Here is a 54,158-nt window from a genome sequence, read left to right as displayed (position 1 = left end):
TCGCCCAGTGCGAGTCGAGCACGATCACGGTGTCGTAGTCGACGGTCTCGAAGACCTCCTCCCGCAGGCGCCGCAGCCCGGGGACGATGCTGATCTCCTTGCCCTCGTTGAGCTCCTTGCGGACCTCAAGGGGCAGCATGATCGTGGGGGCGTGGGCGAGGATGCCCGCGCCGACGACTTCACCCATTCCAGCCTCCCGGCGCGGTGACGGTGTTCTTGACGTCGCAGTAGAAGTCGAAGCTCCAGTCGCCGCCCTCGCGGCCGACGCCCGACTGGCGCGCGCCGCCGAACGGGGCCTGCAGGTCGCGGACGAAGAAGCAGTTGACCCAGACGGTGCCGGCGACGAGACGCTCGGTGACCCGGTCGGCCCGCTCGCGCGACCCCGTCGCCAGGGTGGCGGCCAGACCGAACCTGGTGGAGTTGGCCATCTCGACGGCCTCCTCCTCGGTACGGAACGTCTGGAGCGTGAGGACCGGTCCGAAGACCTCCTCGTTGACGATCTCGCTGTCCGCGGCCGCGCCGGTGAACAGGGTGGGCCGGTAGTAGAGGCCGCCGAGGTCGGTGTTGGGGCCGCCGCCGATGACGGGCGTGGCTCCGGCGGCGATGGCCCGCTGGACGAACCCGTCGATCCGCTCGACGTGCTCGCGGTGGATGTTGGGGCCGATGTCGGTGGCGAGGTCGCGCGGGTCGCCCTGGCGGAGCGTGGCCGCCTTGGCGACGAACCGCTCGGTGAACTCGGCGGCGACGCTCTCCTCGACCAGCAGCCGGGTCCCGGCCAGGCAGACCTGCCCGGCGTTGTCGTACTGCTCGACCGCGAGGTTCACGGCCAGGTCCAGGTCGGCGTCGGCGAACACGATCAGCGGGGACTTGCCGCCGAGTTCGAGGGACAGCGGGGTCAGGTTGGCCGCCGCCGCCCGGGCGATGTGCCGGGCGGTGGGCACCGATCCGGTGAAGCTGATCCGGCGGACGTCGGGGTGGGCGACCAGGGGGGCGCCGACCTCCTCGCCGTAGCCCTGGACGACGTTGAACACGCCGTCGGGCAGCCCGGCCTCGGCGGTGATCTCGGCCAGCAGCGACGCGGTGAGGGGCGACCACTCGGCCGGCTTCAGGACGACCGTGTCCCCGGCGGCGAGCGCGGGGGCGATCTTCCAGGTGGCCAGCATGAGCGGCGCGTTCCACGGCGTGATCAGGGCGCACACCCCGGCCGGGTCCCACGAGACGTGGTTGCGGTGCCCGCGGGTCTCGAAGTCGTCGTGCCCGAGGCCGAGCAGCCAGTCGGCGAAGAAGCGGAAGTTGTGCGCCACGCGGGGCATCACACCACGCAGGTGCGAACGAAGCAGAGCGCCGTTGTCGGTCGTCTCCACGATCGCGAGCTGGTCCAGCCGCTTCTCGACTCCGTCGGCGATCGCGTGCAGAAGACGCGCCCGCTCCTCACGGCTCGTACGCGCCCACGCGGGGAACGCTTTGGTCGCGGCCCGGACCGCCTCGTCGGCCTCCTTCGCGCCGCCGCGTGCGACCCGCGCGATCACCTGTCCGTCGATCGGCGAGACATCGTCGAACGTCGCAGGTGAGGAGACTCGTTCGCCCCCGATCCAGTGATCCTCCTGGACCGTGACATCCCCGACAGTGGCCATCCGCCCCTCCAAGTCGTTTGGTTCCAAACAATTTAGGTCGCGCTCTCGCGGCGAGTCAATATGACGGTATCGTTTGGAGTCAAACAAGCTGCAAGGAGACTGGGATGCCCGATCGCCGGCCGATCATCGCGATTCCCTCACGGTTCGCCGCCACCACGTCCGCGCTCCGTTACTCGGCAGTGGTGACCGCGAGGGCGCTCGCCGACGCCGTCTACCGCGCCGGCGGCGAGCCCTTCCTCATGCATCCCGTGGGCGCGGACGAGGCCGCGGGCCGGTTGGCCGCCGTGGACGGGCTGCTGCTCCCCGGCGGCGGCGACCTCGCCCCCTCGGCGTACGGCGACGACACGGCGCACGAGAGCGTCTACGACGTGGACGCCGAGCAGGACGCCTTCGACCTCGCGGCGGCCCGGCACGCGCTGCGCACCGGCCTGCCCACCCTGGCCATCTGCCGCGGGCTCCAGGTCGTCAACGTGGCCCTCGGCGGGCGGCTGCGCCAGCACATGGAGCCGGACCACCGCCACCTCGTCCACCCCGTGCGCGTACGGCCGGACTCGCTGCTCGCCCGGGTGACCGATGCGGAGAAGGTGGAGGCGTCCTGCTACCACCACCAGTGCGCGTCGTCGCTCGGGGAGGGCCTGGTGGCCACCGCCCACGCGGAGGACGGCACGGTCGAGGCCGCCGAGCGGGCCGCGGGGGCGGGCTGGTTCCTGGGCGTCCAGTGGCACCCCGAGGACACCGCGGCGACCGACCCCGTCAACCAGCGCGTCTTCGACGGCTTGGTCACGGCCGCCAGGTCGGCCTGACCGGCTCTAGCTCGACCGGCGGCGGCCGCCGCGACGCGGCGGGGCGGGGGAGTCGCGACGCAGGTTCTCCCGCCGCTCCTCGCCGTGCTCCTCCAGGTGGGTGACGATGCGGCGCAGCGTGTCGGCGAGGTGGAGCGACTCCTCGTCCTTGAGCGCGCCCACCACGAACGACTCCTCGTCGTTGAACGCGGGGAACAGCGTCTCCATCAGGGCCAGGCCCTCGGGAGTGAGCCGCAGCAGCGCCAGCCGGCCGTCGTCGGGATGCTGGCGGCGCTCCGCCAGGCCGCGCGACTCCAGGGTCTTGATGATGCCGGTGAGCGTGCCCTTGGAGATGCCCGCCTCGGCGGCGGCGTGCCGGGTCTCGATCTCCTCCCAGATCCATACCACCCACAACACGACGAACGCGCTCCAGGTGAGGTCGGCCGAGCGTAGCGCGGAGTTCTCCAGATGCTGCCGGACCGCGGCGGCCGCGCGATACAGGTTGGAGACGGCGGCGAGTGCCTCGCGCCGGACGGGGATCTCTCCCAGGCGGCGCTTCACCGCCTCCTCGGTCTCCGACAACGAATAGTGCGCGGGCACCCCGGCTCCTTTCATGTCAACTCTTGCGTCAAGTTCATTTGTACACGTACGATCCGCCAAACGGCAGGTCGTACGTATGCAAACGATCTCGCCACGAACCCCGATCCACCCAATATGGAAGGTTGCCATGGCCGATGAGGCAATCGCCACCGGACGGCTCTCGGCCGGTGAACAGTCCGCCACGCACGAACTCTCCCGCCGTCGTATCGGCGTGCCGGACATCGTCTTCTTCGTGGTGGCCGCGTCCTCCCCGCTGACCGTCGCCGCCGGTGGCCTCCCCATGAGCTACGGCACCACCGGGGTGATCGGCGTGCCCCTCATCTATCTGGTGCTCGCCACCGTGCTCGCGGTCTTCTCCGTCGGGTACGCCGCGATGAGCCGGCACATCTCCAACGCCGGCGCGTTCTACTCCTACATCGCCCAGGGCCTGGGCAGGGTCGGAGGCGTCGGCGCCTCCTTCGTCGCGCTGGTCGCCTACAACGCGATGCAGGTCGGCCTGTACGGCCTGTTCGGCGCGGCCGCCTCCGGGCTCCTCGGCGCGCACTTCGGCCTGGACGTGCCGTGGTGGGTGTGCTCGCTGGTCGCGCTGGTGCTGATCGCGATCCTCGGCTACCGCAGGATCGACCTGAACGCCCGTGTACTGGCCGTCCTGCTCATCTGCGAGAGCCTGACCGTGCTCGCCTTCGACTTCGCCCAGGTCTCCAACGCGCCGTCCGGCCTGTCCGCCGAGCCGTTCACCTGGGGCGCGCTGACCACCGGAGCGGTCGGCGCCGGGTTCTGCTGGGTGATGGCGTCGTTCATGGGCTTCGAGTCCGGCGCGATCTACAGCGAGGAGTGTCGCGACCCCAAGCGGACCGTCAGCCGCGCCACCTACATCGCCGTCGCGGTGATCGGTCTGTTCTACGCCTTCACCGCCTGGGCGATGTCGATGGGCACCGGCGTGGACAACATCGTCGCCGAGTCCGGCGAGAAGGCCACCGACCTGGTGTTCATCCTCGGTGAGCAGACCCTCGGCTCCGGCTTCTCCACGATCGCCAACGTCTTCATGGTGACCGCCGTGTTCGCCGCGCTGCTGTCGTTCCACAACGCGGTGGCCCGGTACTTCTTCGCGCTCGGCCGCGAGGGCGTACTCCCCGGCAAGCTGGGCGCCTCCCACCCGAGCCACGGCTCGCCGTACGTGGGCTCGCTCACCCAGTCGATCTTCGCCGCCGCGGTGGTGCTGCTGTTCGGCGTGTCCGGCGGCGACCCGACCGGCACGCTGTTCAACTGGTTCACCAACCTGGGCGCCCTCGGCGTCATCCTGCTGCTCGTTGTCACCTCGGTCTCGGTCATCGGCTACTTCCGGCGGGACGGTCGGGGCGAGAACGGCTGGAGCAGGGTGGTCGCTCCGGTGTTGTCCAGTGCCGCCCTCGCGGTCATCCTGGTGCTCGCGGTGGTCAACTTCCAGGCGCTGCTCGGCACCCCCGACGGCTCGGTGCTGAACTGGCTGATCCCCGGTCTCGTCCTGCTCGCCGGTGTCATCGGCATCGGGTACGGCGTGTGGATCAAGACGAGCAACCCGCGGACCTACGCCCAGATCGGTCACGGCGCTCCTCCCGCGGAGTAGTGGTCCGAACATGAATAAGGAGGGCCGGGGAATCCCGGCCCTCCTTATTCATGCCAACCCTTCATGTCAACGGGCGACTACTCCGCGCCGGAGGTGCCCGACTCGAGCAGGGTGCCGCCGTTCCAGACGACGCCGACCTGGCGGTAGTAGCCGCCGATGACCTCGTCCACGGTGAGGTCCGCCAGCTCCTCGGTGGGCGCGTCGAACAGCTCGATCTCCGCGTCGCCGGTCCACGCCTGGCCGCCCTCGAAGGACGCCCCGGCCGTGACGATCAGCTCGTCCAGGGCCAGCCCCTTGCCCGGCTCGATGGACGGCAGCCAGCGGTTGTGGGCCATCGGGTGGCCGTTGACGAACCCGTTGGTCTCGCTGGGCTCGCGCAGCCGTACGACGGCCTGGGCGAGCCGCCGGTCGGCGGCGGCGAGCGTGGCGCCGAAGACGCCCCCTTCCCCGATCCGCGGCGCGGCCTGGCCGAACGGGTGCGGGCGGGTCATGTGGATGGAGCCGAGCTTCTTCGGATAGCCCTGGTGCGCGCCGCGGGCGATGGCGAAGTCCTTGTCCACCCAGATGTAGACGCAGCGGGAGTAGGTCTGCCCCTGGTGGGAGCAGCGCACCACCACGAAGCACTCCTTGTACTGCGACCGGACGGGGTCGAGGAGCTCCTCCTGCCCGCCGGAGCACGACTGCCAGTCCGCCCAGATCACGGCCACCGCTCCGGGGTCCTCGTCGGCGAGCGAGAGATGATCGGGGAGTAGCGCGGCCACCTTGGCGGGATCGGTGCGGTACTCCACGGTGAGCAGGTCGCCGGAGTAGTACCAGGGCGGGCTGGGAACCAGCGAGGACCGGCCGGTCGCGGTCTTGGGCGTGTAGAAACCGCGCAGCTTCGCCACGGTGCCTCCTTGAGGGTCACGACAGTTCATTTGGGTCCATACGATATGTGCTGAGCTGCGGGTTGTCACGAGCAACCCCTGGATATCTTCGATTGGTGGGCTCTTGTTGTCCGCCGGTTTCGCGCGTATTGTTTGCACCCAAATGAACCCCCCATGTCCTGGCACTATCGAGGAGGCCACGTGAGTACGGAATCCGCGGAACGGACCGTCCAGCGCCTGAAGGAGCAGGGCGTCGACGTCGTCCGTATCGGCTATCCCGACCTCATCGGCACCGACCGCGGCAAGGACGTGCTCGTGGAGCGGCTCCCCGACGTGTGCGAGAGCGGCGTGGCGTTCTGCCGCGCGGTCTACTACACCTCGCCCCAGGGCGACGTCGTCCCGGTGCCCGGCGGCCTCGACGAGGGCCTCCCCGACATCTCGATCCATCCCGACCTGTCCACGCTCGTCCCGCTGTCCTGGGAGCCCGGCGTGGCGTACTGTCTCGGCGACGCGGTCAACCCGGCCACCGGAGAGGCGTTCCCCGAATCGCCGCGCGAGGTGGTCCGCGCCGCCGCCGCCCGGCTGGCCGAGCTCGGGCTGACCGGCGTGGTCGGCCCCGAGCTGGAGTACTTCCTGATGGAGCCCGACGGCGCCGGCTGGAAGCGGTACGACGACGCGCCCGGCAACGTCTACGTCGTCGGCGCCAAGGGCGACAAGGGCTCGCACGTGCTGCGCACCCTCCGCACGCTGCGCGGGATGGACCTCGGCGTCACCATGGGCAACCACGAGTTCTCCGGCGGCCAGTTCGAGATCAACCTGCACCACTCCGAGGCGGTCGACGCGGCCGACCGGGCGTTCCGCTTCAAGTCCGCCATCAAGGAGCTGGCCCGCCGCGACGGCCTGCTGGCGACCTTCATGGCCAAGCCGTTCAACGACGAGGGCGGCTCCGGCTTCCACATCCACCTCTCGTGCGTGGACGAGAGCGGCCGCAACGTCTTCGACGACCCCTCCGGGGCGTACGGGCTGTCGGAGAGCGCCAGGTACGCCATCGGGGGAATCCTCGCGCACGCGCCCGCGCTCGCCGCCCTGCTCAACCCGACGATCAACTCCTACAAGCGGTTCGGGCCCGACACACTCGCCCCCTGGCTGATCGACTGGGGCCTGGACAACCGCAGCGCCATGCTGCGGGTGCCGCCGGAGCGCGGCGCCGGCGCCCGCTTGGAGGTGCGGCTCGGCGACGCCTCGGCCAACCCCTACATCGCCATCGCGGGCCTGCTCGCCGCCGTCTACCTCGGCATCCGCGACCGCGTGGAGCCGCCCGCCCCGCTGTCGGGCTACGGCTACGACACCAGCAAGGCCCCCGTACTGCCGATGTCGCTGCCCGTCGCGCTGGACGCCCTCGGCGCCGACACGGCGCTGAGCGAGGTGCTCGGCAAGGAGTTCACCGCCGCCTACCTCGCCTACAAGCGCAACGAGGTCGAGCGCTTCTCCCAGTTCATCACCGACTGGGAGTTCCGCGAGTACGCCTACCACCTCTAGTCACCCGCACTTCTCACCAACCCCTTTCTGGAGGACCCAATGCGCCTGGAAGACGTCGACCTGGCGGACAACGACAAGTTCCTCGACGGCGACACCCCGTGGCGCATGTTCGACGTGCTGCGCGAACAGGCCCCGGTGCACTGGCAGGACGAGGGCGAGCACGGCAGCGGTTTCTGGTCGCTCACCCGCCACGCCGACATCGTGCGCGTGGACCGTGACGCGGCGACCTTCACCTCGATGAAGTTCACCAACCTCGAGGAGGTCGACGACCGGCAGGCCACCATCCGCCGCTCCATCCTGGAGACCGACGGCCCCCGGCACAGCGTGCTGCGCCGCATCCTGCAGCGCGAGTTCACCCCAAGGGCCGTCGCCGGGTACGAGGTCTTCCTGCGCGGGCTCACCGCCCGGACCCTGGACGCCGCGCTCGCCAAGGGCACGTTCGACTTCGTGAAGGAGGTCTCCGCCGACTTCCCGATCAACGTCCTGGCGAAGATGCTCGACGTGCCGGCGGACGACACCCAGCAGCTCATCGACTGGGGCAACCGCATCATCGGCAACACCGACCCCGACTACGCCGACGTGCTGCTGCACAGCGCGGAGAGCGAGAAGTACCGGGACCTGCCGTTCCGCAGCCCCGCCTCCCTCGAGGTCTTCGAGTACGGCCGCGAGCTGGCCAGGCAGCGGCGCGGCGGCGACGGCACCGACCTCGTCAGCAAGCTGGTCAACGAGACCCCCGCCGACGGTGTGGCGCTCTCGCCGACCGACTTCGACAACTACTTCCTGCTGCTCGTGGTGGCCGGGAACGAGACCACCCGGCACGCGATCTCGCACACGATGCGCGCGCTGATCGAGCACCCCGAGCAGGCGGAGAAGCTCCGGCAGGACCTCTCGCTGATGCCGAACGCGGTGGAGGAGTTCCTCCGCTGGGCCTCCCCGGTCTACCACTTCCGCCGTACGGCGACCCGGGACGTGGAGATCCACGGGCAGAAGATCGCCGAAGGCGACAAGGTCGTCATGTGGTTCGCCTCCGGCAACCGCGACGAGCGGGCCTTCGAGTCGCCCTACACCTTCGATGTGACCCGTCAGGACAACGACCACATCACCTTCGGCAAGGGCAGCCCGCACTTCTGCCTCGGCAACGCGCTCGCCCGCCTGGAGATCCGGATCATGTTCGAGGAGCTGCTGCCGCGCCTCGCCGACATCCGGCTCGCCGGGGACATCCGCCGGGTCCGCTCCAACTTCGTCAACGGCATCAAGGAGCTCCCGGTCACCGTCACGCTCGCCTGACGGGAGCTCAGCGAACCTCGCGGGTCCGCTTGCGGGTGGTGAAGTCCAGCCTGACCAGAGCGGGCAGGCGGCGTACGCCGAGCGCGGCGCGCAGGTCGGGGACCGCCTCGTCGTGCAGCCGGGCGATCAGGGCGTCCGGGTTCGCGGGGTCCTGTGAGATCACGCGCAGGTCCAGGGCGGGGGCGTCGGGCTTCCCGCGCAGCGTGGCCTTGGCCCGCCGCACGCCCTGATAGCCGCTCACCTGCCCGGCCAGTGCCTCACCCGCCTGCCTGCCGCCGATCTCGGTGATACCGGAAGGACCGGACTCCAGACGGATCCGCCGCAACCGGTCGAGACGGAGCAGGGCGAGCAACCAGCTCAGCCCGATGAGCGCGAGCACGACGCCCCCGATCGCCACGACCGGCCAGAACCAGGAGGTGGAGCGGGCGAAGGCGGTGACGAAGCCGGGCAACAACGGCTGCCTGGCCGCGTCCGCGCCGAACACGCCCAGGCCGCGTGCCAGGGCGGCGCCGCCGGCCGCGAAGAGGAGGAGGCCGAGCAGGGCCAGGCCGGTGCGATTGCCCCACGCGATGCCCCGGCCGAACGCCTTTCCTCGTCTCATGAGACACCCCTCACCTTGGTCCGCTCACCTTGGTCCGCACCGTGTACCGGCCGACCGGCGCGAGCTTGGCCAGCTCGTCGTCCACGGCGGCCTCCACCCGGTCACGCAGCGCGGACATGTCACGCAGGTCGCTGCCCGCGTGTACGGTCACCCGCCGTCCGCGTACTTTCGCCCGGACTCGCCGCACCCCGTCGACCTGGCCGGCGACCGCGCCGAGCACCCGGGCCAGCATGCGCCGCGGCATCCCGATGATCATGTCGGGATCGCCGCTGCGCAGCGGCACCAGCCGGGGGCGTCCGGGGGCCAGCCCGATCAGCAAAAGCACCAGCCCGATGATCCCCAGGGCTCCGGCGCACGCCATGACGGCGTTGTCCTGCCAGGTCGCGGCGCGGGCCAAGTCCGCCACCTGGCTGTACGGCACGATCTTCGCGGGGTGGCCGAACAGCGCCGAGATCGTCTCGATCGCGGTCAGCACCCCGATCGCCAGCAGGATGATCGCCATGATGGCGGCGGGGACCTTCCGCCTGGTACGGAAGAACCGCGCCGCGCCCCGGCCACGCGCGGACGCGCGGACGGGCGGTCGGGGGGTCTCAGGTGGTCGGGGGGTCTCAAAAGGTTCAGACCCCGTGCGGGGAGTCGTCATGGCCACTCCTCGGTCCCGGTACGAGCCGGACTATGTCGATGTCGACGTTCTCCACGGTGATGCCGGTCAGGGCGTGCACGCGGCTTCTGAGCCGCTCCCGTACGTCCGCCGCGACCTGCGGAACGGAGGCCGGGTAACGCACGGCGAGGCCGAGCCGGACCGCGGCGACGGCTCCGCTGACGGATGCCGTCACCTGCGGCCGCTCCGCGAGCCGGTCGTCGTCCGCGGCCACCTCCGTCGCGATCTTCGTGAACGCGCGGCCGGTGACCGTGGTGGCGCCGTGCCCGGCCACGCCCGCACGCTCGGTGGTCATTGCCGCCGTGCCCGGAGCGTCGGCATCTGGACGCCGCCCTCGAGGACGAGGCCGACGAAGAAGCCGACCACCCCGAGGACCAGCACGATGAGGAAGGCGTTGAGCCCGCCGAAGGCGCCGACGATCCCGAGGACCGTGCCGAAGGCGAGTCCGATGACCGACCAAACGGGGAACTGGTTCATGTTGATCTCACCTTCCTGGTTGTTCCGTGCCGGTGACGTCGTCGACCGTCACGTTCACATGTCTGCCGCCCGTCAGAGGGGCGACGGCGTCGCGGATCTCGGCCGCGATCTCGGGTATCGGCCTTCCGTACCGGACGGTCGCGTGGATCTCGATCTCTGTCTCCCGTACGGAGATCCCTGGGACCGTCTCGCCGGGAAGGTAGGCGGCGACCGTTCCGAACGGGCCACCGGAGAGTGCCACGACGTCCGGGCAGGAGGCCGCTCGCTCGGCGATCCGCTTGACGTCCGCGCCCGTCAGAGGCGGGCCGGGAGCCGGATCGGGAGCCGGGTCGGGAGGCGTCGGGTCCGCCAGAGCGTTACCGGGGGCCGGCAGGCCCTCGCTCGCGCTCATCGGACCCGTGCTCCTTCCCCCGAGCCGGCGCCCCCCTCCTGTGACGGCAGGTAGACGTCGTCGACCGTGACGTTGACCTCGGTCACCTCCAGCCCGCACATCTGCCCGACCGCGGAGATCACGTTGTCGCGTACGGCCGAGGCGAGGTCCGGGATGGCCACGCCGTAGTCCACGACCAGGTCGATGTCCACCGCGGCCTGGCGCTCGCCGACCTCCACGGAGATGCCGCGAGTGACGCCGTTCTCGGCGCCGAGCCTGCCCTTGAGCGCCCCCATCGCGCGGGCCGGGCCGGTGCCGAAGTCATGGACCCCGGAGATCTCTCTGGCGGCCACGCCCGAGATCTTCGCGACGACGTCCTCGGAGATGGTGGTACGGCCCCGGTCGGTCACCAGGCTGGTGCCACCGCCCATGGTCGCCTGGCCGGGAGTGCCCTCCCTCTGTCCCGGTACGCCCTGAACCGTTGGCGCATTGGTCTCGGTCATGTGAATCCCCCGCCTTGACCTTTTCTAGCGGCCTTGTTGCTTTTTGGTACCTATGTCGTCAGTTACCCCCTTTGAGGCGCAGAACTATTGGGGCCGGGGCGAGGTTGGGCCATGGATGCGCATCGATTCCGTCAAGGCGGGTCACGGTGCCCGACGTGCCGGCTGTTCGGCCCGGAGGCAGAACCGTGATTCCGCCCAGTTTGGCGGACGTCAAGTTTGTCCGATGCTTCGCTATCCGGGTTTCCGTATCCCGCCTTAGGGGAGGGGGCGCTCGGTAGTTACGTCTCCCTCAAGAACCAGAGGCCAGCTCCTGAGGCGCCTCCCCATCCGACGGCCATATCCCGCCGCCAGACGAGCGGACGCCCGGAGGAAGGGGCGCCAAATGAAGGACAGACTGCAGATGGCACTGGCCGTCGCGGTGGGCTACTACCTCGGACGGCGTCACAAGCTGCGCATGGCCGCCGGCCTCGCCCTGGCCGGAGCGGCGAAACGGTTCAAGCCGAAGGCGAAGTCGGGGGAGGGCGGCCTGCTGCAGCAGGGCATCAAGGCGCTCGGCTCCTCGCCGGAACTCGAGGAGCTCACCGAACGTGTCCGGGGTGACCTGATCGAGGTCGGCAAGGCGGCGGCGGTCGCGGCGACCAGCCGGCAGATCGACTCGCTGAGCGACCGGCTCCACGAGCGGGCCGAGGCGCTGCGGCGTCCGGGCGTACCGCGCGGCGAGGAGCGGGCGGAGGAGCCGACCGTACCGCGGACGCGCCGGCCGGCCGAGGAGGAGTACGTCGAATACGGCGAGTACGACGAAACCGGCGAGGAGGAGCGCGAGGCCGAACCCGCGAGGGGGCCCGCCAAGGAGCCGCCCGGGCGCGAACGCGCCACCCCGCCCGTCACCCGTGCGCGGAGGTGAGCCCGATGTCGGTGACCGAGGGACTGAAGAAGGGCCGCAAGGCCCAGGAAAAGGCCCAGGAGACGGTCAAGGGGGCGGTTTCTGGCACTTTGTCGGGTGCCGTCCATGAGCCCATGAGCCGGCTCAACAAGGAGATGCGGAACCTCGCGTCGGCGGCCGGACAGCGGCTCCTGACGTCCGCGGCCGGGAAGGTCGAGGGACTCGCGGGGCGGCTCACCGGCTACGTCGAGAACGAGGGCTCGGGACTGCTGAGCGCGGTGACCGGACGCTCGGGCGACGGGCCGTCACCCGCGGTGGCGGGGATGATGACCTTCGCCAAGGAGAAGATCAAGCAGAAGTTGAAGGCGGCGCTCCCCGGCAAGGGCGGCGGAAAGCCGAAGAAGCTGCGATTCACCACCATCGTCGAGTCCATCGACGTCGGCGCTCCCTTGCGCGTGGTCTACGACCAGTGGACGCAGTTCCAGGACTTCCCCGGCTTCATGAAGAAGGTCGAGACCGTCGAGCAGAAGGCGGACGAGAAGCTCGACTGGAAGGCCCAGGTCTTCTGGTCGCACCGGACCTGGGAGTCGAAGATCCTGGAGCAGGTGCCGGATAAACGGATCATCTGGCGCTCCAAGGGAGCGAAGGGCTACGTCGACGGCGCGGTGACCTTCCACGAGCTCGCGCCCGAGCTCACGAGGGTCCTCCTCGTGCTGGAGTACCACCCGCAGGGCATGTTCGAGCGCACCGGCAACATCTGGCGGGCCCAGGGCCGCCGCGCGCGGCTGGAGTTGAAGCACTTCCGCCGCCACGTCATGACGCAGGACCTGCTGCACCCCGACGAGGTCAAGGGATGGCGCGGCGAGATCCATGAGGGCCGCGTCGTGAAGGATCAGGAGGCCGCGCTCAAGGAGGAGCGGGCGGAGGAGGCGGAGGAGCCTACCGGGGAGGCCGGGGAGCCTGTCGAGGAGGCCGCCGCCGAGCCCACCGCCGAGCCCACCGCGGAGCGTCCGGAAGAGCGCACGCCGACGGAGGAAGCCCGGCTGCGGGAGCATCGGCCTCCCGTGCAGCGTCGACCCACCGAGGAGGAGGGGCCCGTGCACGCGGCTCCGCGCCGCATGTCGCTGAGGACGCACGGCCGGCACAGAGGCTGAAGCGCCGAGGAGGGATCAAAGTGACGATAGCCACGCAGGCGTCCGGTGGCGGGGGCATCGAGCGCCCGTCGGCGACGGGCCTGGCCGATGTGATCGACACGATCCTCGACAAGGGGCTCGTGATCGACGCCTATGTCCGCGTGTCACTCGTCGGCATCGAGGTGCTCACGATCGACGCCCGGGCCGTCATCGCCAGTGTGGACACCTATCTGCGCTTCGCGGACGCGGTCAACCGGCTGGACATCGCCGGCCAGCAGGAGGGACTGCCCGAGCTGGTTCACGACGCGAAGCAGGGGGCGATCACCGACAAGGCGAAGGGCGTGGCCCAGGGGGCGTTGGAAGCCGCCGGGGAGAAACTGCACGACCTCGTCAGCGGAGAGACCGTCGAGCGCTCAGACGCGCCCCGGCGGCGGTGAGGGGACCGGAATGTCGACATCGACCCAGGCTTCACAGGGCACGACGCCCGGCCCTGCCGAGGGACTCGCGCAGGGAGAGAGCTGCTACGTCTACGGAGTGGTTCCGGCCGACGTGGTGGTGAACCCCGAGGCCACGGGGGTGGGCGACCCACCCCGGCGGATCAGGCTCGTACGGCACGGCCCGGTCGCCGCCCTGGTGAGCGACGTGGACCTGGAGCGCCCGCTCGGCACGTCGGCCGATCTGCTGGCCCACGAGGCGTTGCTCGACGCCACCGCGGCGGAGGTGCCCGTCCTGCCGTTCCGGTTCGGCGCGGTGATGGCGAGTTCCGAGGCCGTCGTGGAGGAGCTGCTCTCGCCGTACGAGGAGGAGTTCCTCGCCGCGCTGCGGGAGCTCGAGGGGCGCGCGGAGTACGTCGTCAAGGGCCGTTACGTCGAGCAGGCCGTGCTCACGGAGATCCTGGACGCGAACCCGGAGGCGCGGCGCCTGCGCGAGGAGATCCGCGGCCGGCCGGAGGACGCCACCCGGGACGCCCGCATCCGGCTGGGTGAGATCGTCTCGCAGGCGATCGCCGCCAAACGCGACGCGGACACGCAGGCGCTGGCCGAGCGTCTCAGCCCGCTCGCCGCCGCCGCGTTCGTGCGCGAGCCGTCCCACGAACGGGACGCCGTGCACCTCGCCCTCCTCATGGAGACCGGCCGACAGGCCGAGCTGCGGCAGGCACTGGACGAGGTGGGAGGCGACTGGGCGGGGCAGGTCGAACTGCGCCTGCTCGGTCCGCTGGCGCCGTACGACTTCGTGGTGCCGAAAGAGCGAGGAGGCTGACCCGTGGGACTGGGAGAGCTCCTTTTCGGCTGGCCGCTGCTGCCGCTTCGCGGGGTCATCAAGCTCGGCGAGGTGATACAGGAGCAGGCCGAGCGCGAGCTCCACGACCCGGCGATCGCCCGGCGTGAGCTGGAGGAGATAGCGGAGGCCAGGGCCGCCGGACGGATCTCCGCGGAGGAGGAGGCCCTGGCGATCGAACAGGTCGTGCGCAGGATGAGCGGAGGGAGGTGACCGACCGTGCCTCCGGGTCGCAGACACATCGAGCGCGCCGCGCCGCCGGACGCCGTGCACGTGGTGCCCAGGGACGACGAGCGGCGGGTCCCCGAGCAGCGGGCCGAACCGCACCCGGGAACGCTCACCGCCGCGACGGCGGGAGAGACCGGCCTGCGCCTGATCTCCCGGCTGACCGCCAAGGAGACCGAGGCGGTCACCCTTGTGGAGCCCATGGGAGAGGGCTGGGTCGTGCACGTCGAGGTCGTCGAGGACCGCCGCGTCCCTTCGTCGGGGGACATGCTGGCGCTGTACGAGGCCGAGATGGACGGCGACGGGGACCTGCTGTCCTACCGGAGGGTGCGGCGCTACCGGCGCGGCATGATCGACGATGGTGAGGGCGTTCCGAGATGACCGATCCGACACACGCCCGGCCCGTGCTCCGCGACACGTACGGGGCGGTGCCGCGGCAACGTGAGGCCGCGAACCTCGGCGACATCCTGGAACGCGTCCTCGACCGGGGCGTCGTCATCGCCGGGGACATCCGCGTGAACCTGCTGGACATCGAGCTGCTGACGATCAAGCTGAGGCTGCTGATCGCCTCGGTGGACACGGCTCGTGAGCTCGGCATCGACTGGTGGGAGCACGACCCGTGGCTCACCGGCGGCGACCGTGAGCTGGAGAACGAGAACCGCCGGCTGCGCGCGCGCCTCGCGGCGGTGGAGGAGCGGCTGGCGCTCGGCGGCTCGGACGAGATCCAGGGCGAGGTCGTCGAGGAGCGCCGGTCCGAACGGCACCGCCCGCCCGAACAGCGCAGACGCGGAGACGACCGTGGCTGACGTCGGCACCTACCTCTACGCGGTCGCCGGGGACGGGGGGCGGCGCCCTCCCGGCGGGCTGACGGGCGTGGGCGGCGCGCCGGTCCGGGTGATCGCGGAAGGCGGCCTGCTCGCCTACGTGAGCACCGTCCCCTTGGACCAGTTCGGGGAGGAGCCGCTGCGCCGTTCGATGGAGGAGCTGGACTGGCTGGGGGAGACCGCTCGGGCGCACCACGGCGTCGTGGCGGCGGTGGCCGCGACCGGCCCGACCGCCCCCGTCCGGCTCGTGACCGTGTACAGCGGGGACGAGCAGGTGCGCGATCTGCTGCGCCGGCGGGGCGCGGACTTCGCCGAGGCGCTCTCCCGGGTGACCGGCCGGAACGAATGGGGCGTGAAGGTGTACGTCGATCCCGCCGCGCCGTCGGCGGCTTCGGGCGGAGCAGGGGGCGGCACAGGGGGCGAGGCGGGCGCCCGGCCGGGGCTCGCGTACCTGAAACGGCGCCAGGCGAGCCTGCGCGACCGTGAGGCGGCCTGGCGCGACGCGGTCGCCCGCGGGGAGCGCGTCCACACCGCTCTGCTGGATGTCGCCGTCATGGGCCGCAGGCACCGGGCTCAGGACCCGCAGTTGTCCGGACGCGACGAGTGGATGGTTCTGAACGGCGCGTACCTCGTCGACGAGAACCGCGGCCCGGACTTCGCGGCGCTGGTCTCCCGATTTCGCGAGCAGGGGACGGACGTGGAGCTCAGCGGCCCCTGGCCGCCGTACTCCTTCACGGAGCTGACCGACGACCAGGAGGCGCGCCATGGCGCCCCCTGAGCCGAGAGGCGCCGTGATGGCGGCCGAGGGCCGGATTCCCGCCGAGCGCGTGGCGCTCGTCGACCTGCTGGACCGGCTGCTCGCGGGAGGTGTCGTCATCACAGGAGATCTGGTCCTGTCGATCGCCGACGTCGAGCTCGTACGCATCTCCCTGCGCGCGCTGATCACATCCATCACCGCGGAGACGACGGGCATGACGAACGTGAGGTTCGACGATGAGCCGGCCTGGAGGTGAGCCGCGGTCGAGGGCGCCGCGCCTGCGCATCGAGGCGGACCGCGAGGCGGTGGAGCGCGACCTCAGCCGCCTGGTGCTGACCCTCGTCGAGCTCGTCCGCCAGCTGGTGGAGCGCCAGTGCATCCGGCGGATGGACCAGGGCGACCTGTCCGACGAGCAGATCGAGACGCTGGGCCTGACACTGATGCGTCTCGAAGAGGCGATGACCGATCTGTGCGAGCGGTTCGGGCTGGAGCCCGCGGACCTGAACCTCGACCTCGGGCCGCTGGGGACCCTCCTTCCCACGGACTGAGAGGGGACCGTCAGGAACCGGCCGCGAGGAGCCGCGCGATGACGCGGTCGAGGGCGTCGAGGTCCGCCGGATCGAGCGCGAGGAGGGCCGAGGGCGGCTCGCCGAGGATGCGCTCGGCCAGTTCCGCGGCCGTGACCCCCTCCGGTGTGATCGAGACGATCTTGGCTCGACGGTCCTCGGGATGGGGCGCGCGCTCGACCAGCCCGCGACGTTCGAGGTCCGCCACCACGATCGTGGTGTAGGGGGCGTCGGTGGCGAGCCGCTCGGCCAGGCGGCGCAGGGTCAGCGGCCCCGGGGCGAGCAGGCGCAGGGCCTTGACCCGGATGAAGCTCATACCGAGGGCGTCGCAGACCTCCTTGCGCCGTTCGTGGCGTTCGAGCACCAGGCCGCGCATCCCGCGCCACACGCGCGCCGCCACGTCCTCGCTCATCGCGACCTCACCGGCTCGTGCGGCGTCAGCCGGGCCGCCGTACGCTCGGCGGTGGCCTTGGCCCAGCCGCTGGTGGTGACCAGGGCGAGGACCAGGACGATCAGCCCGTACGCGGCGACGATCCACCAGGCCACGTGACTGGCCCGGGTGAACCCGGGGACGTGTACGGCGGAGGCGATCACCGAGCCGGCGATGGCCACGCCGAAGGACTGGCCGACCTGGCGGCTGGTCGACGCGACGGCGGCGGCGACGCCGGCCTGGGAGAGCGGCATCCCGGAGACGGCGGTGTTGGTGATCGGCGGGTTCACCACCGCGAACCCGAGCCCGAAGATCAGATAGATCACCAGCAGCTCCGGGATGGGAGTGACCACGGTGACCTGCGCGAGCAGCACGCCCGCCACCGTGACGCAGACGCCGCCCGCGAGCAGCGACATCCGAGGCCCGCGGGCGCCGACCAGCCGTCCGGACAGAGGTCCGAAGATCAGCGTCGCCAGAGCGGTGGGCAGCATGCACAGTCCCGCGTGCAGGGCCGACAGCCCGCGGATGTCCTGAAGGTAGAGCGTGTTGACGAAGAGGAACGTGCCGAGCCCGGCGAAGCTCGCCACGGCGATGGCCGCGGCCCCCGAGAACGGGGCGCTGTGGAAGAAGCGCACGTCGATGAGCGGGTCCTCACGGCGCGGCTCGTACACGATCAGCGCGACGAGGGAGAGCACGGCGACGGCGAAGCACGCGATGATCAGGCCCGACGACCAGCCGAGGCCGGGCCCCTCGATGATCCCGTACGTCAGGGAGGCCAGCAGGGCGATGACGAGGATCTGCCCCACCGGGTCGATCCGGCGCGGCCGCTCCGACCTGGACTCGGGGACGAACAGCCAGGTGAGCAGCACCGCGACCAGGCCGATCGGCACGTTGATCCAGAAGATGGCCCGCCAGCCGACGCTGTCGGTGAGCAGGCCGCCGACGACGGGGCCGAGGGCCATGCTGATCCCGACGACGCCGCCCCACACGCCGATCGCCTGGGCGCGCTCGCGCGGGTCGGTGAACGTGTTGGTGATGATGGACAGCGCCACCGGGTTGAGCATCGAACCACCGATCGCCTGGAGCGCGCGGAACGCGACCAGCCACTCCAGCGTCGGCGCGATGCTGCACAGCAGCGACGCGCACGTGAAGACGAGCAGCCCGACCTGGAAGACGCGCCGCCGTCCGACGCGGTCGCCGGTGGACCCCGACAGCATGAGCAGGCTCGCGAGCGTGAGCGTGTAGGCGTCGATCGTCCACTGGAGCCCGGAGACCGGGGCGTGCAGGTCCCGCCCGAGCGCGGGCAGCGCCACGTTCACGATCGTGTTGTCGAGGGACACGATCAGCAGGCTGGTGCAGCAGATGAGCAGCACCAGGATCCGCCGTCGGCGATTCATTAGTTGCACTACTACAACGGTACATGCTGACAGGGAGGCCGCCCGCGCCGGCGGCCTCCCTGTCAGGGTCAGATCTCCAGGCGCTCCTCGATGGCCTTGAGCTGGTGCCGGGCCATCGCGAGATTGGACCTGCCTCGATCGAGGGCCAGATAGAGGAACAGGCCCTTCCCGCTGCGCCCGGTGACCGGGCGGATGATGTGGTACTGCGATCCGAGCGTGATGAGGATGTCCTCGATGGCGTCCTTGAGCTGGAGCGACTCCATCGTGCGGAGTTTGGCCTTGACCACCTCGGTGTTGCCCGCGGCCGCGACCTGGAGATCGAGGTCCTTGGAGCCTCCGTGCGTGCCGAGCGCCATGCCGCTGCTGTAGTCCACGACGACCGCGCCGAGCGCGCCGTCGACCGCCATCATCTCCTTGAGAGAGATGTCGATGTTCGCCATGTGCGTTTCTCCTATTCGCGTTCGACGATGGCGGCGAGCTTGGCCGCCGTCTTGCGACCCTCGATCCGGAGCAGGCCGAGGTTGGCCCCCGGCCCGGCGAGAACGGCGAGGACGAGCTTGGGGCCCGCGGCATAGCACGCGGTGTACCCACGGGTGCCGGAGATCAGGGTCTCCTCGAGTGCGCCGGCCTGGACGAGGTCGGTCATCCGGCGGGCCATCGAGAGCAGCGCGGACGAGAGCGCCGCGACCTGCTCGGTATGGCCGCCGAGGTCGGTCGCGACGAGCATCCCGTCCACCGTGCAGGTGAGCGTGCCGGTGATCTCGGGCGCGCGTTCCCTGAGGAGGAGCATCTCCTCGTGTATTTCGCCGCGCAGATCCATCGCAATGCCCCTTCCGGCCCGCTTGAGCCACGTGATCACTGCAGCGCCTCCAGTGCGTCACGCAGCCTGATGAGCAGGTTCACGTCGGTCGGGTCGGCGCTGACCTGCGGCAGATACGGCTCCGCGGCGTCCTGCCCTGATCCGGGCCGCAGCTCGGCCCGCGGGCCGGAGCGATCGCCGCGTCGGGGCAGCGTCGGCGGGGACGGCGCGGCCGGCTCCACCCGCGTCGCGAGGAGCCCGGCCGCCCCCAGCTCCCGTACGGCGAGCAGCGTCGAGTAGGCGGGACGTCCGAGGCGGCGGGCCAGCTCCGCGGGCGTGGCGGTGGTGTCCGCGCCGAGCAGCACCTCCCACTGCACCGCGGTCAGCACCACGTGCCTGCCGGGGATGCGCCGTACGGGGATCACCGGCTGCGTGTCGAGTTCGGTCGACGGCCATGCTCGGTCCAATCGGGCCTTCCTCCGCCGGCACTCCCGGAAGAGGCCGGGCACGTCGAAGAACCAGTGCGTGCCGAGCCAGTGCCGTTCCCCGTCCCTGAACCGGGAGCGGGGCCCCGGCCGGGCTCCCGTCGTGTCGAGTGCCGTGTCGAGCAGGAAGAACGAGGCGTCAAGGGTGGCCCCCAGCACGCAGAACTCCAGCTCTCCCCGGGTGAGTACGCCCTTGCCGACCAGCAGGTCGCCCCCGTTCACGGGGTCGGGGTCCGCGCTGACCACCTGCCGCGCCTTCCTGACGGCGCTGGCGCTGATCCGGCCGGACGCGGTCAGCAGCTCCTCCACGTTCGGCGTGCCGGTGCACTCGGCGTACGACACCCGGCCGCGGGTGAGGAAGATCGTCCCGTTGCGGCCCACCCGGAGCGACCCGGTGGCCTTGTCCTGCGCGAGTCCGGCGAGTACGGAGTCGAGGGTCGAGGTCGCCATGGCTCACGAGGCGATCAGCCGGTGGGAGATGGCCTGGAGCCTGCGCAGGGCGAGGGCCAGGTTCGCGCGTTCGGGATCCAGCCGGAGGCAGATGAGCAGCGGCCCGTCGAACATCGTCTCCATGGGCTTGATCAGGTGGTAGGCCCGGTCCGTGGTGACGATCACGTCCTCGATTCGGATCGTTCCATCGGGGGTCGAGAGGGCGAGCCCGTCGAGCGTGGCGCGGAACGCCTCACTCAGCCCGGCGGCCGATCCCTCCGGGTAGGGGACACCCTCGGCGGCCACCGCCATGCCGCTGGTGTGATCCACGAGAATCGCGTCGAGCGCGCCGGGAATCGTCATGGCCTCCGAAAGGCAGTCCTCTATCCCGATCACGCGCAACTCCCTCGCCGGGTCGTCGATACGGCGCGGCCAACACTAGAGAAGGCGATACGCGCGGAGTCCGCACAGTCCAGCGGGATATGAGGTGAGATATAAGGATTGGCCGTTCTAGGAGAAGAATTATCCCACTGCATAGAAGACTTGTATTTACCGGCGATTGTGAAGATTATTCGGATATTTTGGGTTACGGGTAGGGGAGAATAGGGCTTATGGAACGAGTCCTGGTCAGCGCATGCCTGCTCGGCCGACGGGTGCGCTACGACGGCGGTGCCAAGACGAGTGAGGACGAGCTTCTCGCCACCTGGAACTCCGAGGGGCGGCTTGTGCCGTTCTGTCCAGAAGTCGCGGGTGGGCTCCCCGTACCCCGGCCCCCGGCGGAGATCGAGGGCGGCGCCGGCGGCGCGGCGGTTCTCGCCGGGACCGCGCGCATCGTGACGCCGGACGGCGACGACGTGACCGAGGCGTTCCTCGCCGGCGCGCGGCGGGCGCTCGACGCCGCCCGAGCCTCCGGCGCCCGGGTGGCGATCCTCAAGGAGGGCAGCCCGTCATGCGGCTCGCTGCGCGTCTACGACGGCACGTTCACCGGCCGCACGACGCCCGGCCAGGGGGTGACCACCGCCCTCCTCGAACAGAACGGCGTCCGGGTCTTCGACGAGGACGACATCGCCGGGGCCGCCCGCCATCTACGGGACAGGTGATCAGGGGGACAGCGGGTCGGAGGTGACGATCACCGCGTTCTCGTCCGGCTTGAAGACCAGGACGTTCTCGACGTAGGACCGGAGGGCGGCCTCCAGGCCCACGTCGCCGCCGGCCGCCTCGGACATGAACCAGCGGTGGTCGAGGACCTCGTGGAAGAGCTGGGCGGGTTCCAGCTTGCGCCGCAGCTCGGCCGGGATCCCGGTCACCACCGGCTGGAACACCTCGGCCAGCCAGCGGTGCGCGACGATCGCCTCGTCCTCGTGGCGCAGGCCGTTCGACACCCGGAACGAGTCGAGGTCGTTCAGGAGCCGCCTGGCCTGGTTCTCCTCGACGTCCAGGCCGGTCAGCCTGAGCAGGCGGCGCTGGTGGTGCCCCGCGTCCACCACCTTGGGCCGGACGATCAGCCGCCCCGTGCCCGCCTTCCTGCGGACCATCATCTCGGCGACGTCGAAGCCGAGCGAGTTCAGCCGCCTGATCCGCTGGTCGACGATGTGCCAGTCGACCTCCTCGATGATCTCGTCGGAGTTGAGCTCGCTCCACAGCCGCTCGTACCGCTCGACGATCTGCTCGGCGAAGACCAGCGGGTCGATCGACGGGTGCAGCAGGTCGCCCGCCTCCAGGTCGAGCAGTTCGCCGTAGATGTTGACGTGCGCGACGTCGATGTCGTGGGTCCGCTGCCCCTCACTGATCATCGGATGCAGCTCGCCGGTCTCGGCGTCCACGAGGTACGCGGCGAACGCCCCGGCGTCCCGGCGGAACAGCGTGTTCGACAACGAGCAGTCACCCCAGTAGAAGCCGGTGAGGTGCAGCCGTACGAGCAGCACGGCGAGGGCGTCGAGCAGCCGCGTCAGCGTGTCGGGCCGCACCGACCCGGACAGCACGGCCCGGTAGGGGAGCGAGAACTGCAGGTGCCGGGTGATCAGCGCGGAGTCCAGCTCGTCGCCGTCCGCGTCGGTGCGCCCGGTGACGACCGCGACCGGCTCGACCGCCGGGGTGTCCAGCCGTGCCAGGTCCCACAGCAGCTTGTACTCCCGCTTGGCGTACCGCTCGCTGATCTCCTTGATGGCGTAGACCCGTCCCCCGAGCCGGGCGAAGCGGACGACGTGCCGGGAGATGCCGCGCGGCAGGGTCACCAGGTGGTGGTCGGGCCACTGCTCCAGCGGGACGTCCCACGGCAGCCGGATCAGGTCGGGGTCGCCGGGGGCGCCGATCATCTGCAGGGGCACCGGTTCGCTCCTCGTTTAGGGGGTTTCATGATTCAGTGTCGCGGATAGAGTCGAGGACCATGACGCTGCTGGATGAGTTCGTCGGCTGGTACTTCGCCGAACACCCGGTCCGGGCCGCCCTGCTCGGAGCGGACGGATACGACCGCACCCTCGGAGACTTCAGCGAGGCCGGGTTCACGGCCAGGGAGCGCGCCGCGGAGCGCTGGCTGGAGCGGCTGTCCGCCGAGCCGGCCGCGACCGTGGAGGACGAGATCGACCGCGATCTCGTCACCTCGCAGCTGCGCGGGACCGTGGCGAGCGCCCGCTGGCCGGAGTGGCGGCGCGATCCCGCGCCGTACCTGGGGGCGATCTTCGGTTCCCTGTTCACGCCGTTCCAGCAGCGGCTGAAGCCGGAGGCCGAGCTGGTCGAGGCAGCCGTCGCCCGGCTCGCCGAGGTGCCCGACGTGCTCGCCGCCTGCCGAGAGAACCTCGACCCCGACCTCGCCGCCGGCCTGCTCGTCACCCGCGGCCTGGACCAGGCCCGTACGGCACGGCGCTTCCTCACCGAGACCGTCCCCGGCGAGGTGGCCGACCCCGTCCTGCGCGCGCGGCTGGCGGCGGCGGCCGAGCCGGCCGCCGCCGCGTTCGACGCGTTCGTCACCTTCCTCGACGGCTTCAGGGCGGGCGGGACCTGGCGCATGGGGGAGGAGCTCTACTCCACGCTGCTCCGCGAGCGGGAGATGCTCGGGTACGGCGCCGCCGAGCTGCACGAGAAGGGGCTCCGGGCCTGGGACGAGATCGACGCCCGGATGCGCGAGGTGGCCGGGCGCCTCGGCGACGGCGCCTGGGGTGAGGACTGGCGGGCCGCGATGGAGTCCCTCATGGACGACCATCCCGAGACCCTGGAGGCCATGCGCGCGGAGTACGAGGCGGAGACGCTGCGCGCCCGTGACTTCGTCCGCGACCGCGGCCTCGTGACCTTCCCCGAGGGCGAGGAGTGCCACGTCCTGCCGTCGCCGGAGTTCCAGCGGCCCATCCTGGCGGTGGCCAACTATCTCGCGCCGCCGCCGCTCAGCGCGTCCAGGACCGGCGTCTTCTTCGTGCCGTTCACGCCGGACGGCTCCACCCCCGAGCAGGTGCGGCAGCGTCTGCGCACCAACTCGCGGGCGCAGATGCCGTCGATCGCCGTCCACGAGACCTACCCCGGGCACCACTGGCACCTGGCATGGCTGGCGGCCAACCCCCGGAAGGTACGCAAGATCTTCCGCACGCCGTACTTCCTCGAGGGCTGGGCGCTGTACGTCGAGGGCGTGCTGCACGAGCAGGGATACTTCGACACACCGGCGACCGAGCTGGCCCACCTGGACTGCCGGATCTTCCGGGCCGCCCGGATCGTCGTGGACACCGCCCTGCACTGCGGCGACATGACGATCGAGGAGGCGGAGACGTTCATGGCCACCAAGGCGTCGCTGTCTCCGGGGACCGCCAAGGGCGAGGTCAGCCGCTACTGCGCGTGGCCCACCCAGGCGCCGTCCTACCTCACCGGAGCGCTGGAGATCCAGCGCATCCGCGAGGACTTCTCCGGAGACCTCCGCAAGTTCCACGATCAGATCGCCGGGAGCGGCGGCCTTCCTCTCGGTCTGGCCCGGCGGGCGGTCATCCCGGCGGGTTGAGAGCCCGCTCGACCACGGCCGCGAGTTGCTCCTCGCTGAGGACGGCGGGCGTTCCCACGCCGAGCGCCCGCACGTAGACCTCGCACAGCCACTCCAGCAACCGGGTCGCCTCGAACGCCTTCTCCAGGGTCGGGCCGATGGTGACCCCGCCGTGGTTGGCCAGCAGCGCGCCCTGCTTCCCCGTAAGCGCCGCGCGCACGTTCTCCGCCAGCTCCGGCGTGCCGTACGTCGCGTAGGGCGCGACGCGGACCGCGCCTCCGAGCAACAGGGCGTTGTAGTGGATCGGCGGCAGCTCGGTCATGGTCGTCGCCACCACGGTCGCGAAGACCGAGTGGGTGTGCACGACGGCCCCCGCGCCGGTCGAGGCGTACACCGCCAGGTGCATCGGGGTCTCCGACGAGGGGCGCGCGTCGCCCTCGACGAGGCGGCCCTCGATGTCCACGATCGGGCAGTCCTCCGGTCTGAGCCGGTCGAGGGCCACGCCGGAGGGGGTGACCGCGACCAGGTCTCCCTCCCGGACGCTGAGGTTGCCGGAGGTCCCGATGACCAACCCCAGATCGGCGGCTCTACGGCCGTACTCACACAATTCCCGGCGAAGATCCCACATGCCGCCAATTTAGGTGATCAGCCGCGATATCGCACTCCGGTCTATACCAGCTAGATCCCATCATCCGACTTTTGATAGGGCCTTTTAGCTGCTTAAACATCGATATACCCTCCGATAGTCGGGCACGGGACGTCGCAGTCGGATCACAGATTGGTCTAGACCGACCAGGGACCCTTGACGCGCTTGGCGGCTCGCCGTACGTTCCAGCAATCGTTTAGGAAACTTTCCTAATTGTCCCCCCCGGGAGAGTTGGATGACCAACACGCCTCGCGAGATCACCCGCCGCCAGATGATGCACCGCATCGGCCTCACCGCACTCGTCGCCGGCCCCGCGGCCGGCCTGCTCAGCGCCTGCGCCACGTCCGGAGGCGGCTCCTCGGAGCCGACCCCCTCCGCCGCCGCCGGCGCGGCGAAGTCGGAGACCAACCCGTTCGGCGTCAAGGCCGACGCTCCCCTCGAAGTGGTGATCTTCAAGGGCGGTTACAGCGACGAGTACGCGACCCAGTCGCACGAGCCGCTGTACGTCAAGGAGTTCCCGAAGGCGAAGATCACCCACCAGGGCATCCAGACGATCGCCCAGACCCTCACCCCGCGCTTCGCCAGCGGCGACGTGCCCGACGTGGTGAACAACTCCGGCACCGACAACCTCGACACCGGCTCGCTCGTCGCCGCGGGCCAGCTCCTCGACCTCACCCCGCTGTTCGAGGCGCCGTCGATCGACGACCCGAGCAAGAAGGTCAAGGACACCATCGTCCCCGGCACCATCGAGTCCGGCCTGGCCGGTGACCCCGCCAAGCCGTACATCCTCAACTACGTCTTCACCGCCTACGGGCTGTGGTACGACGCCAAGCTCTTCGAGAAGGAGGGCTGGACACCGCCGAAGACGTTCGACGAGTTCAAGACCCTCGCCGACCAGATCAAGGCGAAGGGCATGACCCCGTACGCGTACGCGGGCAAGAACGCCTCGTACTACCAGTACTGGATGATCCTGATCACCGCCGCGAAGATCGCCGGCAACCAGGTCCTGATCGACATCGACAACCTCGTCGACGGCGCCTGGACCAACGACGCGGTCAAGCAGGCGGCCGCGGCCTGGGCCGAGATCGGCAAGTACATGGACAAGTCCTACGAGGGCCTGATCCACACCCAGGTCCAGACCCAGCAGAACCAGGGCAAGGTCGCGCTCTACCCCTCCGGCTCCTGGCTGGAGTCCGAGCAGGCCAAGGACACCCCGGCCACGTTCGAGTACGCCATGGCGGCGACCCCGTCGGTCGGGGCGTCGGACGCGATGCCGTACGGGGCGATCCGGGCCGTGGCCAGCGAGCCGTTCGTCCTCGCCGCCAAGGGCAAGAACGTCAACGGCGGTCTGGAGTACATGCGGGTCATGCTCTCCAAGGAAGCCGCCAAGTCCTTCACCGAGAAGACCAAGAGCCTCACCGTCGTGGTCGGCGCCACCGAGGGCCTCACCCTCTCGCCCGGCGTCGAGAGCGTGGTCGCCGCGCAGAACGCCGCCGGCGCCAACGTGGTGACCTGGTCCAACTTCGAGCAGTGGTACAAGGAGCTGGAGACCGAGCTGCGCAAGCAGACCAACGCGCTCATGTTCGGCCGCATCACCGCCGACCAGTTCTGCGCCAACATGCAGAAGGCCGCGGACAAGACCAAGGCCGACAGCTCGATCACCAAGCAGAAGCGGACCGCGTGATCCCATGCGGCATGGCAAGCTGGCGCACGCCCCGTCCCCGATGGCGCTGAGAAGGTACGGGTTCATCCTGTCCTTCCTCGCGGCGCCGCTGGTCCTCTATGCCGTCTTCGTGGTCGGGCCGTACATCCAGGCGTTCCAGATCGCGTTGACCAACTGGAAGGGCATCTCGCCGAACTTCGACTACATCGGCTTCGAGAACTTCACGAAGCTGTTCGACGACGGTGCCTTCTGGCCGGCGGTGCGCCATCACGGGCTGCTGCTGCTCGTCATGCCGCTGGCCACCATCGCCATCGCGCTGTTCTTCTCGTTCCTGCTCAACGTCGGGGGCGGGCAGCGGAACGGGCGGCGCACCGGCGTTCCCGGGGCGGCCTTCTACAAGATCGTGTTCTTCTTCCCGCAGGTCCTCGCCGTCGCCATCGTCGGCGTGCTGTTCCAGGCGATCCTCAGCCCGGACAAGAGCGGCGTGCTCAACAGCGCGCTCGGGGCTTTGGGGATCGATCCCGTGGGCTGGCTGATCAACCCCGACCTCGCGTTGTGGACGATCATCGGCGTGATGGTGTGGCAGGCCGTCGGGTTCTACGTGGTGCTCTTCTCCGCCGGGATGTCGTCCATTCCGCAGGACGTGTTCGAGGCGGCGGCGCTGGACGGCGCGGGGCGGTTCACCCTCTTCTTCAAGATCACCCTGCCGCTGCTCTGGGACACGCTCCAGGTCGGCTGGGTCTATCTCGGCATCGCCGCGTTCGACGGGTTCGCCCTGGTCCAGGTCCTCTCCGTGGACCGGGGCGGCCCCGACAACGCGACCACGGTGTTGCCGCTGGAGATCTGGCGCCAGGCGTTCACCTTCTCCAAGTACGGCTACGCATCCGCGATGGGCGTCGCCCTGTTCTTCCTGACCCTGACGTTCGCCGCTCTCACCCTGCGGGTCACCCGGCGCGAGAGGATCGAGTTCTAGACATGGCACGTCCCCCGCAGCGACGTGGCGGCCAGGTCGGCGTCTTCGGCGCTCTTTCGCACCTGGCCCTGGCCGTGTGGGCGATCCTGGTGATCTATCCGATCGTCTGGACGTTCCTCGGCTCCTTCAAGACCAACACGGAGATCTTCGGCGATCACCCCCTGGGGCTGCCGGCGAACTTCCACTGGGACGCGTGGGGCCGGGCCTGGGCCAAGGCCCACATCGGCCAGTACATGATCAACACCATCCTCGTGGTGGCGGTGGCCACCTTCTTCACGATGCTGCTCAGCTCGATGGCGGCGTACGTGCTGGCCCGGTACCGGTTCTTCGGCAGCAAGGTGATATACCTGCTGTTCGTCTCGGGCCTGTCGTTCCCCGTCTTCCTCGCGCTGGTCCCGCTGTTCCTCACCGTGAAGAATCTCGGACTGCTCGGCACGCACACCGGTGTGATCATCGTCTACGTCGCGTACTCGCTGCCGTTCTCGGTGTTCTTCCTGACGGCGTTCTTCAAGACGCTGCCGACCTCGGTGGCCGAGGCCGCGATGATGGACGGCGCCTCGCACACGCGTACGTTCTTCCAGGTCATGATGCCGATGGCCAAACCCGGCCTGATCAGCATCACGATCTTCAACGTGCTCGGCCAGTGGAACCAGTACCTGCTGCCGATCGTGCTGCTGCCGGGAGACGCCCAGGACAAGTGGCTGATCACCCAGGGCGTCGCCAACATCTCCACCAACGCCGGCTACGAGGCCGACTGGGCGGGGCTGTTCGCGGCGCTGAGCATGGCGATCATCCCGATGCTGATCGTCTACATTGTCTTCCAGCGGCAGATCCAGTCGGGGCTGACCGCGGGCGCGCTCAAATAGCGCGTCCCCAGGGTCTCGTGATGTCCTGGAGGCATGAGCGAGCCAACTGAGCGGCAGTCACCCCACTGGCACCGTGACGGCGAGACGATCCGCAGGACCGTGACCGCCCCCGACTTCCGTACGGCCATCGCGATCGTCGACGACATCGCGGAGCAGGCGGAGGCGATGAACCACCACCCCGACATCGACATCAGGTGGCGCACCCTGCACCTCGCGCTCACCACACACGACGCGGGCGGCCTGACCGACCTCGACCACACGCTGGCCGCCCGCATCGACGAGATCGTGACCGCGCGCGGGGCGAGCTGATCTCCGGTCTGCCGTCAGTCGAAGAGGCCCGGCGGCGGCACCGGCGAGACGACCGGCTCGCCGTCGCGGATCGGGGCGGCGCCGGCGACGAAGTTCGTCAGCTCCTTCCCGTACAGGCACCTGGCCTGGGTGAGGCCGCCCGCGGCCCGGCGCGTGAGCGGGCCGACGGGCAGCTCGCCCGCCGACGCCGCCACGATCAGGTTCCCGAAGCGCCGGCCGCGCAGGATGCCCGGCTCGGCGAGCAGCACGACGTGGCGGAACGCGCCCAGCACGGTGGCGAGCAGCCGCCTGGCGAACGGCAGGCCCTTGCCGTCCGCCACGTTGATCAGCAGCGTGCCGTCCGGCCGGAGGATGCGCGCCACCTCGGCCATGTACTCCGCGGTGGCGAGCTCGGCGGGCATGACGGCGCCGGAGAACGCGTCGAGCACGAACAGGTCCGCTGACGCGTCGTTCAGCCCGGCGGCCGCCGCGCGGCCGTCGAGGACGCGTACCTTCAACCGGGGCACCGACTTCAGCCGGAGCTGGTCGCGGACGAGCTGGACCAGCCCGGCGTCCGGTTCGACCACGATGTGCCGCGAGCCCGGCCGGGTCGCGGCCAGGTAGCGCGGCAGCGTGCACGCCCCGCCGCCGACGTGCACGGTGTCGAGCGGCCCCTCGGGGAGGCAGCCGATCACCTCCGCCATCAGCCGGACGTAGTCGAAGTCGAGGTAGGTCGGATCGGCCAGGTCCACGTACGACTGGGCGACGCCGCTCATCACGAGCATCCACCCGTCCGGCCGGTCGAGGTCGCGCAGCAGCTCCACCTCGCCGAATGTCACCGGATAGCGGCCCTGGACCGGTTCTTGCACCCTTTGCCCCCTATGCGTGGTATATCGAGGGGAGCACTCCGACCCCCCAGGAGAAACCGTATGCGCAGACGGGCGTTGCTCGCCCTCGTCGGCGTGGTCGTCACCATCATCGTCACGAGTGTCACGGGCCTCGTCCTGTCGGGGAGGGACGAGGCCGGGGCCGGTGACCCCACGCAGCTCGTGTTCAGGCCGACGCCGACGCCGCCCTCGTCGCCGGCGGAGCAGCGGGTCGAGGGCACGCCGAGGGAGACGGCCGACACCTACCTGCGAGACTGGGCGATCGGCGACTACGAGTCGATGCGCGAGCTCGTGGACGAGCCGCCCGACGACTTCGCCGACCGGCACCGGCAGCTCGACGACGCCGTCTCCGCCCGGATCGTCCGGCTCACGCCGGGCGATCTCACCATGACCGGCCAGGACACGGCCGAGGTGAGCTTCACCGGCGCGCGGAAGGTGGACGGATACGGCGGCACCTGGGACTTCGCCTCGACGCTGCGCCTGGCCGTACGGGATCTGACCTGGAAGGTCCTCTGGACCCCCTCGGTGATGCATCCGGACCTGGTCGAAGGAGGCGAGCTGGTCCGGATCGACCAGCCGGTGTCCGGTGCGCGGTTCCTCACCAAGGAGGGGCAGCCGTTCCCGCACGAGAACTACGCCGAGCCGTACCTCTCGGATCTCGCGATGAGGATCCCGCAGCCGCCCTCCGGCACGAAGGTGGGGTGGACCGTCGAGCTCAGGAACCCCGGGCAGGAGCCCAGGGTCATGCTGGAGAGACGCGTGGACAAGCAGGAGGGGACCCGGACCACGATCGAGTCGTTCGCCCAGGCGTCCGCCGCCCGCGCCCTGGACCCGGTCCAGCAGCCGGCCGCGATCGTCGCGGTGCGGCCCTCCACCGGCGAGGTGGTCGCGGTCGCCGACCGGCTGGGCGGCAAGGGCGCGTTCACCGGCAAGTACGCTCCCGGCTCCACCTTCAAGACGGTCACCGCCGCCGCGCTGCTGGACGCCGGGCTGACCGCCGACTCGCAGGTGCCCTGCCCGGCGACCTACACGATCCCCAACGGGCGGACGATCGACAACTACCAGGACAAGGACCACGGGAGCGTCATGCTCCGCCAGGCGTACGCGCTGTCGTGCAACACCACGTTCGCGCGGCTCGCGGTCCAGATGGTGAGCGCCGACAAACTGGTGGAACAGGCGGGTGCCTTCGGCTTCGGCGCCCGCCTCGCCACGGGTGTCGGCGGGACCTGCGGCAGCCTCAAGCGGCCCGAGAACTCCGACGCGCTCGCGGAGGACTCGTTCGGGCAGGGCACGGTGGAGGCGAGCCCGCTGTGCATGGCGACGGTCGCGGCCGCGGTGCAGAGCGGCTCCTGGCGGCCGCCGCGGCTGCTCCCCGCCGACACGGCGGAGCGGATCGAGGGGCACGCCCAGCCCGCGAGCGTGCCGCTGAGCGGTGAGGCGGCGACCGGGTTGCGCGCGCTGATGAGCGCGGTGACGACCGAGGGAACCGCGGCCGGGTCGGAGCTGCCCGACGGCGTCTCCGGCAAGACCGGCACCGCCGAGGACTGGCAGGGAGGAGCGGATCACGCGTGGTTCATCGGCTACCGGGGTGACCTCGCGTTCGCCGTGTTCGTGGAGCACGGCGGCACCGGGCGCAACGCCGCGGTGCCGATCGCCGCGCGGTTCCTCCGTGCGTTGTAGCAAGGCGGTAGTAAAACGTTCTCCAGGACGGTCAGCTAGCGGGAAAGTCTTCACATTTGACACCGCTTGTGAGGGAATCGTGTTGTCCCGGCTCAATGTGGAGGCGACATGGACCCGAACGCCGTGCACGAAGTCCTTGCCCGGCACCTGCTCGTCGACGGTTTCCGGCTGGTGCTCGATCTCGACAGGAGCGCGGGCTCCTGGCTGGTCGACGCGCGTGACGGCCGGAGATATCTCGACTTCTACACGTTCTTCGCCTCGTCGCCGCTGGGGATGAACCCCTTCGACGACGACCCCGCGTTCATGGCCCTGCTCGCGCGTGTGGCCGCGAACAAGCCCGCCAACCCCGACCTCTACACCACCCACCTCGCCGAGTTCGCCGAGACCTTCCACCGGGTACTCGGCGACCCCGACCTGCCCCACCTGTTCTTCGTCGAGGGTGGCGCGCTCGCCGTCGAGAACGCCCTGAAGTGCGCCTTCGACTGGAAGAGCCGCTGGAACGAGGCCCACGGCCGCCATCCCGGCCTCGGCACCAAGGTCCTCCACCTCACCCGCGCCTTCCACGGCCGCAGCGGCTACACGCTCTCCCTCACCAACACCGATCCGGTGAAGACCGACCGCTTCCCCAAGTTCCCCTGGCCGAGGATCGACGTGCCGGCCGTCCATTTCGGTGACGTGGAGGCGGCCGAGGAGCGGGCGCTCGCGCAGGCGCGGGACGCGTTCGCCCGCAACGCCCACGACATCGCCTGCTTCATCGCCGAGCCCATCCAGGGCGAGGGCGGGGACAACCACATGCGTCCCGAGTTCCTCCAGGCGATGCAGGCCCTCTGCCACGAGAACGACGCGCTGTTCGTCATGGACGAGGTCCAGACCGGCGTCGGGCTGACCGGCACCTCCTGGGCGTACCAGCAGCTCGGCCTGGCGCCCGACATCGTGGTCTTCGCCAAGAAGGCCCAGGTGGGCGGGGTGATGGCCGGACGCAGGGTGGACCTGATCCCCGACAACGTCTTCAACGTGAGCGGCCGGATCAACTCCACCTGGGGCGGCGGGCTCGTCGACATGGTCCGCTCGCGCCGGATGCTGGAGATCATCGAGCGGGACGAGCTGATCCCGAAGGCGGCGATCCTGGGGGAGAAGCTGCTGTCCGGCCTCCAGACGCTGGAGGCCGAGGGCCTGGTCACCAACGCCCGTGGACGCGGCCTGATGTGCGCCTTCGACGTGCCCGACCGGGCGGCCGTGATCGCGCGGCTGCGCGACGAGGACGAGACCGGAGTGCTGGTCCTGCCGTCAGGAGAACGGTCGATACGGCTCCGCCCGGCGCTGTCGGTGCAGCCGGACGAGCTGGAGTACGGCCTGGCCCGCCTCAGGCAGGTCCTCACCCCGAGCTGAGCGGGGGAGCTGAGCGGGGCGGACCCGCAGGGCTCAGGAGTCGGTCGAGTCGCGCCAGTGGTTGATCGCCGCGTTCCGCGACTCGACCCCGAGCTTGGCGTAGATGCGGTTGACGTGGTTCTTGACCGTCTTCTCGCTGAGGAACAGCCGCTGGGCGATCTCCCCGTTGGAATGCCCCACGGCGATCAGGTCCATGACCTCGGCCTCGCGTTTGCTCAGACTCGTCTGGGTGCGGTCGTCGACTCTCATCCGGCCTCCCGGGCAGACTCAAGATCGCCGAGGCCCCCCGCGCTTCCGGCGTAGCGGTTGAGAGCGAGCATAACGCCCCCAATCCACCTTTGGGGGAAAAGCCGACGGCCGGTCCTTTCGGACCGGCCGTCTTCACAGGGTGAGTGATGGGACTTGAACCCACGACATCCAGGACCACAACCTGGCGCTCTGCCAGCTGAGCTACACCCACCATGTCCGCCGCTCTCAGCGGCGTACGAGAAAAGTGTAGCGGTATTTCGGAGTCGTCATGCCGTGCCGCGCACGGAGGATGGCGCGGATCGCCGTCACTGGGTGGAAATCGCCTCGGCGACCTCGCGGGCGGTGGCGGTGTCGGGGCCCGGATGCGGCACGAACACGGCCGCGCGGTAGTAGCGCAGCTCCCGGATGCTCTCGGTGATGTCCGCCAGCGCCCGGTGGCCGCCCTGCTTCTCCGGGGAGGCGAAGTAGGCGCGGGGGTACCACCGGCGGGCCAGTTCCTTGATCGAGGAGACATCGATCATGCGGTAGTGCAGGAACCCGTCCACGAGCGGCATGTCCCTGGCGATGAACGAACGGTCCGTGGCGATGGAGTTGCCGCAGAGCGGCGCCTTCTTCGGCTCGCCGATATGGGAGCGGATGTACTCCAGCACGATGGTCTCCGCCTCGGCCAGCGTCACCCCGCTGGGGAGCGCGTTCAACAGGCCGGAGGCGGTGTGCATCTCCCGGACCACCTCAGACATCTGGGCCAGCGCCTCGGGCGGGGGCTTGATGACGATGTCCACGCCCTCGTCAAGCTGGTTCAGCTCGCCGTCGGTGACGATACAGGCCACCTCGACGAGCGCGTCACGGCCGAGGTCGAGCCCGGTCATCTCACAGTCGATCCAGACCAGCAGGTCAGTCATGAGACCCAGCGTAGTAGGGCGTTCAACTCACTTGGAGGGAGTCCACCACCCGCTGGAGCACCGACTGGTCGAGATTGTCAGGCACGGAGGCGTAGAGCATGGCCGGCTGCATGCCCTCACCACGATCCACCAGGATGAACGCACCCTTCTCGGTCTTCCACTTCCAGCCGTTGCGCTTGGACTCCTCGCTGAAGTCCATCTCGAACTCGGTGATCCAGGCGTCGCGGCCGCTCACCTTGATCGCCTTGTTGCTCAGGATCTTCCGTACGTGCTGGGGAGAGTAGAAGTCCTGCTCGTACGCCACCAGGACCGCGCCGGTGAGGTTCCGCAGATCCTGCGTGCCGCTGTACGGGAAGTACGACGGCAGCGGCGCCGTGTAGACGGAGGCCACCCAGTCGCTGTTCTGGCCGTCGAAGTTCTGCTGGGAGAGTGCCTGGTAGCCGCTCGACCACACCGGCATCTTCACGTTGTTCGGGTTGTTGACCTCCGCGGCCTTCGGGACGATCCACGGCTGGCCCGGGTAGGCGTACGACAGCCCTGTCACCGCGTCGGAGATCCGGCCTCCGGACGGCTGCGGCAGTTCGGTGAGCTGCTGCTGGGGCGGGGGTGACTCGGTCTCCTGCGGGGGGACCGTGCGATCGAGCGGCGGCTCCGTAATCTCCGTGCCGGGCTTGGCGACCGCGCCGTCGGTCTGGGTCCGGACGACGAACAGCCCGGCGACCGCCACCACGGCGAGCACCACGACGACCGCGAGCCCGCCGAGCAGCCACGGCCAGGGGGACGACGACTTCGGCGGCTGTGCCCCGAAGTCGGGAACGGGAAGCTGCGCCGTCTGCGGCGAGGGGCCCCACAGCTGCTCACCGCCCTGCTGCTGGCCGCCGGGCTGCTGCTGGTAACCGCCCTGCTGCTCCGTCGCGTGCGTGGCGTCGGTCCACTGGGAACCGTCCCACCACCGCAGTTGGGGAGAGCCGTACGGATCGGGGTACCAGCCGGCGGGCGTCGTCGTCATGCGGGCCACATTAGCAATCCCGGAACTCATCATGAGATTGCCAGAAAACGTCAGTTATCTCCGATGTTCCTGTGAGAACACGTGAAAGAGAGGTCAAATCGCGATCGCCACTGATCAGCACCGATAAGAGAAGGACGCCTTGTCCTGCAGCGGCTTTCCCGAAGAGGTCGGCGACAGGACCCGCAGCGTGGCCACGCCCTTGAAATCGCCGGAACCCGTCACCTGCCAGCGCAGTGGAAGTTTCACCGACGTGTCCCCCGAGAGCACCTTCTGCTCCCGCTCGGTCATCCGTACCCCGTCGCTGCGCACCCAGACGTAGCGGATGCTGCCCGCGCCGCCGTTGGTCGTGACCGTGCCGACCAGCGTCGCCGTGCCGTCGCAGGCGACCGCCTTCTTGGGACCGCGCACGTCCACCCTCTGGACGAGTACCTCGGTGGCGGGCTGGAAGCGCAACCACAGGATGACCACGGCGAGGAGCATGGCGAGCAGCAGCGATCCCGCCCACGCCCCGCGCCTGGCCCGCCGCCCGTTCCGCCGGCCGGGCGTTCGATCGCGGCCCGTCTCCTCGGCGAACTGCGTGGTGGCACCGGAGCGCCAGATCTGCGCCGCCGTCGTCTCCGTCGGCACGCCGGGACCGAACCGCATGACCACGTCGGTGGGAGCCGCCGTACCGGGCGCGGGGTCCGGGAGCCGCAGCAGGGTGACAGCCTCCCCGGTGGTCTCCCTGGCGGGCGGTGCCGTACCGGGAGCGGGGGCGGTGGGGACGGCGGAGGCCGACCACCAGTGCAGCGTACGGATCAGCTGGTCCCTGGTCGTGAACCCCTGGGGCAGCAGGTCGCGCCCGGCGACGAGGGTGTCGCGGGCGGCGGCGAGCCCGCGGGCCGCCGCGGCGGACGCGGCCTGGTCGAACAGGGCGGCCGCCGGGCCGTCCGCCCAGCTCGCCGCGAGGCCGCGGGCGAGCGCGACCCAGGCCGTGATGTCCCCCTCCGGTGACGCGGGCTCCCCGCGCAGCGCCTCGAGCAGCCCGCGCTCGGCCAGCAGGGCCGAACCGTCCTCACCGATCACGATCGTGCCGGGGTGCACCGCGCCGTGGGCGAGCCCGGCCGCGTGTACGGCCAGCAGGGTCTGGGCGGTGTCCATCAGGATCGTCGCCACCCCGCCGGGGCCGGGAGGCGGCCCGCCCTGGGCGAGCAGGTCGGCGACCACGGGCATGGCGCCACGCCCGGTGACGAGCCAGATGTCACCGCGGGCGGTGACGAGGTCCACGACGGGGAGCAGACCGGCCTGCCCGGCCTGCCACAGGCGGCGGTCGGCGCTCACCGCGGCGACCAGCCGCTCGCGGGCGGCCGGTGCGGCGACCAGTCCGGGGTCGAACCGCAGCACGCCCGACGGCGTTCCCTCGGGAGAGATCGCCTCGCTCCAGGTGCCGAGCTCGCCTGATCGGGCGCGTCCGGTCAGCCGGTGCCCCGCGATGGAACCGCCGTCATCCATCTATCGCCGCCTCCGGTGCCGTCCCGTCATCCTCTTCACGGCAAGTGTGGCGGGAACGAGCCCGGTCGTCACCAGGCCGAGAGCGAACGCCGCCATCGGGACCGACGCGGGGGCCGACGGCACCGGCTCCGAGGTGATTCGGGGCGGCTCCGTGGTGGTCGAGGTCTCCGTGGGCCGGCCCGTGTCCGTCGGGGAGGACGTCGGCGCGGTGGTCGTGGGAGTCTGCGGCCGGGTCGGCGTGGACGTTCCCGTCGGCAGGTCGGGGATGTTGACCGTGTCGTCCGGCTCCGGCGTCGACCGGCTCGGCCGGGGAGTCGGCCTGGACGTCGGCGTCCGGGCCGGGGTCGGTTTCCTGCTCGGCGAGGGCTTCGCCGTCGGGGCCACCGGCGGGGCGCTCGTGGTCGCCGACGCGGGGCTGGGCGAAGGGGAGGGGGAGGGCGACTTCGACGCCTTCGGCGACGGCGACATCTCGGGCTCGGCCGTCTGGGGATCCGCGGTCTCCTCGTCGACGATCCCGAGATCCTTGGGCGTCCGGCCGGGCGTCTCGATCGTCGTCCCCGCCTGCAGCGTGGCGCCGCTGAACGACCCGACCAGCGCGGCGGTGCCGCCGGCGACCACCGCCAGGGAGACCGCCACCAGGCCGATCCTGACGCTGACCTTGGTGAGGGCGCTGCCGCCGAGGTGCGTCTCGGCGAGAGCCGTACTGGCCTCGGGCGCCTCCTCGGTCAGCGGGAAGAACGGGAGCAGGAGGCCGGCGAGCGCCGCGAGGCGGCGCCGTCCCCGCTCCTCCCACGCCGGGCCGTACGCCTCGGTGGCGACGGACTCCAGCTCCCGCAGGAACGCCTCGGCCGAGGGCGGCCGGTCGGCCGGGTTCTTGGCCATGCCGCGCTCGATCAGCCCCTGGAGCGCGTGGGGCACCTCCTCGACCGGGGGAGGCGTGGACTGATGCTGGCGGGCGAGCGCGGGCAAGCTCTGCGCCCGGAAGGGACGGGTGCCGGTGAGGCACTCGAAGAAGACCACGGCGGCGGCGTACACGTCGGTGGCCCGGCTCGCCGGGCTGCCCGACCACTGCTCCGGGGCCATGTACGGCGGCGTGCCGGAGGCGCTCACCCCTTCGCCGGCCCGCGCGGCGATGCCGAAGTCGACCAGCTTGCTCATGCCGTCGGCCTCGACCATCACGTTCTCGGGCTTGTAGTCGCGGTGGACCACCCCGATGGCGTGCGCGGCGGCCAGCCCGAGCAGCGAGCCCTTCAGTACGGCGAGGGCCGCCTCCGGCCCGGTCGGCCCCTCCGAGCGCAGCATCGTGCGCAGCGACACGCCGTCCACGAGCTCCATGACGATGGCGGCGCCGTGCGGCGCCTCGATGTACTCGTAGAAGCGGGCGGCGTGCGGGCTGGGTTCCATGAGGGCGAGCAGGTGCGCCTCGTGCCGGAACCTGCCGACGAAGTTGAGGTCGGAGCGCAGCTCCCCGGAAAGGTACTTGATCGCCACCGGTATGCCGTCGGCGTCGTGCCTGGCGAGGACGACACGCCCGCCGCCCCCCGTGCCAAGCTCACGTATCTCGGTATATCCGGGGGCACTCCAGGCGCCCGTCTGCCCGTACATCCGGTCTCCTCATCGGCCCATGACGAGACCGTAGCTTAGTGATTGATCACGAAATAAACGCAAAAGTCGTGAAATTCACTCACGAAGCCCCTATGGCGTGTGGCTGAGGTGCGCGGGAACAGGGATGCCGGGTGCGAGTCGAGGGTCGGGCTCGGGGGCTCCCCAGGAGACCAGCAACGGCCGCACCCCCGCCCAGACCGGCAGGTCGTAGTCCTCCTCGTCGTCCACCGGCGGCCCCTGCCGTACCTTGACGGACGCCTCCTCGAGAGAGAGGGCGAGTACGGTCGTCGCGGCCAGTTCCTTCCGGCTGGGCGGCCGGACCACGTCCCACTGGCCGGGCGCCAGCTGCTCGGTGATCGCGCGCAGGCCGTCGAGGCGCTCGCCCGGGTCCTCGACCTCCCGGGCCGGGCCGTAGATCATCGCCGAGCGGTAGTTCACGGAGTGGTGGAACGCCGACCTGGCCAGCACGATCCCGTCCAGGTGGGTGACCGTCACGCAGACCTGCGACGCGAGCGCGCCGCGCAGTGAGGAGGCCCCCGTGGACCCGTGCAGGTAGAGCGTCTCGCCGATCCGGCCGTATCCGGTGGGGATCACCATCGGCGCCCCGTCCACCAGGACGCCCAGGTGGCAGATCATCCCGGCGTCCAGGACGGCGTGCAGGTCGGCGCGGTCGGTACGGGCTCGCTGCTTGGACCGGTTAAGGACGGTCCGGGGTGTGGTGGAAAGCATGTCCGTTACGTTAGAAGCCGAGTGGACCGGTGAACATGGCCACTTCCTGAGAGGAACGGAAGACCACTTTGCGGGCGCACACCGACCTTCCGCTGGCCGTGGACCGGCGCTCACCCGTGGCGCTCGCCGTACAGACGGCCGACCAGCTCCGCCAAGCCATGCGCGACGGGGCGCTGAGGGCGGGGGAGCGCCTGCCCTCCAGTCGTGGCCTGGCCGCCCTGCTCGGCGTCAGCCGTACCGTCGTGACCGACGCCTACCAGCAGTTGTACGCCGAGGGCTGGCTCGACGGCAGGCGCGGCTCCGGCACGTACGTCGCGGATATCACGACATTTCCCGATCCGGTGACGGGGGCCACGGTCCGCCCGGATCCCGTGGCTCACGCGGGCGTGACGGACCCCGGCCCGGTGGACCCCGGCCCGGTGGACCCCGGCCCGGTGGACCCCGGCCCGGTGGACCCCGGCCCGGTGGACCCCGGCCCGGTGGACCCCGGCCTGGTGGACCTGCGGCCCGGGCGACCGTGGGTGCTCGGCCACGACGTGGCCGCCTGGCGGCGGGCCTGGCGGCGCGCGGGGGACCTGCCGCTCGGGGACACCCTCGACCACCTCGGGCATGCCGACCTCCGCGCGCTGCTCGCCGACCACCTCCGACGGGCGCGGGCCGTACCCGCGGGTCCCGGGAACGTGCTGGTCACCCGGGGCACCGGGCACGGGCTCGACCTCGTCGCCGCGTCCCTGCTCGCGCCCGGCGCCCGCGCGGGCGTGGAGGAGCCCGGCTACCGGGTCGCCAGGAACGTGTTCCGGGCGCGTGGAGCCGAGATCGTCCCCTGCCCGGTGGACGATCAGGGGGTGATCGTGGAGGAACTGCCCGACGACCTGGACGTCCTCTACACGACCCCGGCGCACCAGTTCCCGCTCGGCGGACGGCTGCCCATCTCCCGGCGTGAGCGGCTCCTCGCCTGGGCCCGCCGTACCGGTGCGATCATCGTGGAGGACGACTACGACGCGGAGTTCCGGTACGACGTCGCGCCGCTGCCCGCGCTGTACGGTCTCGACCCCGCCCGGGTCGTGCTGCTCGGCACCCTGTCCAAGTCGCTGAGCCCGGACGTCGGGCTCGGCTGGCTGGTGGCCGCGCCGGAACCGCTCGCGAGGATCGCCGCGCGCAGGAAGCTGCTCGGCGACCGTACGTCCGGCCCGGTGCAGCGGGCCGTCCTGACCCTGCTCCAGCGCGGGGACCTGGACCGGCACCTGCGCCGGACACGACTGGAGTACGCGCGGCGCAGGGCGGCCGTCGTCGAGATCCTGGGGCCGCTGGTGAAGGGCGACACCGCCGGCCTGCACGTCCTCGTCGAGCTGCCGGCGGGTACGGTCGGCCCGCTCGTGGAGGAGGCGCGGACGCGGGGCGTGCTGCTGGACACCACCGCTCGCCACCACCACGGGCCGGTCCGCGCCCACGGTCTCGTCCTGGGGTACGGCTCCGCCTCGCTCGACGGCGTCAGGCGCGGCTGCGCCGTCATCCGCGAACTGCTGCCGGACTTTTAGAAGAGCCGCTCAGAAGAGCCGTCCGGAAGACCCGTTCAGAAGCCTCGCTCAGAAGTCCCGCTCAGAAGGCCCGTTCCAGCAGGCGGAACTCCTCACGCGGGCGGGGCACCTCGAACGTGGGCACGCTCTCACCGGTGATCCGGTGCACGTCGATGCCGCCGGGGTCGCCCTCGACCGTCCCCGGCACCTGCGAATGGCCGAAGTGGCCGCCGCGCGCCCAGAGGCGGCGGCTGCGCTCGGCCGCCAGCGAGTGCGGCGGGGGCAGGGGAGGACCGGCCGGCCAGCGCCTGGGCACCCGCCAGGAGTCCAGCCAGGTCAGGATGTCGTCCAGGCCGTCCATCTTTCCGTCGGTGAAGGGCCGCTCCACCGAGCCGAGCACACGGATCTGCACGCACACCCTGCCCTCACGTCCCCGTTCGCCCGGCAGTCCGCGGGCCGCGCGAGTGGGGGGCAGCGACTGGGCGATCTCGCCGGTGACGGGGTTCCAGACCAGGTGGACCGGGCACCCGAGCTGGATCATGCGTTGGGCGGCGGACTTGGCCGAGACCGCGAGAGGGTCGGTCGGCCAGATAAACCAGACGGCCCTCGGAACTCCCCCGATCATGGGGCCGGAGTCCTCGGGAGCGGGAATTCGGCTGGCGCCGGGCATCCATGCGTGGGCCACTGTGCCCCCTCAATCCTCGATCGCCCTGGTTTCTCCCCTTATGCGCCGGGGCTGACACCTCGTGACGCGTGATTGTTACTGGCGAGTGGCAATCTTGCGCAGGCCGTACCTCGTGCGGCGGATCACGGCGTATCCCTTGGTCAGCGTGCGCTCCTTGAGGTAGACGAGAGGAACGCCCCGGTCCCGCACCGCCAGCGAGAATCTGGCCATCGTGGTCGTCCGGCTCACCGTGAGCCGGGGAATGGCCAGCAGGTCGTGGCGGTCGGCGGCGATCGCGTTGCTCACCGCGCAGGCCGCCCAGTACCCCGCCCTGCGCACCTCCCTGCGTACCCGGGCGCTCGAATAGCCGTACGGGTAGGCCATGGTGGTCACCGGCCGACCGAGACGGTCTTCGAGCAGCGCTTTGTTACGGCGGAGTTCCTGCCGCAGCTCGTGATCGCCGATCTGGTCGAGCTGCGGATGGCTGTGGCTGTGCCCGGCGATCTCCACGCCGTGCTCGGCCGCCTCGCGGGCCTGGCTCCACGACAACGTCCGGCCGAGCGGACGGCCCGCGGCCTCGGAACCGGCGTCCGCGACCCAGCCGCTGGTGAGGAAGACCGTGGACGGGAAGCCCAGCCGGTCGAGCACCGGAAGCGCCTCCTCGTGGAAGTCGGCGTACCCGTCGTCGAATGTGATCACCACCGGCCGGTCGGGCAGCCCGGGGCCCGTGCCGTGCAGCGACGCCACCAGGTCGGCCACGGTGAGCGGCGTGAACCCCGCGTCCCGCAGGTAGCCGAGCTGCTCGGCGAAGTCCCCCGGGCGTACGGCCAGGGGGCGGGTCTCGGCCGTCGGCCGGTCCGACACCGAGTGGTACATCAGGATGGGGATTCTCGTCATGGGCGGATCCTGAGGCGCAGGCCGCCGACCAGGTAGCCCCAGGTCGTCCAGGCCAGTCCGATCACGATCGCGGCCGCGCGGCCCAGGCCCGCGAGGTCGCCGCGTACGGCGTCGCCCAGGCCGCGCAGCACGCCGAGCGGCAGCGTCCTGAAGGTGTAGTCACGTTCGCTGGACAGCCCGTCGCCCGCGCCGACGCTGCTCGTGACGATCGCCTTGGACAGGCCCTCGGCGTAGCACCGGGACCGGAAGTAGGCGAACCGCGCCCGCTCGGCGGAGACCTTGTGCCCGATGGCCGCGCCGGGCTCGAACAGCAGCACCGACCCCGGCCGCCGCTGCGACAGCCGGATGCAGAACTCGGTCTCCTCACAGCCCAGCGGGCGGCTTCTGCGCCCCTGCACGTTGCGGCCGATGCCCGTGCTGAAGCCACCGACCTCGCCGACGACCTCCCTGCGGAACGCGGCGTTGCCGCCCATCACGTTGCGGATCGGGGCGCGCTCGACGGGCATGCCGCGATAGGTGCAGCCCACCGTCCAGTCGAACTCGTCGGGAAACCAGCGGGGACGCCCGCCCACGGCCCACAGCGGCCGGGTCAGACCCCCGACCCCGGCCACGGCCGGATCGGCGAAGCCCGGCTCGAACGCGGCCAGCCAGCCGGGGTCGGCCACCGCGTCGTCGTCCAGGAAGGCGACGACGTCGCCCCTCGCGGTCTCCACTCCGGTGTTCTTGCCGCCGGACAACCCGCGCTCGTGGGCGTTCTCCACCACGACGGCGTCGGTGTACTCGGACTTGAGCCGCAGGTGCAGATCGGGGTTGTGGTCCACCACGATGATCAGTTCGTACGCCGGGCGGCTCTGGCGGCGGACCGACTCGACCGCGGCCCTGATGTCGTCCCAGCGGTCCTCGGTGTAAACGCAGATGACGACCGAGGTCCTCGGTGGCGGGAGAGACGTCATGCCGCGCCCTGGTCGGCCGCCTGCGCGGCGGCCGGGGCGTGTTGCCGCACGGTCGGGCGCCGCCGCTCCCTGAGGATCGTGCGCAGGACGCGCAGGCCGTCCCGCACCGCGTTCAGGTTGCTCTCGCCGTAGAGGCGGCAGCGCTCGTGGCTCGGCACCTCATGGACCCGCAGACCTGCCCGCGCGGCGCGGATGTTCATCAGCGTCTCGACCTCGAAGCCCTCGCAGTCGAGGTCGAGCACCGGCAGGTGGCGGGCCCAGAAGGCGTTGTAGCCGTAGCACAGGTCGGTGTAGCGGGTGCCGTAGATGCGGTTGACCAGCGTGCGCAGCAACGTGTTGCCCAGCTTGCGGGTGAACGTGAGGTCGTCGCTCCCGCCTCCGGGGATGTAGCGGGACCCCTTGGCGAAGTCGGCGCCGCTCACCAGCGTGCTGACGAACTGGATGATCTCGCGGCCGTCGGTCGAGCCGTCGGCGTCGATCATCACGATGATCTCGCCCGTGCAGGCCGCGAAGCCCTCGGCCAGGGCGGTCCCCTTGCCCCGCCCGCGCTGGTTGACCACGCGCAGTCCCGGACGCAGTCGCCGGGCGACGGCGATGGTGTCGTCGGTCGAATGGCCGTCGACCAGGACGACTTCGTGGATCCAGGAGGGCAGGGTGGCGAAGACGTGAGGCAGGTTCTCCGCCTCGTTCATGGCGGGGACGACGACGCTCACCGTGGGAGCGATGGCCAGGTGGGGCCCAAGAGGGGTGAAGCGGCCGCCAGTCGGCAGCGGGCGCAGGGCGGCGAACGGGGAGGTGGCGCTGTGCTCGGGACTCATGTGACGGGATGTCCTTCCGGGCGGTCTGTCATGAGCGGAGACCCCGACGGACCGGCGCGACTGGATGGAATGGCGAGTTCCATCCCGGTCTTACGGGCAGGGACTGAGGGGTGCGGCTAGCGAACTGAGGGTGCGGCTAGCGTTGGTACCACAGGGGAACCGTCGGTTCCAAGGGTTCTGAGGATTCCAAGGGTTCTGACGGTCGTACGGTCCGGTTCAGGATGGTCATCACCTCGTGTCTGCCCCCCGTTCGGCTGATGCCTGTCCCCGGTACAGCGACCGGATGATCCACAAGAAGAAGCTCAGCACGCCGACCGTCGCCACCCCGGCACGGGGCGACCAGGCGTCGAAGAGCAGCATGGCTTCCGCGAGTACGACGTTGACGGCCAGACTCGCGGCCGCGCCGACTGTCAGCACCGAGAGAGGGTCACGATCACGCAACAGTCCGGCGACCGCGGCCCCGGGAACCACGAAAAGGAAGAGCGGCGTCAGGATCATGCGGACCGGCGTCTCGATGTCGGCGAGTGCGAGCACCGCTCCAACGGCGCAGGCCACGGCGAGGACGACGACGGGAACGGTCCGATTCCTACCCATGTCTCCTGGTCTCCCGGCTGGTAGAGGCCACTGTGACGCGGTTGGCGGGCCCACTTATGGGACCAATCACAGCAGGCATGCGTCAATGGCGACGCATTGCCTTGTCCCCCGGTTTACCGAGCCTCGCCGGAAGGGACGATCTTATCCCAAATGTCGAGAAACGTTAATGTGGCGGTCAAGTAGGTTCGGCCGTCGACCGCGCCTGATCCTGCGCGTCGCCGTCCCAGGAAACCCGGCAGTACGGATTTCCGCCCACGGAACGGAAGGTGATCAGCGCGCTCCCCGCTGAGCCCGGATCCAGCACCGTCAGCGTGATGCGGCCGCTTGCCCCCGCCCGGAGCCTGCCCTGGGCGGGCCGGAGCGTCACACCGTCGGGGACGGTCGCGGTCCACGAGATGGCGGCGTTGCCGGCGGACAGAGTGATCACGCCGCCGGCCGCCTTCCCGAGCCCGCCCGGGCAACTCGCCGACAGCAGGGGCGCCCTCCGAGTGGTCGGGGTGGTCCTTGTGGTCCCCGTGGGAGAGGGCCTGGTCCGCGTGGGAGAGCGTGTGGGCCGCGCTCGTGCCCTGGTCTTCGCGGGTGTGCTGGTACGCGCGGCCTTCGGCGTGCGCGACGGCTCGGGGGACCGCGACGGCTCGGCGGACCGCGACGGCTCGGGGGAGCGCGTGGTACCGGACGAGCCGCGGGGCGCGGCCGAAGGGCCAGGGGACGCGGTGGGCTCCGCGGCGGGGCCGGGAGAGCTCGAAGACCCGAGGGATGCGGTGGGCCCTGCGATGGGCCCGGGAGAGTTCGCGGGTCCGCCGCCACCGGCCCACGGGCTGTCCCCGGCACCCGCCTGGGAGTTCCCTGAGAACCACTCCGTGGGCGGGAGACCCTCCGGGCCGAGACCGAGCACGCCGTACGGCGGGTTCACCGTTCCCGCCCCGCCACCCACCCGGTCACCCGCCTGCCCGCCGACGCCCCCGCCCGGCCACCTGACGGCCCCCAGCACACCGATCATCACGACCGCGCACGCGAGGGCGGCCAGAGCCGGTGCCCGCCCGCGCCACACGCCCTGCCACCCGCGCCGCCACTTGCCCTTCCACCGGTCGTTCCACCTGCGCTGTCCACCGCGCTGTCCACCGCGCTGTCCTCCGGCGCGCCGTCTGCCGTGCCGGTTGCCCCGCCGCCCTCGAGCCGGCGCCGCTCCCCGAGGTGTTGGATCGCCGTGTGTCGCCCGGCCCCCGCGCGTACTCGGCTCCGCGCGGACCGCCGTGCTGTGAGGCGCCGGTCCGTGGGGGGCCGGAGGATCGTGATCAATCGGGGCGCCGTATACGACGGGCTTGTCGACCACCTGGCCGATCACGGCGCGGCGGAGCGACAGCGGCGGGAAGGCGATGGGGATCGCATCGAGGAGCCGGTCTGCGGACACGTGCCTGCGCCTGCCCTCCGCGCACACCTCGCATCCGCCGATGTGCCTGATCAGGCGTTTGCGCAGCAGTGGCCCGGGGGACCCGTCGGGACCCGATTCGACCAGCGCCGACAGGTCTGGGCAGTGCGCCCGCCCGGTCCTGGCCAGGACGACCGCCGCCGCGGCGGTCTCCATGCGGTCCCTGGCCCGCGCGAGCCGCGCGGTGGTCTGCCGTGACGTCAACCCCAGAACCGATCCGACCTCGGCGGGCGTGAGGCCGTGCCGTACGGACAGGTGGAGGATCTCGCGCTCGTTCTGCCCGAGCTCGGCGAGGGCGTCGCGCACCAGCGCCGCCGTCTCCGGATCCTCCGGGTCGTCGAGCACCGCGACGGGCGCCGCCCTGCCGCGTTCACGGGCCGCGCACTGGAACCGGACCAGCGCGTACAGCCAGGCACGAAGGCGTGCCGGGTCCTTCAGCCGCCGCGCGCTCGCCCGCGCGGAGACCAGCGCCTGGTGTACGGCTCTGGCCGCCCGATCCTGGTCGTCCAGCAGGGTATGGGCGTAGTCGGCCAGCCGGTTGGCGTACGCGTCGAAGAGTCCGGCGGGCGCCTCCGCGTCATCGCGCCGCAGCGCCTCCAGCAGTCGGCGGTCGTCGGCGCGGCTGACGTTCGGCCATGCGGGCAACGGACATCCTCCCCGAATACGGAAGCAGAACCTGTCGGGCCCCACACCCCCACAGGAGGAGGACGCCGCCTCAGCGGCCGCCGTTTACTACCTGAAAAGTCATACCCAACGGGCATTGACTGCGAAATTCAAGAAAAAGCGTGGAATTGCGGTTATGTCACGACCATTCGTGATCTTCGCCTGATCGGCTGGACGGTTCGGCTCGTGGTTCGGGTCGGTGGTTCGGCCGGGTGATTCCGCCGGTTGCGACTCCGAGACCCTGGTCAGCTTCTTGGCCAGGCTGTCGCGTCGGCGGCCAACGGTGTCCGCCGGCATCCGGGTCAGGTCGCCAGCAGTCCCTCGGCGATCAGGTCGTCCCACAGCTCGCCGGTGACGGGCCGGTCCAGGAGCGACGCGTTGCGCCGTACCTCGGCGGCCGACCGTGCGCCGAGCACGACGGTGGCGACCGCGGGGTGGCGCAGCGGGAAGGCGGCCGCGGCCTGGGGCAGGGTGACGCCGTGCCGTTCGCACACCGCCGCGATGTCCCTGGCGCGGGCCACCAGCTCCGCCGAAGCGGGCTGGTAGTCGAACGTGCCGGACGGCCGGTCGGTGGCGAGCAGGCCGCTGTTGAAGACGCCGGCGGCCAGCACCCGCACCCCGCGTTCCGCGCACTCGTCCAGCAGAGGGAGGCCGGACTGGTCGAGCATGGTGTAGCGCCCGGCCAGCATGATCACGTCGATGTCGGTCTGGCGGACGAACCGGGCGGGAAGTTCCCACTGGTTCATCCCGACCCCGACGGCCCGGATCACGCCCTGGTCGCGCAGGGAGGCCAGCGCCGGGTAAGCCTCCTCCAGCGCCTCGCGCGGATGCCCGTCCGGGTCGTGGATGAGCGCGATGTCCACGGACGGGACGCCGAGCCGTTCCAGCGACTCCTCCAGGGACCTGAGCACGCCGTCGCGGGAGAAGTCCCACACACGGCGACGGTCGGCGGGCACGTCGAAGCCCTCGTCGTCGCGCCCGGCCGCCTCTCTCGCCGTTCCTGACGGCACGAGCAGGCGGCCGACCTTGGTCGACAGGACGTGTCCGGAGCGCCCGGCGAGCGCCGCCCCCAGACGGCGCTCGGACAGGCCGAGGCCGTAGTGGGGAGCGGTGTCGTACAGGCGGACACCGGCCTCCCAGGCGGCCTCGACCGCGGCCCGTGCCTCATCGTCGGTGACGGCGGTGAACAGGTTGCCGATCGGGGCCCCGCCGAAGCCGAGCCGGGGCAGCTCGACGCCGCCGACGCCCGGGATCGCCATCAGTCCTGCGCCTTCCCGCCCGCGATCCGGCTGATCATGAGGGCGACGAGGATGATCCCGCCGTAGACGAGCTGCTTCCACTCGCCGGGCACGCCCTTCAGCGTGAGGACGTTCTCCACCAGGCCGATGACCAGCACGCCGGTGAGCGCCCCGAGGATGGTGCCCTTGCCGCCGTCCATGCTGACACCGCCGATGACGGCGGCGGCGAACACCATGAAGATCCAGCCGACGCCCTGGTTGGCGCTGATGCCGCCGAGGCGGCCGGTCTCGAGGACGCCCGCGAGCGCGGCGAGCGCGCCGCCGATGATGAACACCGTCCACAGCACCCGGTCCACCCGGACGCCCGCGGCCCGCGCGGCGTCGGCGTTGCCGCCGATGGCGTACAGGGCGCGCCCGGCCTTGAAGTAGCCGAGGCCGACGATGCCCGCCGCGAACAGCACCCCCGCGATCCAGATCGACGCGGGGACGCCGAGCCAGGTGGCGCCGCCCAGATAGATGATCGACTCCGGCAGCTCGAACAGGCTCTTGCCGCCGGTCAGCCCGAGATGCAGGCCGTGGACGACGATCAGCATGGCCAGCGTGACGACGAAGGCCGAGAGCTGGAACTTGAGGATCAGGAAGCCGTTGAACGCGCCGATCGCCGCCCCGATCAGCAGGCAGAGCGGGATCGCGAGCAGGCCCGCGCTCCCCGCCCCTTGCCCGGTGGTGGCCGGGATCACCAGCACGGTGATGGCGGGGGCCATGCCGACGGTCGACTCCAGCGACAGGTCGAACTTGCCCGCGATGAGGATCATCGCCTCGGCCAGCACGACCAGCGCCAGCGCGGACTGCTGCTGGAGCACGTTCGTGAGGTTGCCCACGGTGAGGAACACCGGGTCCACGAACGCGCCCACGACGAGCAGGACGACGATGACCGGCACCAGCGTCAGGTCCCTGAAGCGGCCGAGCCGCAGTCCTCCGCCCGTACGGGGACGTCCCGTGGAGGTCGCCGCCGCGGGTGTCGTCGGGGGTGTCGTCGAGGGGGTCGCTGCGCTCACTCTTCCATGCCTTCCATCACGGCCACGAGCTCGGGATCGGACCAGCCGCGCGGCACGTCCTTGACCACCCTGCCGTGGAACATCACCAGCACCCGGTCGCAGATCCGCAGGTCGTCGAGCTCGTCGGAGACCAGTACGGCACCGGCGCCCCGCTCGACCGCGTCCTCGACCGCGCCGAGCAACGACTGCTTCGCCTTGACGTCCACCCCGGCGGTGGGGTTGATCACGACCAGCGCGGCGGGCGAGTCGGACAGCGCCCTGGCGAGCACGACCTTCTGCGCGTTGCCGCCGGACAGGTCCCCGACGGGCTGGTCCGGCCCCTCGGTCTTGATGTCCAGGTCCTCGATCATCTGTACGGCTCGCGCCCGCCGCCTGGACGGGAACACCGTGCCGAACCGGCCGAGCTTGTGCGCGATCGGCATGGTGGCGTTCTCGGCGATCGACAGCAGCGGGACGAACCCCTCGTGGTGCCGGTCCTGGGGGACGAACCCGAGCCCCGCCCCGAGCGCGGACGGAACGTCGCCCGGCTTGACGGCGGTCCCGTTGATCACGATCGTGCCCGTGTCGGCCCTGCGGAGCCCGACCAGCGTCTCGGCCAGGCCGACCTTGCCGCTGCTGCCGGATCCCGCCAGCCCGACCAGCTCTCCCGCACGCACCTCCAGCGCGACGTCCTGGTAGCGATCCCGCAGGGACAGGCCGGTCGCGGAGATCGCGACCGAGGTGCCGGGCGTACGCGACCTGGCCTGGTAGGCCGTGGTGGCCTCGCCGGTCATCGCGGCGACCAGCTCGTCGTGCGGCAGCTCGGACACCGGCCGGGTGACGACGTGCCGGGCGTCGCGGAAGACCGTGACGCTCTGGCAGATCTCGTACACCTCGTCCAGGTGGTGGGAGATGTACATCATGGTCACGCCCTGCTCGCGCAGCGCCCGCATCCGCTCGAAGAGCCGCTCGATGGCGGGGCCGTCGAGCTGGGCGGTCGGCTCGTCCAGGATGATGAACCGCGCGCCGAACGACAGCGCGCGGGCGATCTCGACGAGCTGCCGCTGTTCGACGCCGAGGTCACCGGCGAGCGCGCTCGCGTCGACGTCCACGCCGTAGCGGTCGAGGAGTTCGCGGGCGCTGCGCCGCAGCGCGCCCCACCGGATGAGCCGGCCGGAGGTCTGGTGCCGGTTGAGGTAGAGGTTCTCCGCGACGGTCAGCGTGGGGATGATCGTCGACTTCTGGTAGACGCAGGCGACCCGCCGCCGCCACGCGTCCCGGTCGGCGAGGGCGGGCGCGGCCTCTCCCGAGAACAGCACCTCGCCCTCGTCCGGCGCCTGGAGCCCGGTCAGGATCGACACCAGGGTGGACTTGCCCGCGCCGTTCCTGCCGAGGAGCGCGTGCGTCTCGCCCTCGGCGATGGCGATGCCCGCGCCGTTCAGCGCGACGGTGGGTCCGAACCGCTTGGTGACGTTCCTGGCTTCGACGTGAACGCTCATTTGACCTGGTTGCCCCAGAGGTTCTTGTCGTCCACGTTCTCCTTGGTGACCAGCGGAGCGGGAAGCTGGTCCTCAAGGCCGTTCGGCAACGAGATGATCGTGCTGTCGTGGTCGGTGGCGCCGGGCTGGAACGTCGTGCCCTCGGCCGCCGCCTTGGCGTAGAAGAGCGCGTACTTCGCGTAGAGGTCGGCGGGCTGGGAGACCGTGGCGTCGATCTCGCCCTTGCGGATCGCCTCGAACTCCTGCGGGATGCCGTCGTTGGACACGACGAACACGTGCTTCGGGTCGTCCGGCTGGACCAGCAGGCCCTTGGCCTTCAGGACCTGCAGCGTCGGGGCCAGGTGCACGCCGCCCGCGTGCAGGTAGACGCCCTTGATGTCGGGGTTCTGCTCCAGGCGGGTCTGCAGCATGGACGCCGCCTTGCTCCCCTCCCATTCGGTCGGTTCGTCGAAGACGGTGATCCCGGGGAACTTCGTCTTCATGCAGTCGCGGAATGCCTCGGCCCGGTCCCGCCCGTTGATCGAGCTGAGCGCGCCCATGAGCTGGACGACCTTGCCCTTGCCGCCGAGCTTCTCGCCGAGGAACTCGCACGCCTTCGTGCCGTACGCCTTGTTGTCCGCGCGTACGACCATGTAGACCTTGCCCTTGTCGGGGCGGGTGTCGACGGAGACGACCGGGATCTTCTTGTTCTCCAGTTGCTGGAGTGTGGAGGCGATGGCCCCGGTGTCCTGCGGCGCCATGACGATCACCTTGGCGCCCTGGCTGACCAGCGCCTGGGTGTTGGCAACCAGCTTGGCCACGTCGTTCTGGGAGTTGGTCGGGTTCATCAGGTCGACCGAGAGCTCGGTCGCCATCTGCGGGACGTACTTGCTGTAGGAGTTCCAGAAGTCGGAGTCCGCGCGGGGGAAGTCGATGCCGACCTTCCCTCCCGACGCCGTGCCGCCGGTGCCGCCGGTCGCGGCGCCGTCCTCGGTGGTGGATCCGCACGCGGTGATGACCGTCAAGAGGGCCGCTCCTGCGACCACGGGGCCGAACCTCATTGTTTCGCCTCTGCTTCCTCGGGGGTGGGGGTGTGTCAGTTGGCCGGTCTGAGCCGGAGGCCGTGCATGCCGCCGTCGACCGCGAGGACCGTGCCGGTGGTGGAGCGGGCGTCGGGCCCGGCCAGGTAGGCGATCGCCGCCGCCACCTCCTCGGCGGTGACCAGGCGGCCCATCGGCTGGCGAGCGGAAAGGGCCCGGCGCTCCGCCTCGGGGTCGGCCGCCGACGCGAGCAGCCTGCCGATCCACGGCGTGTCGGCGGTGCCGGGGGTGACGCAGTTGACGCGGATGCCCTCGCGCACGTGGTCGGCGGCCATGGCGAGCGTGAGGGACAACACCGCGCCCTTGCTCGCGCTGTAGAGGGCGCGGTCCGGCAGGCCCGCGGTGGCCGCGATCGAGCAGGTGTTGACGATCGCGGCGTGCTCCGACCTCCGCAGGTACGGCAGGGCCGCCCGGGACACCCGGACCATGCCGACCACGTTGACGTCGAGGACCCGGGCCCATTCGGTGTCCGGGTTGTCCTCGACCGTTCCCTGGGCGCCGATGCCCGCGTTGTTGACCAGGATGTCCAGGCCGCCGAGCCGTTCCGCCGCCTCGGCGACGGCCGTACGGACCCCGGCGTCGTCGGTGACGTCGGCGGTGACGCCGATGAACGGATCGCCGGGTGGGGCGATGTCCAGGCAGGCGACTCTCCAGCCGCGGTCGGCGAACGCGCGGGCGGTGGCCAGTCCGATGCCGGAACCTCCGCCGGTGACGAGTGCCCTGAGCGTCATGACTCCCTCCAGACCGCGCCGCCGGGGAAGCTGTGCGCGCTGATCGACTCCGGACGCATCCGGGCGCTGAACCCGGGCGCGTTGGGGGCGGTGTAGCAGCCGTTCTCGATCACGACCGGATCGGTGAAGTGCTCGTGCAGGTGGTCGACGTACTCGATGACGCGGTTCTCCATCGAGCCGCTCACCGCGACGTAGTCGAACATCGACAGATGCTGGACCAGCTCGCACAGCCCGACACCGCCGGCGTGCGGGCAGACCGGCACGCCGAACTTGGCGGCGAGCAGCAGGATCGCGATGTTCTCGTTGACGCCGCCGACCCTGGCCGAGTCGAGCTGCAGGTAGGAGATGGCCCCGGCCTGGAGCAGCTGCTTGAACACGATCCGGTTCTGCACGTGCTCGCCGGTCGCGACCGGAATGGGGGCGATGCCGCGCGCGATGGCGGCGTGGCCGAGCACGTCGTCGGGGCTGGTCGGCTCCTCGACCCAGTGCGGGTGGAACTCCTTGAGCGCGTTGATCCAGGTGACCGCGGAGTCGACGTCCCAGCGCTGGTTGGCGTCGATCGCGATCGGGAAGCCGTCGCCGCACACCTCGCGGGCGACCCGGAACCTGCGGACGTCGTCGTCGAGGCTGGCGCCGACCTTGAGCTTGATCTGCTTGAAGCCCTGGCCGAGCGCCTCCTGGCACAGCCGCCTGAGCTTGTCGTCGTCGTAGCCGAGCCAGCCGGGGGAGGTGGTGTAGGCCGGGTAGCCGTGCTCCCGCAGGTGGGCGATCCGCTCACGCCTTCCCGGTTCGGCCCGGCGCAGGATCTCCAGGGCCTCCGCGGGGGTGAGAGCGTCGCTCAGATAGCGGAAGTCGACGAGGTCCACGATCCGCTCCGGCGGCAGTTCGCCGAGCAGCAGCCACAGCGGCTTGCCTTCGATCCGGGCCTTCAGGTCCCAGAGCGCGTTGACCACGGCGGAGATCGCCATGTGCATGACGCCCTTCTCCGGGCCGAGCCAGCGCAGCTGGGAGTCGTAGACCATGTCCTTGTACAGCGCGCCGATGTCGTCGACGTCCCGCCCGACCACGTACTGCTCGAGCGCCCTGATCGCGGCGGTCTGCACGTCGTTGCCGCGTCCGATCGTGAACGCGAACCCGTGTCCCTCGACGCCGTCCGCGGTTCGCAGCACCACGTACGCGGCGGAGTAGTCGGGGTCGGGGTTCATCGCGTCGGAGCCGTCGAGTTCACGCGAGGTGGGGAAGCGGATGTCGTGGGTCGAAAGCGCCACGATGCGCGGGCTCACGCCTGGCCCACCGTCTGCCGCTGCCGTCCGAGACCGTCGATCTCCAGCTCCATCACGTCGCCGGCCCGGAGGTACGGCTGGCCGGGCAGGCCCATGGCGACGCCCGCGGGCGTGCCGGTGTTGATGACGTCACCCGGCTCCAGCACCATGAACCGGCTGAGGTAGCGGACGATCTCGGCGACGTCGAAGACCATGTTCTCGCTGTGGCCGCTCTGCCGGAGTTCGCCGTTCACCCACAGCCGCATGCCGAGCCCCTGGGGGTCGCCGACCTCGTCGGCGGTCACCAGCCAGGGGCCGAGGGGGTTGAACGTCTCGCAGGACTTGCCCTTGTCCCACTGGCCGCCGCGCTCGATCTGGAACTCGCGCTCCGAGACGTCGTTGGCCACCGCGTACCCCGCGATCTTGCTCAGCGCCTCCTCGCGGGACTCCAGGTAGCGGCAGGTCTGGCCGATCACGACCGCCAGCTCGACCTCCCAGTCGGTCTTCACGCTCCCTCGCGGAACGAGCACCTCGTCGTAGGGGCCGACCACGGTGTTCGGCGCCTTCATGAAGACCACCGGCTCGGCCGGCAGATCGGCGCCCGTCTCCGCGGCGTGGTCACTGTAGTTCAGGCCGATGCACACGATCTTGCCGGGGCGGGCGACGGGCGGGCCGATCCGCAGTCCCTCGGCGTCCACGATGGGCAGGTCGCCGCGCTCCAGCGCGTCGCGGACGCGCGCCACTCCCCCGGAAGCGAGGAAAGCCCCGTCGATCTCGGGCTCTTCGATGTCGCGCAGGTTACCGGCGGTGTCCATCACCACCGGCTTCTCCTGTCCGACAGGTCCTACTCGCAGCAGCTTCACACCGCATCCTTCGGTCATACATCGGATGTCTCGATCGAGATGCTGGAGCGCACCGTAGCTTCATGTCAAGATTTCGCGGGCAGGTAGTCCGATCTGTGACCTGGATATATGGCGAAATGTCCTATGTGCTCCCCGGTCTGGTCGCTCGTACATCCGATATCTGCCCCTCCGGCCGTACGGTCACGACCTGGAAAACGTCGGATGGGAAATCTTGTTACGGCCACGTTTCCGGTGTAGGAACGGGGGCGAGATCGACCGATCGCCGGAGGTTTCCGCGTATGTGTGAGCCGACCCTGTGGTACGTCAAGCCCGCCATCGACTGGGAGACCCAGGCACTGCCGATCGGCAACGGCGCGCTCGGCGCGATGGTGTTCGGCGGCGTCGCGACCGAGCGACTCCAGTTCAACGAGAAGTCGCTGTGGACCGGAGGCCCCGGCTCCAGAAGCG

General features: G+C 70.6%; 62 protein-coding genes and 1 tRNA gene (2 of these 63 running past the window's edge). 24 read left to right on the top strand and 39 right to left on the bottom strand.

The window, feature by feature from the left end:
- A protein-coding gene (locus tag AB0I59_RS31450; protein ID WP_358138616.1) for a DODA-type extradiol aromatic ring-opening family dioxygenase crosses the window boundary here: on the bottom strand, positions 1-187 show its start. Its footprint begins 755 nt before the window's first position; the window shows 187 of its 942 coding nt (coding positions 1-187); the start codon lies at positions 185-187; its stop codon lies beyond the left edge, outside the window.
- The gene (locus tag AB0I59_RS31445; RefSeq protein ID WP_061258762.1) at positions 180-1,634 is read right to left on the bottom strand and encodes an aldehyde dehydrogenase; all 1,455 of its coding nucleotides are present in this window, start codon (positions 1,632-1,634) and stop codon (positions 180-182) included. Before AB0I59_RS31445 ends, AB0I59_RS31450 begins: the two co-directional genes overlap by 8 nt.
- 104 nt (positions 1,635-1,738) lie before the next feature.
- Between AB0I59_RS31445 and AB0I59_RS31440 the strand changes: the two genes are divergently transcribed.
- Positions 1,739-2,437, top strand: coding sequence for a gamma-glutamyl-gamma-aminobutyrate hydrolase family protein (locus AB0I59_RS31440; RefSeq protein WP_358138614.1), 699 nt, complete (start codon positions 1,739-1,741; stop codon positions 2,435-2,437).
- Positions 2,438-2,443: 6 nt separating this feature from the next.
- Here the strand turns inward: AB0I59_RS31440 and AB0I59_RS31435 are convergent, their stop codons facing one another.
- On the bottom strand, positions 2,444-3,016 hold the full coding sequence (locus AB0I59_RS31435; RefSeq protein ID WP_061258760.1) for a MarR family winged helix-turn-helix transcriptional regulator: 573 nt from the start codon (positions 3,014-3,016) through the stop codon (positions 2,444-2,446).
- A 127-nt stretch (positions 3,017-3,143) separates the two neighbouring features.
- On the opposite strand from AB0I59_RS31435, the gene AB0I59_RS31430 reads away from it, so the two are divergent.
- On the top strand, positions 3,144-4,622 hold the full coding sequence (locus tag AB0I59_RS31430; RefSeq protein ID WP_358138611.1) for an APC family permease: 1,479 nt from the start codon (positions 3,144-3,146) through the stop codon (positions 4,620-4,622).
- Positions 4,623-4,699: 77 nt separating this feature from the next.
- On the opposite strand, the gene AB0I59_RS31425 is transcribed toward AB0I59_RS31430, so the two are convergent.
- Positions 4,700-5,509 carry an acetoacetate decarboxylase family protein gene (locus AB0I59_RS31425; protein ID WP_358138609.1) on the bottom strand — a complete coding sequence of 270 codons (810 nt, stop codon included), beginning with the start codon at positions 5,507-5,509 and terminating at the stop codon, positions 4,700-4,702.
- 180 nt (positions 5,510-5,689) lie between these two features.
- Here AB0I59_RS31425 and AB0I59_RS31420 point away from each other — a divergent pair, with 180 nt between their 5' ends.
- Complete coding sequence (locus tag AB0I59_RS31420) at positions 5,690-7,027, top strand: glutamine synthetase family protein (RefSeq protein ID WP_358138607.1); 1,338 nt, start codon at positions 5,690-5,692, stop codon at positions 7,025-7,027.
- Positions 7,028-7,066: 39 nt separating this feature from the next.
- Positions 7,067-8,314, top strand: coding sequence for a cytochrome P450 (locus tag AB0I59_RS31415; RefSeq protein WP_061258756.1), 1,248 nt, complete (start codon positions 7,067-7,069; stop codon positions 8,312-8,314).
- Positions 8,315-8,321: 7 nt separating this feature from the next.
- Here AB0I59_RS31415 and AB0I59_RS31410 read toward each other — a convergent pair whose 3' ends face one another.
- The 6 genes from AB0I59_RS31410 to AB0I59_RS31385 form a co-directional block, all read right to left on the bottom strand.
- Entirely contained in the window at positions 8,322-8,915 is a 594-nt protein-coding gene (locus AB0I59_RS31410) for an alkaline shock response membrane anchor protein AmaP (RefSeq protein ID WP_358138605.1), read from the bottom strand.
- Positions 8,916-8,925: 10 nt separating this feature from the next.
- Positions 8,926-9,417 carry a DUF6286 domain-containing protein gene (locus AB0I59_RS31405; protein WP_061258754.1) on the bottom strand — a complete coding sequence of 164 codons (492 nt, stop codon included), beginning with the start codon at positions 9,415-9,417 and terminating at the stop codon, positions 8,926-8,928.
- Positions 9,418-9,532: 115 nt separating this feature from the next.
- Positions 9,533-9,871 (bottom strand): Asp23/Gls24 family envelope stress response protein, encoded by a 339-nt coding sequence (locus AB0I59_RS31400; RefSeq protein WP_061258753.1) that lies wholly within the window; start codon positions 9,869-9,871, stop codon positions 9,533-9,535.
- Complete coding sequence (locus AB0I59_RS31395) at positions 9,868-10,053, bottom strand: hypothetical protein (RefSeq protein ID WP_061258752.1); 186 nt, start codon at positions 10,051-10,053, stop codon at positions 9,868-9,870. Before AB0I59_RS31395 ends, AB0I59_RS31400 begins: the two co-directional genes overlap by 4 nt.
- Positions 10,054-10,060: 7 nt before the next feature.
- On the bottom strand, positions 10,061-10,444 hold the full coding sequence (locus AB0I59_RS31390) for an Asp23/Gls24 family envelope stress response protein (RefSeq protein WP_358138602.1): 384 nt from the start codon (positions 10,442-10,444) through the stop codon (positions 10,061-10,063).
- The gene (locus AB0I59_RS31385; protein ID WP_061258751.1) at positions 10,441-10,926 is read right to left on the bottom strand and encodes an Asp23/Gls24 family envelope stress response protein; all 486 of its coding nucleotides are present in this window, start codon (positions 10,924-10,926) and stop codon (positions 10,441-10,443) included. The genes AB0I59_RS31390 and AB0I59_RS31385 overlap by 4 nt, the downstream gene beginning before the upstream one ends.
- Positions 10,927-11,308: 382 nt before the next feature.
- On the opposite strand from AB0I59_RS31385, the gene AB0I59_RS31380 reads away from it, so the two are divergent.
- The 10 genes from AB0I59_RS31380 to AB0I59_RS31335 are packed head-to-tail and all read left to right on the top strand — an operon-like array spanning position 11,309 to position 16,574.
- On the top strand, positions 11,309-11,830 hold the full coding sequence (locus AB0I59_RS31380) for a hypothetical protein (RefSeq protein WP_358138600.1): 522 nt from the start codon (positions 11,309-11,311) through the stop codon (positions 11,828-11,830).
- A 5-nt stretch (positions 11,831-11,835) separates the two neighbouring features.
- Positions 11,836-12,963, top strand: coding sequence for an SRPBCC family protein (locus AB0I59_RS31375; RefSeq protein ID WP_358138598.1), 1,128 nt, complete (start codon positions 11,836-11,838; stop codon positions 12,961-12,963).
- Between the two features lie 20 nt (positions 12,964-12,983).
- Complete coding sequence (gene gvpJ / locus AB0I59_RS42165) at positions 12,984-13,379, top strand: gas vesicle protein GvpJ (RefSeq protein ID WP_435831133.1); 396 nt, start codon at positions 12,984-12,986, stop codon at positions 13,377-13,379.
- Between the two features lie 10 nt (positions 13,380-13,389).
- Positions 13,390-14,202 carry a GvpL/GvpF family gas vesicle protein gene (locus AB0I59_RS31365; RefSeq protein ID WP_061258747.1) on the top strand — a complete coding sequence of 271 codons (813 nt, stop codon included), beginning with the start codon at positions 13,390-13,392 and terminating at the stop codon, positions 14,200-14,202.
- Between the two features lie 3 nt (positions 14,203-14,205).
- Positions 14,206-14,433, top strand: a complete 228-nt coding sequence (locus AB0I59_RS31360; protein WP_061258746.1) for a gas vesicle protein GvpG — start codon at positions 14,206-14,208, stop codon at positions 14,431-14,433.
- 6 nt (positions 14,434-14,439) lie between these two features.
- Positions 14,440-14,826 (top strand): gas vesicle protein GvpO, encoded by a 387-nt coding sequence (gvpO, locus tag AB0I59_RS31355; protein ID WP_358138595.1) that lies wholly within the window; start codon positions 14,440-14,442, stop codon positions 14,824-14,826.
- The gene (locus tag AB0I59_RS31350; RefSeq protein WP_082777294.1) at positions 14,823-15,251 is read left to right on the top strand and encodes a gas vesicle protein; all 429 of its coding nucleotides are present in this window, start codon (positions 14,823-14,825) and stop codon (positions 15,249-15,251) included. The genes gvpO and AB0I59_RS31350 overlap by 4 nt, the downstream gene beginning before the upstream one ends.
- On the top strand, positions 15,244-16,047 hold the full coding sequence (locus tag AB0I59_RS31345) for a GvpL/GvpF family gas vesicle protein (RefSeq protein WP_061258745.1): 804 nt from the start codon (positions 15,244-15,246) through the stop codon (positions 16,045-16,047). The genes AB0I59_RS31350 and AB0I59_RS31345 overlap by 8 nt, the downstream gene beginning before the upstream one ends.
- Positions 16,034-16,282 (top strand): gas vesicle protein, encoded by a 249-nt coding sequence (locus AB0I59_RS31340; protein WP_061258744.1) that lies wholly within the window; start codon positions 16,034-16,036, stop codon positions 16,280-16,282. The genes AB0I59_RS31345 and AB0I59_RS31340 overlap by 14 nt, the downstream gene beginning before the upstream one ends.
- Complete coding sequence (locus AB0I59_RS31335) at positions 16,263-16,574, top strand: gas vesicle protein K (protein ID WP_061258743.1); 312 nt, start codon at positions 16,263-16,265, stop codon at positions 16,572-16,574. Before AB0I59_RS31340 ends, AB0I59_RS31335 begins: the two co-directional genes overlap by 20 nt.
- Before the next feature lie 10 nt (positions 16,575-16,584).
- Here AB0I59_RS31335 and AB0I59_RS31330 read toward each other — a convergent pair whose 3' ends face one another.
- The 6 genes from AB0I59_RS31330 to AB0I59_RS31305 all read right to left on the bottom strand — a co-directional run bounded on the left by AB0I59_RS31330 (position 16,585) and on the right by AB0I59_RS31305 (position 20,528).
- Positions 16,585-17,004, bottom strand: coding sequence for a MarR family winged helix-turn-helix transcriptional regulator (locus tag AB0I59_RS31330; RefSeq protein ID WP_061258742.1), 420 nt, complete (start codon positions 17,002-17,004; stop codon positions 16,585-16,587).
- Positions 17,001-18,419 carry an MFS transporter gene (locus tag AB0I59_RS31325; RefSeq protein ID WP_061258741.1) on the bottom strand — a complete coding sequence of 473 codons (1,419 nt, stop codon included), beginning with the start codon at positions 18,417-18,419 and terminating at the stop codon, positions 17,001-17,003. The genes AB0I59_RS31330 and AB0I59_RS31325 overlap by 4 nt, the downstream gene beginning before the upstream one ends.
- A gap of 68 nt (positions 18,420-18,487) precedes the next feature.
- The gene (locus AB0I59_RS31320; protein WP_061258740.1) at positions 18,488-18,859 is read right to left on the bottom strand and encodes a hypothetical protein; all 372 of its coding nucleotides are present in this window, start codon (positions 18,857-18,859) and stop codon (positions 18,488-18,490) included.
- 11 nt (positions 18,860-18,870) lie between these two features.
- Positions 18,871-19,239 (bottom strand): roadblock/LC7 domain-containing protein, encoded by a 369-nt coding sequence (locus tag AB0I59_RS31315; RefSeq protein ID WP_061258833.1) that lies wholly within the window; start codon positions 19,237-19,239, stop codon positions 18,871-18,873.
- Positions 19,240-19,274: 35 nt separating this feature from the next.
- On the bottom strand, positions 19,275-20,153 hold the full coding sequence (locus AB0I59_RS31310) for a hypothetical protein (RefSeq protein WP_358138591.1): 879 nt from the start codon (positions 20,151-20,153) through the stop codon (positions 19,275-19,277).
- A gap of 3 nt (positions 20,154-20,156) precedes the next feature.
- Entirely contained in the window at positions 20,157-20,528 is a 372-nt protein-coding gene (locus tag AB0I59_RS31305; RefSeq protein WP_061258738.1) for a hypothetical protein, read from the bottom strand.
- Positions 20,529-20,743: 215 nt separating this feature from the next.
- On the opposite strand from AB0I59_RS31305, the gene AB0I59_RS31300 reads away from it, so the two are divergent.
- Entirely contained in the window at positions 20,744-21,232 is a 489-nt protein-coding gene (locus AB0I59_RS31300) for a 2-thiouracil desulfurase family protein (protein WP_061258737.1), read from the top strand.
- On the opposite strand, the gene AB0I59_RS31295 is transcribed toward AB0I59_RS31300, so the two are convergent.
- Positions 21,233-22,459 (bottom strand): DUF4032 domain-containing protein, encoded by a 1,227-nt coding sequence (locus AB0I59_RS31295; protein ID WP_358138589.1) that lies wholly within the window; start codon positions 22,457-22,459, stop codon positions 21,233-21,235.
- Positions 22,460-22,518: 59 nt separating this feature from the next.
- Between AB0I59_RS31295 and AB0I59_RS31290 the strand changes: the two genes are divergently transcribed.
- Entirely contained in the window at positions 22,519-24,111 is a 1,593-nt protein-coding gene (locus AB0I59_RS31290; protein ID WP_358138587.1) for a DUF885 domain-containing protein, read from the top strand.
- On the opposite strand, the gene AB0I59_RS31285 is transcribed toward AB0I59_RS31290, so the two are convergent.
- Positions 24,095-24,718: a class II aldolase/adducin family protein gene (locus AB0I59_RS31285; protein WP_061258735.1), complete on the bottom strand. Its 624-nt coding sequence runs from the start codon at positions 24,716-24,718 to the stop codon at positions 24,095-24,097. The two genes, AB0I59_RS31290 and AB0I59_RS31285, sit on opposite strands and share 17 nt — an antisense overlap.
- Before the next feature lie 253 nt (positions 24,719-24,971).
- On the opposite strand from AB0I59_RS31285, the gene ngcE reads away from it, so the two are divergent.
- From ngcE to AB0I59_RS31265, 4 genes are read left to right on the top strand one after another with little or no spacing between them, the layout of a single operon-like run.
- On the top strand, positions 24,972-26,420 hold the full coding sequence (gene ngcE, locus AB0I59_RS31280; RefSeq protein WP_061258734.1) for an N-acetylglucosamine/diacetylchitobiose ABC transporter substrate-binding protein: 1,449 nt from the start codon (positions 24,972-24,974) through the stop codon (positions 26,418-26,420).
- A 4-nt stretch (positions 26,421-26,424) separates the two neighbouring features.
- Positions 26,425-27,372 carry a carbohydrate ABC transporter permease gene (locus AB0I59_RS31275; protein ID WP_358138584.1) on the top strand — a complete coding sequence of 316 codons (948 nt, stop codon included), beginning with the start codon at positions 26,425-26,427 and terminating at the stop codon, positions 27,370-27,372.
- A gap of 2 nt (positions 27,373-27,374) precedes the next feature.
- Complete coding sequence (locus AB0I59_RS31270; protein ID WP_061258733.1) at positions 27,375-28,238, top strand: carbohydrate ABC transporter permease; 864 nt, start codon at positions 27,375-27,377, stop codon at positions 28,236-28,238.
- A 33-nt stretch (positions 28,239-28,271) separates the two neighbouring features.
- Positions 28,272-28,547, top strand: coding sequence for a 4a-hydroxytetrahydrobiopterin dehydratase (locus AB0I59_RS31265; protein ID WP_228645698.1), 276 nt, complete (start codon positions 28,272-28,274; stop codon positions 28,545-28,547).
- A gap of 14 nt (positions 28,548-28,561) precedes the next feature.
- Here AB0I59_RS31265 and AB0I59_RS31260 read toward each other — a convergent pair whose 3' ends face one another.
- On the bottom strand, positions 28,562-29,395 hold the full coding sequence (locus AB0I59_RS31260) for a spermidine synthase (RefSeq protein WP_358138582.1): 834 nt from the start codon (positions 29,393-29,395) through the stop codon (positions 28,562-28,564).
- Positions 29,396-29,455: 60 nt separating this feature from the next.
- On the opposite strand from AB0I59_RS31260, the gene AB0I59_RS31255 reads away from it, so the two are divergent.
- Both AB0I59_RS31255 and lat read left to right on the top strand, forming a co-directional pair.
- Positions 29,456-31,093 carry a penicillin-binding transpeptidase domain-containing protein gene (locus tag AB0I59_RS31255; RefSeq protein WP_358138580.1) on the top strand — a complete coding sequence of 546 codons (1,638 nt, stop codon included), beginning with the start codon at positions 29,456-29,458 and terminating at the stop codon, positions 31,091-31,093.
- A gap of 108 nt (positions 31,094-31,201) precedes the next feature.
- Positions 31,202-32,482: an L-lysine 6-transaminase gene (gene lat, locus AB0I59_RS31250; RefSeq protein WP_061258730.1), complete on the top strand. Its 1,281-nt coding sequence runs from the start codon at positions 31,202-31,204 to the stop codon at positions 32,480-32,482.
- Between the two features lie 33 nt (positions 32,483-32,515).
- Here the strand turns inward: lat and AB0I59_RS31245 are convergent, their stop codons facing one another.
- From AB0I59_RS31245 to AB0I59_RS31215, 7 genes are all read right to left on the bottom strand, one after another.
- Complete coding sequence (locus tag AB0I59_RS31245) at positions 32,516-32,731, bottom strand: helix-turn-helix domain-containing protein (protein ID WP_061258729.1); 216 nt, start codon at positions 32,729-32,731, stop codon at positions 32,516-32,518.
- A gap of 138 nt (positions 32,732-32,869) precedes the next feature.
- Positions 32,870-32,942: transfer RNA gene (locus tag AB0I59_RS31240), tRNA-His, on the bottom strand.
- Positions 32,943-33,036: 94 nt separating this feature from the next.
- Complete coding sequence (orn, locus tag AB0I59_RS31235; RefSeq protein WP_061258728.1) at positions 33,037-33,633, bottom strand: oligoribonuclease; 597 nt, start codon at positions 33,631-33,633, stop codon at positions 33,037-33,039.
- A gap of 22 nt (positions 33,634-33,655) precedes the next feature.
- On the bottom strand, positions 33,656-34,642 hold the full coding sequence (locus AB0I59_RS31230) for a DUF2510 domain-containing protein (RefSeq protein ID WP_061258727.1): 987 nt from the start codon (positions 34,640-34,642) through the stop codon (positions 33,656-33,658).
- 114 nt (positions 34,643-34,756) lie between these two features.
- Positions 34,757-36,133: a protein kinase family protein gene (locus tag AB0I59_RS31225; RefSeq protein ID WP_358138576.1), complete on the bottom strand. Its 1,377-nt coding sequence runs from the start codon at positions 36,131-36,133 to the stop codon at positions 34,757-34,759.
- On the bottom strand, positions 36,134-37,738 hold the full coding sequence (locus AB0I59_RS31220) for a serine/threonine-protein kinase (RefSeq protein WP_358138574.1): 1,605 nt from the start codon (positions 37,736-37,738) through the stop codon (positions 36,134-36,136).
- 90 nt (positions 37,739-37,828) lie between these two features.
- Positions 37,829-38,467, bottom strand: a complete 639-nt coding sequence (locus AB0I59_RS31215) for a pyridoxamine 5'-phosphate oxidase family protein (RefSeq protein ID WP_061258724.1) — start codon at positions 38,465-38,467, stop codon at positions 37,829-37,831.
- A 68-nt stretch (positions 38,468-38,535) separates the two neighbouring features.
- Between AB0I59_RS31215 and pdxR the strand changes: the two genes are divergently transcribed.
- Entirely contained in the window at positions 38,536-40,005 is a 1,470-nt protein-coding gene (gene pdxR / locus AB0I59_RS31210) for a MocR-like pyridoxine biosynthesis transcription factor PdxR (RefSeq protein ID WP_358138571.1), read from the top strand.
- Positions 40,006-40,066: 61 nt separating this feature from the next.
- On the opposite strand, the gene AB0I59_RS31205 is transcribed toward pdxR, so the two are convergent.
- The 13 genes from AB0I59_RS31205 to AB0I59_RS31145 form a co-directional block, all read right to left on the bottom strand.
- Complete coding sequence (locus AB0I59_RS31205; protein WP_358138569.1) at positions 40,067-40,609, bottom strand: hypothetical protein; 543 nt, start codon at positions 40,607-40,609, stop codon at positions 40,067-40,069.
- 135 nt (positions 40,610-40,744) lie between these two features.
- A complete protein-coding gene (locus AB0I59_RS31200; protein ID WP_061258721.1) occupies positions 40,745-41,545 on the bottom strand; it encodes a polysaccharide deacetylase family protein in 801 nt (266 codons plus the stop codon).
- Positions 41,542-42,498 carry a glycosyltransferase family 2 protein gene (locus AB0I59_RS31195; RefSeq protein WP_061258720.1) on the bottom strand — a complete coding sequence of 319 codons (957 nt, stop codon included), beginning with the start codon at positions 42,496-42,498 and terminating at the stop codon, positions 41,542-41,544. The genes AB0I59_RS31200 and AB0I59_RS31195 overlap by 4 nt, the downstream gene beginning before the upstream one ends.
- Positions 42,495-43,316, bottom strand: coding sequence for a glycosyltransferase family 2 protein (locus tag AB0I59_RS31190; protein WP_061258719.1), 822 nt, complete (start codon positions 43,314-43,316; stop codon positions 42,495-42,497). The genes AB0I59_RS31195 and AB0I59_RS31190 overlap by 4 nt, the downstream gene beginning before the upstream one ends.
- A 228-nt stretch (positions 43,317-43,544) precedes the next feature.
- The gene (locus tag AB0I59_RS31185; RefSeq protein ID WP_358138567.1) at positions 43,545-43,910 is read right to left on the bottom strand and encodes a hypothetical protein; all 366 of its coding nucleotides are present in this window, start codon (positions 43,908-43,910) and stop codon (positions 43,545-43,547) included.
- A gap of 175 nt (positions 43,911-44,085) precedes the next feature.
- Positions 44,086-45,984, bottom strand: coding sequence for an RNA polymerase sigma factor (locus AB0I59_RS31180; RefSeq protein ID WP_358138565.1), 1,899 nt, complete (start codon positions 45,982-45,984; stop codon positions 44,086-44,088).
- A gap of 320 nt (positions 45,985-46,304) precedes the next feature.
- The gene (locus AB0I59_RS31175) at positions 46,305-47,261 is read right to left on the bottom strand and encodes an aldo/keto reductase (protein WP_358138563.1); all 957 of its coding nucleotides are present in this window, start codon (positions 47,259-47,261) and stop codon (positions 46,305-46,307) included.
- Entirely contained in the window at positions 47,261-48,298 is a 1,038-nt protein-coding gene (locus AB0I59_RS31170) for an ABC transporter permease (RefSeq protein ID WP_061258714.1), read from the bottom strand. The genes AB0I59_RS31175 and AB0I59_RS31170 overlap by 1 nt, the downstream gene beginning before the upstream one ends.
- The gene (locus AB0I59_RS31165) at positions 48,295-49,776 is read right to left on the bottom strand and encodes a sugar ABC transporter ATP-binding protein (protein WP_358138561.1); all 1,482 of its coding nucleotides are present in this window, start codon (positions 49,774-49,776) and stop codon (positions 48,295-48,297) included. Before AB0I59_RS31165 ends, AB0I59_RS31170 begins: the two co-directional genes overlap by 4 nt.
- Positions 49,773-50,780 carry a sugar ABC transporter substrate-binding protein gene (locus AB0I59_RS31160; RefSeq protein ID WP_358138559.1) on the bottom strand — a complete coding sequence of 336 codons (1,008 nt, stop codon included), beginning with the start codon at positions 50,778-50,780 and terminating at the stop codon, positions 49,773-49,775. Before AB0I59_RS31160 ends, AB0I59_RS31165 begins: the two co-directional genes overlap by 4 nt.
- 71 nt (positions 50,781-50,851) lie before the next feature.
- Entirely contained in the window at positions 50,852-51,586 is a 735-nt protein-coding gene (locus AB0I59_RS31155; RefSeq protein ID WP_358138557.1) for an SDR family NAD(P)-dependent oxidoreductase, read from the bottom strand.
- The gene (locus AB0I59_RS31150) at positions 51,583-52,869 is read right to left on the bottom strand and encodes an L-fuconate dehydratase (RefSeq protein ID WP_358138555.1); all 1,287 of its coding nucleotides are present in this window, start codon (positions 52,867-52,869) and stop codon (positions 51,583-51,585) included. The genes AB0I59_RS31155 and AB0I59_RS31150 overlap by 4 nt, the downstream gene beginning before the upstream one ends.
- Positions 52,866-53,711, bottom strand: a complete 846-nt coding sequence (locus AB0I59_RS31145) for a fumarylacetoacetate hydrolase family protein (RefSeq protein WP_358138553.1) — start codon at positions 53,709-53,711, stop codon at positions 52,866-52,868. Before AB0I59_RS31145 ends, AB0I59_RS31150 begins: the two co-directional genes overlap by 4 nt.
- 278 nt (positions 53,712-53,989) lie before the next feature.
- On the opposite strand from AB0I59_RS31145, the gene AB0I59_RS31140 reads away from it, so the two are divergent.
- Positions 53,990-54,158, top strand: the 5' end (the start) of a protein-coding gene (locus AB0I59_RS31140; RefSeq protein WP_358138551.1) for a glycoside hydrolase family 95 protein. 2,132 nt of this gene lie beyond the right edge of the window; 169 of the gene's 2,301 nt are visible here — the first part of the coding sequence; the start codon lies at positions 53,990-53,992; its stop codon lies beyond the right edge, outside the window.

This window comes from Microtetraspora glauca, assembly GCF_040656155.1.
GTDB classification, from domain to species: domain Bacteria; phylum Actinomycetota; class Actinomycetes; order Streptosporangiales; family Streptosporangiaceae; genus Microtetraspora; species Microtetraspora glauca.
This window is presented reverse-complemented; position numbering and strand designations above follow the sequence as displayed.

Coding starts and splice junctions, on each gene's coding strand:
- AB0I59_RS31200 (WP_061258721.1), bottom strand. CDS start 41,545: ATGACGAGAATCCCCATCCTGATGTACCACTCGGTGTCGGACCGGCCG.
- AB0I59_RS31230 (WP_061258727.1), bottom strand. CDS start 34,642: ATGACGACGACGCCCGCCGGCTGGTACCCCGATCCGTACGGCTCTCCC.
- AB0I59_RS31155 (WP_358138557.1), bottom strand. CDS start 51,586: ATGACGCTCAGGGCACTCGTCACCGGCGGAGGTTCCGGCATCGGACTG.
- AB0I59_RS31225 (WP_358138576.1), bottom strand. CDS start 36,133: ATGGATGACGGCGGTTCCATCGCGGGGCACCGGCTGACCGGACGCGCC.
- AB0I59_RS31175 (WP_358138563.1), bottom strand. CDS start 47,261: ATGGCGATCCCGGGCGTCGGCGGCGTCGAGCTGCCCCGGCTCGGCTTC.
- AB0I59_RS31350 (WP_082777294.1), top strand. CDS start 14,823: ATGACCGATCCGACACACGCCCGGCCCGTGCTCCGCGACACGTACGGG.
- AB0I59_RS31270 (WP_061258733.1), top strand. CDS start 27,375: ATGGCACGTCCCCCGCAGCGACGTGGCGGCCAGGTCGGCGTCTTCGGC.
- AB0I59_RS31390 (WP_358138602.1), bottom strand. CDS start 10,444: ATGAGCGCGAGCGAGGGCCTGCCGGCCCCCGGTAACGCTCTGGCGGAC.
- AB0I59_RS31445 (WP_061258762.1), bottom strand. CDS start 1,634: ATGGCCACTGTCGGGGATGTCACGGTCCAGGAGGATCACTGGATCGGG.
- AB0I59_RS31415 (WP_061258756.1), top strand. CDS start 7,067: ATGCGCCTGGAAGACGTCGACCTGGCGGACAACGACAAGTTCCTCGAC.
- AB0I59_RS31320 (WP_061258740.1), bottom strand. CDS start 18,859: ATGGCGAACATCGACATCTCTCTCAAGGAGATGATGGCGGTCGACGGC.
- AB0I59_RS31335 (WP_061258743.1), top strand. CDS start 16,263: ATGAGCCGGCCTGGAGGTGAGCCGCGGTCGAGGGCGCCGCGCCTGCGC.
- AB0I59_RS31310 (WP_358138591.1), bottom strand. CDS start 20,153: ATGGCGACCTCGACCCTCGACTCCGTACTCGCCGGACTCGCGCAGGAC.
- lat (WP_061258730.1), top strand. CDS start 31,202: ATGGACCCGAACGCCGTGCACGAAGTCCTTGCCCGGCACCTGCTCGTC.
- ngcE (WP_061258734.1), top strand. CDS start 24,972: ATGACCAACACGCCTCGCGAGATCACCCGCCGCCAGATGATGCACCGC.
- AB0I59_RS31325 (WP_061258741.1), bottom strand. CDS start 18,419: ATGAATCGCCGACGGCGGATCCTGGTGCTGCTCATCTGCTGCACCAGC.
- AB0I59_RS31400 (WP_061258753.1), bottom strand. CDS start 9,871: ATGACCACCGAGCGTGCGGGCGTGGCCGGGCACGGCGCCACCACGGTC.
- AB0I59_RS31395 (WP_061258752.1), bottom strand. CDS start 10,053: ATGAACCAGTTCCCCGTTTGGTCGGTCATCGGACTCGCCTTCGGCACG.
- AB0I59_RS31215 (WP_061258724.1), bottom strand. CDS start 38,467: ATGCTTTCCACCACACCCCGGACCGTCCTTAACCGGTCCAAGCAGCGA.
- AB0I59_RS31205 (WP_358138569.1), bottom strand. CDS start 40,609: ATGATCGGGGGAGTTCCGAGGGCCGTCTGGTTTATCTGGCCGACCGAC.
- AB0I59_RS31165 (WP_358138561.1), bottom strand. CDS start 49,776: ATGAGCGTTCACGTCGAAGCCAGGAACGTCACCAAGCGGTTCGGACCC.
- AB0I59_RS31290 (WP_358138587.1), top strand. CDS start 22,519: ATGACGCTGCTGGATGAGTTCGTCGGCTGGTACTTCGCCGAACACCCG.
- AB0I59_RS31300 (WP_061258737.1), top strand. CDS start 20,744: ATGGAACGAGTCCTGGTCAGCGCATGCCTGCTCGGCCGACGGGTGCGC.
- AB0I59_RS31385 (WP_061258751.1), bottom strand. CDS start 10,926: ATGACCGAGACCAATGCGCCAACGGTTCAGGGCGTACCGGGACAGAGG.
- AB0I59_RS31410 (WP_358138605.1), bottom strand. CDS start 8,915: ATGAGACGAGGAAAGGCGTTCGGCCGGGGCATCGCGTGGGGCAATCGC.
- AB0I59_RS31265 (WP_228645698.1), top strand. CDS start 28,272: ATGAGCGAGCCAACTGAGCGGCAGTCACCCCACTGGCACCGTGACGGC.
- orn (WP_061258728.1), bottom strand. CDS start 33,633: ATGACTGACCTGCTGGTCTGGATCGACTGTGAGATGACCGGGCTCGAC.
- AB0I59_RS31220 (WP_358138574.1), bottom strand. CDS start 37,738: ATGTACGGGCAGACGGGCGCCTGGAGTGCCCCCGGATATACCGAGATA.
- AB0I59_RS31315 (WP_061258833.1), bottom strand. CDS start 19,239: ATGGATCTGCGCGGCGAAATACACGAGGAGATGCTCCTCCTCAGGGAA.
- AB0I59_RS31405 (WP_061258754.1), bottom strand. CDS start 9,417: ATGGCGATCATCCTGCTGGCGATCGGGGTGCTGACCGCGATCGAGACG.
- AB0I59_RS31330 (WP_061258742.1), bottom strand. CDS start 17,004: ATGAGCGAGGACGTGGCGGCGCGCGTGTGGCGCGGGATGCGCGGCCTG.
- AB0I59_RS31380 (WP_358138600.1), top strand. CDS start 11,309: ATGAAGGACAGACTGCAGATGGCACTGGCCGTCGCGGTGGGCTACTAC.
- AB0I59_RS31285 (WP_061258735.1), bottom strand. CDS start 24,718: ATGTGGGATCTTCGCCGGGAATTGTGTGAGTACGGCCGTAGAGCCGCC.
- AB0I59_RS31195 (WP_061258720.1), bottom strand. CDS start 42,498: ATGACGTCTCTCCCGCCACCGAGGACCTCGGTCGTCATCTGCGTTTAC.
- AB0I59_RS31375 (WP_358138598.1), top strand. CDS start 11,836: ATGTCGGTGACCGAGGGACTGAAGAAGGGCCGCAAGGCCCAGGAAAAG.
- AB0I59_RS31190 (WP_061258719.1), bottom strand. CDS start 43,316: ATGAGTCCCGAGCACAGCGCCACCTCCCCGTTCGCCGCCCTGCGCCCG.
- AB0I59_RS31340 (WP_061258744.1), top strand. CDS start 16,034: ATGGCGCCCCCTGAGCCGAGAGGCGCCGTGATGGCGGCCGAGGGCCGG.
- AB0I59_RS31440 (WP_358138614.1), top strand. CDS start 1,739: ATGCCCGATCGCCGGCCGATCATCGCGATTCCCTCACGGTTCGCCGCC.
- AB0I59_RS31275 (WP_358138584.1), top strand. CDS start 26,425: ATGCGGCATGGCAAGCTGGCGCACGCCCCGTCCCCGATGGCGCTGAGA.
- AB0I59_RS31255 (WP_358138580.1), top strand. CDS start 29,456: ATGCGCAGACGGGCGTTGCTCGCCCTCGTCGGCGTGGTCGTCACCATC.
- AB0I59_RS31430 (WP_358138611.1), top strand. CDS start 3,144: ATGGCCGATGAGGCAATCGCCACCGGACGGCTCTCGGCCGGTGAACAG.
- AB0I59_RS31185 (WP_358138567.1), bottom strand. CDS start 43,910: ATGGGTAGGAATCGGACCGTTCCCGTCGTCGTCCTCGCCGTGGCCTGC.
- AB0I59_RS31365 (WP_061258747.1), top strand. CDS start 13,390: ATGTCGACATCGACCCAGGCTTCACAGGGCACGACGCCCGGCCCTGCC.
- AB0I59_RS31245 (WP_061258729.1), bottom strand. CDS start 32,731: ATGAGAGTCGACGACCGCACCCAGACGAGTCTGAGCAAACGCGAGGCC.